The sequence below is a fragment of the Fibrella aquatica genome (assembly GCF_041321135.1).
GTDB classification, from domain to species: domain Bacteria; phylum Bacteroidota; class Bacteroidia; order Cytophagales; family Spirosomataceae; genus Fibrella; species Fibrella aquatica.
Window position 1 is genome coordinate 1 of the sequence record NZ_JBGGWF010000009.1, and the last position, 57,671, is coordinate 57,671.

Annotated in this window: 47 protein-coding genes (1 of these 47 running past the window's edge); 18 read left to right on the forward strand and 29 right to left on the reverse strand. The window is 50.8% G+C overall.

From position 1 onward, the window contains the following. Positions 1-199: 199 nt before the first annotated feature. A complete protein-coding gene (locus ACAW87_RS18565) occupies positions 200-490 on the forward strand; it encodes a GIY-YIG nuclease family protein (protein ID WP_370725140.1) in 291 nt (96 codons plus the stop codon). 268 nt (positions 491-758) lie between these two features. Here ACAW87_RS18565 and ACAW87_RS18570 read toward each other — a convergent pair whose 3' ends face one another. The 9 genes from ACAW87_RS18570 to ACAW87_RS18610 all read right to left on the reverse strand — a co-directional run bounded on the left by ACAW87_RS18570 (position 759) and on the right by ACAW87_RS18610 (position 10,619). Further along, positions 759-1,187, reverse strand: a complete 429-nt coding sequence (locus ACAW87_RS18570) for a DUF1810 domain-containing protein (RefSeq protein WP_370725141.1) — start codon at positions 1,185-1,187, stop codon at positions 759-761. A 33-nt stretch (positions 1,188-1,220) separates the two neighbouring features. Further along, a complete protein-coding gene (locus ACAW87_RS18575; RefSeq protein WP_370725142.1) occupies positions 1,221-4,118 on the reverse strand; it encodes a TonB-dependent receptor domain-containing protein in 2,898 nt (965 codons plus the stop codon). A 316-nt stretch (positions 4,119-4,434) separates the two neighbouring features. Beyond that, positions 4,435-4,926, reverse strand: a complete 492-nt coding sequence (locus ACAW87_RS18580; RefSeq protein WP_370725143.1) for a Spy/CpxP family protein refolding chaperone — start codon at positions 4,924-4,926, stop codon at positions 4,435-4,437. Continuing rightward, positions 4,919-5,254, reverse strand: coding sequence for a hypothetical protein (locus tag ACAW87_RS18585; RefSeq protein ID WP_370725144.1), 336 nt, complete (start codon positions 5,252-5,254; stop codon positions 4,919-4,921). The genes ACAW87_RS18580 and ACAW87_RS18585 overlap by 8 nt, the downstream gene beginning before the upstream one ends. Next, on the reverse strand, positions 5,251-5,934 hold the full coding sequence (locus tag ACAW87_RS18590) for an RNA polymerase sigma factor (RefSeq protein WP_370725145.1): 684 nt from the start codon (positions 5,932-5,934) through the stop codon (positions 5,251-5,253). Before ACAW87_RS18590 ends, ACAW87_RS18585 begins: the two co-directional genes overlap by 4 nt. 63 nt (positions 5,935-5,997) lie before the next feature. Then, complete coding sequence (locus tag ACAW87_RS18595) at positions 5,998-6,801, reverse strand: ion transporter (protein ID WP_370725146.1); 804 nt, start codon at positions 6,799-6,801, stop codon at positions 5,998-6,000. Between the two features lie 152 nt (positions 6,802-6,953). Beyond that, positions 6,954-7,793 (reverse strand): NAD-dependent epimerase/dehydratase family protein, encoded by an 840-nt coding sequence (locus tag ACAW87_RS18600; RefSeq protein ID WP_370725147.1) that lies wholly within the window; start codon positions 7,791-7,793, stop codon positions 6,954-6,956. Beyond that, on the reverse strand, positions 7,774-8,574 hold the full coding sequence (locus ACAW87_RS18605) for a transglutaminase-like domain-containing protein (protein WP_370725148.1): 801 nt from the start codon (positions 8,572-8,574) through the stop codon (positions 7,774-7,776). Before ACAW87_RS18605 ends, ACAW87_RS18600 begins: the two co-directional genes overlap by 20 nt. A gap of 128 nt (positions 8,575-8,702) precedes the next feature. Next, the gene (locus ACAW87_RS18610) at positions 8,703-10,619 is read right to left on the reverse strand and encodes a M13 family metallopeptidase (RefSeq protein WP_370725332.1); all 1,917 of its coding nucleotides are present in this window, start codon (positions 10,617-10,619) and stop codon (positions 8,703-8,705) included. Positions 10,620-10,909: 290 nt separating this feature from the next. On the opposite strand from ACAW87_RS18610, the gene rpsL reads away from it, so the two are divergent. The 4 genes from rpsL to tatC all read left to right on the forward strand — a co-directional run bounded on the left by rpsL (position 10,910) and on the right by tatC (position 14,533). Beyond that, positions 10,910-11,335 carry a 30S ribosomal protein S12 gene (rpsL, locus tag ACAW87_RS18615; protein ID WP_085410943.1) on the forward strand — a complete coding sequence of 142 codons (426 nt, stop codon included), beginning with the start codon at positions 10,910-10,912 and terminating at the stop codon, positions 11,333-11,335. A gap of 158 nt (positions 11,336-11,493) precedes the next feature. Beyond that, positions 11,494-11,961, forward strand: a complete 468-nt coding sequence (gene rpsG, locus ACAW87_RS18620; protein WP_370725149.1) for a 30S ribosomal protein S7 — start codon at positions 11,494-11,496, stop codon at positions 11,959-11,961. Positions 11,962-12,225: 264 nt separating this feature from the next. Next, positions 12,226-13,533, forward strand: coding sequence for a serine hydroxymethyltransferase (gene glyA / locus ACAW87_RS18625; protein WP_370725150.1), 1,308 nt, complete (start codon positions 12,226-12,228; stop codon positions 13,531-13,533). A gap of 112 nt (positions 13,534-13,645) precedes the next feature. Then, on the forward strand, positions 13,646-14,533 hold the full coding sequence (tatC, locus tag ACAW87_RS18630) for a twin-arginine translocase subunit TatC (RefSeq protein ID WP_370725151.1): 888 nt from the start codon (positions 13,646-13,648) through the stop codon (positions 14,531-14,533). Between the two features lie 59 nt (positions 14,534-14,592). Here tatC and ACAW87_RS18635 read toward each other — a convergent pair whose 3' ends face one another. Beyond that, on the reverse strand, positions 14,593-15,564 hold the full coding sequence (locus ACAW87_RS18635) for a hypothetical protein (protein ID WP_370725152.1): 972 nt from the start codon (positions 15,562-15,564) through the stop codon (positions 14,593-14,595). 162 nt (positions 15,565-15,726) lie between these two features. Between ACAW87_RS18635 and ACAW87_RS18640 the strand changes: the two genes are divergently transcribed. After that, on the forward strand, positions 15,727-16,866 hold the full coding sequence (locus ACAW87_RS18640) for a glycosyltransferase family 61 protein (protein ID WP_370725153.1): 1,140 nt from the start codon (positions 15,727-15,729) through the stop codon (positions 16,864-16,866). On the opposite strand, the gene ACAW87_RS18645 is transcribed toward ACAW87_RS18640, so the two are convergent. The 14 genes from ACAW87_RS18645 to ACAW87_RS18710 all read right to left on the reverse strand — a co-directional run bounded on the left by ACAW87_RS18645 (position 16,863) and on the right by ACAW87_RS18710 (position 34,683). Then, positions 16,863-18,515: a hypothetical protein gene (locus ACAW87_RS18645; RefSeq protein WP_370725154.1), complete on the reverse strand. Its 1,653-nt coding sequence runs from the start codon at positions 18,513-18,515 to the stop codon at positions 16,863-16,865. The two genes, ACAW87_RS18640 and ACAW87_RS18645, sit on opposite strands and share 4 nt — an antisense overlap. A 2-nt stretch (positions 18,516-18,517) precedes the next feature. Then, entirely contained in the window at positions 18,518-19,984 is a 1,467-nt protein-coding gene (locus tag ACAW87_RS18650) for a right-handed parallel beta-helix repeat-containing protein (RefSeq protein ID WP_370725155.1), read from the reverse strand. Positions 19,985-20,095: 111 nt separating this feature from the next. Next, entirely contained in the window at positions 20,096-20,992 is an 897-nt protein-coding gene (locus tag ACAW87_RS18655) for a glycosyltransferase family protein (RefSeq protein ID WP_370725156.1), read from the reverse strand. A 144-nt stretch (positions 20,993-21,136) separates the two neighbouring features. Then, on the reverse strand, positions 21,137-21,910 hold the full coding sequence (locus tag ACAW87_RS18660; protein ID WP_370725157.1) for a WecB/TagA/CpsF family glycosyltransferase: 774 nt from the start codon (positions 21,908-21,910) through the stop codon (positions 21,137-21,139). Between the two features lie 65 nt (positions 21,911-21,975). Continuing rightward, positions 21,976-23,235, reverse strand: a complete 1,260-nt coding sequence (locus ACAW87_RS18665) for a glycosyltransferase family 4 protein (RefSeq protein WP_370725158.1) — start codon at positions 23,233-23,235, stop codon at positions 21,976-21,978. 3 nt (positions 23,236-23,238) lie between these two features. Beyond that, on the reverse strand, positions 23,239-24,120 hold the full coding sequence (locus tag ACAW87_RS18670; protein ID WP_370725159.1) for a glycosyltransferase family 2 protein: 882 nt from the start codon (positions 24,118-24,120) through the stop codon (positions 23,239-23,241). Between the two features lie 26 nt (positions 24,121-24,146). Next, the gene (locus tag ACAW87_RS18675) at positions 24,147-25,436 is read right to left on the reverse strand and encodes an O-antigen ligase family protein (protein ID WP_370725160.1); all 1,290 of its coding nucleotides are present in this window, start codon (positions 25,434-25,436) and stop codon (positions 24,147-24,149) included. Then, positions 25,433-26,602 carry a glycosyltransferase family 4 protein gene (locus tag ACAW87_RS18680; RefSeq protein WP_370725161.1) on the reverse strand — a complete coding sequence of 390 codons (1,170 nt, stop codon included), beginning with the start codon at positions 26,600-26,602 and terminating at the stop codon, positions 25,433-25,435. Before ACAW87_RS18680 ends, ACAW87_RS18675 begins: the two co-directional genes overlap by 4 nt. Positions 26,603-26,633: 31 nt before the next feature. Then, complete coding sequence (locus tag ACAW87_RS18685; RefSeq protein ID WP_370725162.1) at positions 26,634-27,863, reverse strand: glycosyltransferase family 4 protein; 1,230 nt, start codon at positions 27,861-27,863, stop codon at positions 26,634-26,636. Further along, on the reverse strand, positions 27,860-28,768 hold the full coding sequence (locus ACAW87_RS18690) for a glycosyltransferase (RefSeq protein WP_370725163.1): 909 nt from the start codon (positions 28,766-28,768) through the stop codon (positions 27,860-27,862). Before ACAW87_RS18690 ends, ACAW87_RS18685 begins: the two co-directional genes overlap by 4 nt. Before the next feature lie 63 nt (positions 28,769-28,831). Further along, positions 28,832-30,127, reverse strand: coding sequence for a glycosyltransferase family 4 protein (locus ACAW87_RS18695; RefSeq protein ID WP_370725164.1), 1,296 nt, complete (start codon positions 30,125-30,127; stop codon positions 28,832-28,834). 57 nt (positions 30,128-30,184) lie between these two features. Beyond that, positions 30,185-31,531 (reverse strand): flippase, encoded by a 1,347-nt coding sequence (locus ACAW87_RS18700; RefSeq protein ID WP_370725165.1) that lies wholly within the window; start codon positions 31,529-31,531, stop codon positions 30,185-30,187. Continuing rightward, positions 31,521-32,192, reverse strand: coding sequence for a sugar transferase (locus ACAW87_RS18705; RefSeq protein WP_370725166.1), 672 nt, complete (start codon positions 32,190-32,192; stop codon positions 31,521-31,523). Before ACAW87_RS18705 ends, ACAW87_RS18700 begins: the two co-directional genes overlap by 11 nt. A 157-nt stretch (positions 32,193-32,349) precedes the next feature. After that, positions 32,350-34,683, reverse strand: a complete 2,334-nt coding sequence (locus tag ACAW87_RS18710; RefSeq protein ID WP_370725167.1) for a GumC family protein — start codon at positions 34,681-34,683, stop codon at positions 32,350-32,352. Between the two features lie 567 nt (positions 34,684-35,250). Between ACAW87_RS18710 and ACAW87_RS18715 the strand changes: the two genes are divergently transcribed. Further along, the gene (locus ACAW87_RS18715; protein WP_370725168.1) at positions 35,251-35,736 is read left to right on the forward strand and encodes a response regulator; all 486 of its coding nucleotides are present in this window, start codon (positions 35,251-35,253) and stop codon (positions 35,734-35,736) included. Here ACAW87_RS18715 and ACAW87_RS18720 read toward each other — a convergent pair. Continuing rightward, positions 35,733-36,473, reverse strand: coding sequence for a response regulator transcription factor (locus ACAW87_RS18720; RefSeq protein ID WP_370725169.1), 741 nt, complete (start codon positions 36,471-36,473; stop codon positions 35,733-35,735). The two genes, ACAW87_RS18715 and ACAW87_RS18720, sit on opposite strands and share 4 nt — an antisense overlap. Before the next feature lie 402 nt (positions 36,474-36,875). Here ACAW87_RS18720 and ACAW87_RS18725 point away from each other — a divergent pair, with 402 nt between their 5' ends. The 3 genes from ACAW87_RS18725 to ACAW87_RS18735 all read left to right on the forward strand — a co-directional run bounded on the left by ACAW87_RS18725 (position 36,876) and on the right by ACAW87_RS18735 (position 46,124). Next, on the forward strand, positions 36,876-40,217 hold the full coding sequence (locus ACAW87_RS18725; protein WP_370725170.1) for a right-handed parallel beta-helix repeat-containing protein: 3,342 nt from the start codon (positions 36,876-36,878) through the stop codon (positions 40,215-40,217). Between the two features lie 461 nt (positions 40,218-40,678). Then, positions 40,679-44,863 carry a PA14 domain-containing protein gene (locus ACAW87_RS18730; RefSeq protein ID WP_370725171.1) on the forward strand — a complete coding sequence of 1,395 codons (4,185 nt, stop codon included), beginning with the start codon at positions 40,679-40,681 and terminating at the stop codon, positions 44,861-44,863. Positions 44,864-45,125: 262 nt separating this feature from the next. Continuing rightward, entirely contained in the window at positions 45,126-46,124 is a 999-nt protein-coding gene (locus ACAW87_RS18735) for a hypothetical protein (RefSeq protein ID WP_370725172.1), read from the forward strand. Positions 46,125-46,210: 86 nt separating this feature from the next. On the opposite strand, the gene rocD is transcribed toward ACAW87_RS18735, so the two are convergent. Further along, entirely contained in the window at positions 46,211-47,458 is a 1,248-nt protein-coding gene (gene rocD / locus ACAW87_RS18740) for an ornithine--oxo-acid transaminase (RefSeq protein WP_370725173.1), read from the reverse strand. A gap of 111 nt (positions 47,459-47,569) precedes the next feature. Between rocD and ACAW87_RS18745 the strand changes: the two genes are divergently transcribed. Next, positions 47,570-47,740 (forward strand): C1orf53 family protein, encoded by a 171-nt coding sequence (locus ACAW87_RS18745; RefSeq protein ID WP_370725174.1) that lies wholly within the window; start codon positions 47,570-47,572, stop codon positions 47,738-47,740. 60 nt (positions 47,741-47,800) lie between these two features. Continuing rightward, positions 47,801-48,040, forward strand: a complete 240-nt coding sequence (gene rpmB, locus ACAW87_RS18750) for a 50S ribosomal protein L28 (protein WP_085410917.1) — start codon at positions 47,801-47,803, stop codon at positions 48,038-48,040. Positions 48,041-48,106: 66 nt separating this feature from the next. Here the strand turns inward: rpmB and ACAW87_RS18755 are convergent, their stop codons facing one another. After that, on the reverse strand, positions 48,107-49,369 hold the full coding sequence (locus ACAW87_RS18755; protein WP_370725175.1) for an aspartyl protease family protein: 1,263 nt from the start codon (positions 49,367-49,369) through the stop codon (positions 48,107-48,109). A 157-nt stretch (positions 49,370-49,526) separates the two neighbouring features. Between ACAW87_RS18755 and tpiA the strand changes: the two genes are divergently transcribed. Together tpiA and ACAW87_RS18765 are read left to right on the forward strand one after the other, a co-directional pair. Next, complete coding sequence (gene tpiA, locus ACAW87_RS18760; RefSeq protein ID WP_370725176.1) at positions 49,527-50,288, forward strand: triose-phosphate isomerase; 762 nt, start codon at positions 49,527-49,529, stop codon at positions 50,286-50,288. Positions 50,289-50,376: 88 nt separating this feature from the next. Next, positions 50,377-50,883 (forward strand): cupin domain-containing protein, encoded by a 507-nt coding sequence (locus ACAW87_RS18765; RefSeq protein WP_370725177.1) that lies wholly within the window; start codon positions 50,377-50,379, stop codon positions 50,881-50,883. 44 nt (positions 50,884-50,927) lie between these two features. Here ACAW87_RS18765 and ACAW87_RS18770 read toward each other — a convergent pair whose 3' ends face one another. Further along, positions 50,928-52,574, reverse strand: coding sequence for an ArnT family glycosyltransferase (locus tag ACAW87_RS18770; RefSeq protein WP_370725178.1), 1,647 nt, complete (start codon positions 52,572-52,574; stop codon positions 50,928-50,930). A 175-nt stretch (positions 52,575-52,749) separates the two neighbouring features. Next, complete coding sequence (hpt, locus tag ACAW87_RS18775) at positions 52,750-53,283, reverse strand: hypoxanthine phosphoribosyltransferase (RefSeq protein WP_370725179.1); 534 nt, start codon at positions 53,281-53,283, stop codon at positions 52,750-52,752. 117 nt (positions 53,284-53,400) lie between these two features. On the opposite strand from hpt, the gene ACAW87_RS18780 reads away from it, so the two are divergent. The 4 genes from ACAW87_RS18780 to ACAW87_RS18795 all read left to right on the forward strand — a co-directional run. Next, a complete protein-coding gene (locus ACAW87_RS18780) occupies positions 53,401-54,627 on the forward strand; it encodes a tetratricopeptide repeat protein (RefSeq protein WP_370725180.1) in 1,227 nt (408 codons plus the stop codon). Between the two features lie 55 nt (positions 54,628-54,682). Next, positions 54,683-55,030, forward strand: a complete 348-nt coding sequence (locus ACAW87_RS18785) for a winged helix-turn-helix domain-containing protein (protein ID WP_370725181.1) — start codon at positions 54,683-54,685, stop codon at positions 55,028-55,030. A gap of 113 nt (positions 55,031-55,143) precedes the next feature. Next, a complete protein-coding gene (locus ACAW87_RS18790) occupies positions 55,144-56,394 on the forward strand; it encodes an alpha/beta hydrolase family protein (protein ID WP_370725333.1) in 1,251 nt (416 codons plus the stop codon). A 341-nt stretch (positions 56,395-56,735) separates the two neighbouring features. Then, on the forward strand, positions 56,736-57,671 hold the 5' portion of the coding sequence (locus ACAW87_RS18795) for a hypothetical protein (protein ID WP_370725182.1). 867 nt of this gene lie beyond the right edge of the window; the window shows 936 of its 1,803 coding nt (coding positions 1-936); it begins with the start codon at positions 56,736-56,738; the stop codon falls past the right edge of the window.

Genomic DNA, 57,671 nt, shown 5'->3' on the forward strand with positions numbered 1-57,671 from the left:
GACAGGCTCAGGGTGACAAGCCTATCCAAGTTCGTCATCTACATTCTTTACGTTCTTGTCACCCTGAGCCTGTCGAAGGGCCTACAGCGCGGAGCCTACAGCGCGAAGCTTAGCTCGTGAAACCAATCAGCGTGTCAGTTCCGTATCAGCTATTAAAGCTCAAACCCAAAGCAGTACAACTAATTCTCCTGACCTAAGAATGACGAACAAGTATTATGTTTATATGCTGAAATGTGCTGATGAATCGTATTATACAGGGATGACCAATGATCCGGAACGACGGTTAGCAGAGCATGAAGAGGGCAATGACCCTACGGCGTACACGTACCTGCGCCGCCCCGTTCGTATGGTCTGGTACGAAGCGTTTCAATCACCAGTTGCTGCTATTGAGGTAGAAAAACAGATTAAAGGCTGGAGCCGACGTAAGAAACAGGCACTTGTTGAAGGGCGTTTCGATTTACTGCCTGCATTGTCAACCTCTAGGAAATAGTTGTTTCTCGTTAAACTGTTTGTTGTATTGTTTTCGCAACTGACATGATGCTTCACGCTGGTTTGTTTCGCGAGTTAGGCTCCGCGCTGTAGGCTTCGCGCTGTAGGCCCTTCGACAGGCTCAGGGTGACATGTAAACCCAAGTTGGTCATCTACATTCTTTACGTTCTTGTCACCCTGAGCCTGTCGAAGGGCCTACAGCGCGGAGCCTACAGCGCGAAACCAACCAGCGCGGAGCCTACAGCGCGAAACAATCGCACAAAGTAACCTCACTCCCTTCCCAGAAGAGCCAACGTTTGCGGGTCTGGCTCACCGTTGTAATATTTATCCAAAACCGCCTGAAAAACGGGGTCAGCGTCAGGAATTACACTGAACAAGGTCATGCTCGACCGGAGCTTCATGTCGTCGGGCGTACCCAGAATCTGCGTAGCTGTTTTCCCATCTATTTGCAACATCGCTGTTGACATGTCGATCAGGCGGGGGCCGAGCAGGGGGTGGTTCAGGTAGTCGGTTGCTTCCTGAAGATCCTTTATCCCGTAGAATATCGCCGTACTGCTAAGGCCCAGGCCCGTTAACTGCGGGAACACATACCACATCCAGTGGCTTCGTTTTTGTCCGTTTCTGATTTCGGTCACGGCATCGGCATAGTTACCGGCCTGCGCGTCGACAAAGCGGCTTAGGTTGGTGGCTTCTTCCATGATTGGTCATTGAACGTTGATCAGGTAACAAACCTACGCCTTAAACTGGCGAAGGGTGTAGGTAAAGGTCAACATAAAATACCGGTTCAAAACCAGCGAACGGCTGTCTTCCAGGTACGTCTCCGAGAAAGTGCGGCTGATGCTGTTGTTCTGGTTCAACAAATCGAACACCGAGAGGCGTAACTCGCCGTTCTGGCTCTTGAACATCCGTTGCGCAAAACTGGCATTCCACAGCGTAAACTCCTGATTGAAACCGCCCGACAAACCCGCGTACTGCTGGTAGTTAACGTCAGACCGCAGCACCATGCCTTTCCAGATATTCCAGGTGACGTTGGCCCCAGCCCGCTGCGTGCTGAACGACGTGTTCAGCTGCGGCTGTAATGAGTTCACCACCTGATTGTATCCGTAGGTATACGACAGGGTGAAGTCGACTTTTTCGCTGATGTTACTGCTCAAAACAACTCCCTGACTGATAGCGTATGAATTGGCCCGGTTCACCTGAAAGTTGATCACGCTGGGGGCTCGGTTGAAGTTCAGACTGGTGTTGAGATTCACATTGCTTTTGATGAACGAAAGCGGCCTTCCGTACGAGGCAAACAGGCGGAGATTAACCGCATCTTCTGTGTTGATAGGCCTTGTCAACTGCGTGCCTTTTTGCAGGAAAATGCCTTCGCCCGTTGGTGAACGTATGCCGGGAACGGTCATGGCGCTGTCGGCAATGAACAGCGACGAGCCAATGGGGTCCTGTGTGTAATTGGCGCTGATCAACGCAACCAAGCTGCTCGCTTTTTCGACGGCTGTTTTGGTAAACCGGGCCGATACGTTGTGGCTGTAGCTCTGTTTCAGGTCGGGGTTACCAATGGTTTGCAACAGCGGATTGGTGTTGTTCAGCACGTTTTGCAACTGGTTGATGCTAGGTGCCTGCGTGTTGGTGCGGTAGTTGAACCGTAGCCGTAGATCGTCGGTGAACCGATAATCGGCCGTGACGGTGGGCAACAGGTTGGTAAAAGCCCGGTTCACCATGTCTGTCCGTGGAAAAAGCTGCTGACTTTCCAGGTCGGCCCGTTGCAGATCAACCGAGGCCGACAGACGAAGGGTTTTGGTGTTGACATTGTAGCCAACGCCCGCCCGCTGTGTCAGGTAGTCATTGTCGAACCGGTTGCTCAACAGCGAATCCAGCAGGTCGTAACGGTCAGAGGCGGGGTTAAGGCGGTAGGTGAATCGGTCGGAATTACTCCGGTTGATGCCCGCACTATACGATAATTGCAACAGGCCTTTGCCCAGCGGTTCGGTATAATTCAGGTTGGCCGATAGTTGGTATCCGTTTGAGAGGTTGGTCGTGCGCTGATCAATGGCTTGCCGCGTGATAGTATCGGCACTTATAAAATCGTTAATCGAAGCCAGCGTGCTCATGCCATCGCGGTTGTTGACCGACGTACCCAGGTTCAGCGAAAATGTACGGCCGCGTTTCTCGAAGCGGTGCCGGAACAGGATCGAGTTGCTGAACGACAGCCCGTTGTTATTTGACCCAAAACTGTTGTCGGACCGGTTGAGGAGGCTATTACCCAGCCGGGTTTCGCTGTTGGTGAGCGAGCCCGATTCGTTGGTCTGAAAGCTCAATCGAGGCGTAATCAGCAGCGAGTTGTTCCGGTTAATGGTGTAATCGAGCCGGAAGTTTAGCCGGTGGTTGAGGTTCGAACTGCTGTTGGTCGACTGTTCGCGGTAGGTTTGGGTCGAGTCGTCGCCGTTTTGGTAATATTCCCGCAACAGCGATTGTTCGTTGCGGTTGTTGCTCTGGTTCAGGAAATAGCTGCCGCGAATGGTCATTTTCTTGCCCCACGAATCGGTGTAGTTGATACCCAGCGAGTTAGTGGTGTTGATGCCGCTTTGCTGACCAACCAGAAAATTGTCGGTACTGCCGCCACCACCTCCTCCGCCGCCACCGCCACCCGGTGCACCGCCTCCGCCGCCCCGGCCACCACGACCTCCTCCGCCGCCACCCTGACGCTGATTACCACCGCCCCCACCGCCGAGAACGCCCAGTAAATCCTGACTTGCGAAGTTTTGCTGGTTGATGTTGTTGCTCTGCGCGATCACCGAAATGCGCCGATCGCCCTTGAATAAGTTGACACTACCGCCCGCGGCAAAGGTGGCGTCAGTACCATCGACGGGTGTACCTACCCCAGCATATACTTTGCCAAACTGTCCGTTTCTACGGTCGGGCCGGGTGATGATGTTGATGGTTTTGAGCGTGTTACCGTCGTTGACCCCCGTAAACTGCGACTGATCACTCTGGCGGTCGAACACTTCGATTTTGTCAATCACTTCGGCGGGTAAATTCCGGAGGGCAATGGTCGGGTCGTCACCGAAAAAGGGTTTCCCATCCACCAGAATCTCCCGTACGTCTTCACCCTGCACCTTTATGCCGCCACCGCTCATATCGATACCCGGCATTTTTTTGAGCAGATCTTCGGCCTGCGCATCGCGGTTCACCTTAAAGGCGTTGGCGTTCATCTGAAGCGTGTCCCCTTTTTGTTCGGCAGTAGGCGTTTTGCCTTTTACCACTACTTCATTCAACTGACGAGCCGTTTCCAGCAAAATGATTGTGGGCAGTTCAACCCGTCCCGAATCGATCTGTACGGTTTGTTCGGTGGTGTTGTAGCCCACAAACGAGGCCAGTACTTTGTATGACCCCGCCGGGAGATTCTCGAACAAAAAGCGACCATCCAAACCCGTTACATTACCCAGCCTGACGGTACTATCGGAGGCACTGTTGACCCGAACGGTAACCCCAATCAGGGTGTCGCCTTTGGGGCCGGTTACGTTGCCGCTGAGCGAACCAAGTTGCTGACCGAAGCCAGTGGTAGCGAGTAGCAGAAGGGCTAATCCGGCAAGGTACCGAACTGTTTTAGGGGATAGGAAGTAGAGCATGACGTTGAGTAAAAGGGGGTTTGGCTAAAGGCCTGTACCGGTGAATGAAGTAGTTGGATAGATGAGATTATACCGCTTTGAATGATACCGCGAAACCCCTTCTTTCGCTTAGGCTCTCTTGATCAGCCGAACTTGCGGTTCACCTGAAAAAAAAGTAGATGGGTAGATTGGTAATTAGGGTAAACGGATAATTGCTCTCACCGGGCATAGCCCGGTGCAATAGATGCTTCGCTATCATTCATAGTGAGATTTGATTGGGTACGTCGATAAGCAACGCATCCATTGCACCGGGCACAGCCCTGTGAGAGCATCTACCCTAACGTGTTGAATCGGCAACTGTTTTGCGGGAACGGGGCGTTCGGAAAGCCCGGCTTGGTAATTCGCTCAGCAACGTGTTCAGTAATGTGCGTTGCGCTGGTGTACAAATCCCGGCTACCCGATCGAAGTGAGCCAGTGTTAGCAGGTCTATTTCGGCGGCTTGCTGATGGAAAGCCAGAGCCTGTTGGCGCCGCTGCTCAACGGTAAACAAGGAGTCAGCCAGTCTGAAATAAGCTTTCCGGGCTTGTTTGAGCGGTTTTTGCTGAATCTGCAACTGCTGGAAATAGCTTTTTTGTAGTTCGCCCAGTTGTTGCCGCTGTTGGGGAGAAAACCCAAGCGTATCGGACAGGAACGTACCTGAGCGTGACCAGTTTCGCCGGTGTTCCGGTGCCGCCGGACGTACCCAGAGCCAGGCAAGTAGGCCGATGTTAAGCGCTACCAGGACACCGATGATGCCCAGGAGCAGACGGATGCGCCGCTGTTCATTCATAAGCCAAGATAACCGGGTCTACTTCGTAATCGTCTAGAGGTGAGTTCGTAGTGCTGATAGCTGCTGGCTGATCGCGATTGGTCCACCAGGATGCGCCAGCCACCGCACCCAGATTCAGTAAAATCAGCAACAACAAGGCTGAATAGGCGTATACCGGCCGACGAAGCCACCAGGGTAACCACTCCGCCGATTCAACTGACTGACTCAGTCGGGCTTGCAGTCGGGTATAAAAAAACGGGGGCAGTTCGGGCTGAGGGCGTTTTCCCCAGCGCTGGAAGGTAGACTCCCACTGATCTGATTTGTTCGGTTCGTTTGTTGATTCGTTCATAATAAGTGGTACGGTGTTAGTCGTTTGCGTACTGTTTGGCGGGCTCGGAACAGCAGCGATTCAACCGCCGAGACCGATGTCTGCATCACCGCTGCTATCTCCTGATACGACAGCTCTTCCTGATAATGCAGCGTAAAGGCTATTTTTTGCGATTCGGCCAGGGTTTGCACCGCTCCGTTGATAAGCTGGGTGCGTTCGTCCGCTTCGAGCACTGTTTCCGGCGTTTGAAAATCGGGCGGGTCAATCCGTTCCGCTTCCTCGTCGTCGCCGAAGAGACTGGTCAGGAAGGCAAACCGTTTTTTACGCTTTCGGTCGCGCTCTTTTTTCAAGGCGCGTGACGTGGTTATCCGATATAGCCAGGTGGCCAGACTCGCATCGCCACGGAAATTGCCCACGGTCTTATACACTTCGATAAATACCTCCTGTGCAACGTCTTCTGCCTCTTCAGGAGTGGGTACAATGGCAAGCGCTGTGCGAAAAACCCGCGTTTGATATGTATCGACCAGCCACCGAAAAGCAGATTCGTCGCCTTGTCGAAGGCGGTCGAGCCGGGCTATTTCGTCAGGTTGTTCGTTCTGCACATCAGCGTTTTTAAGAGATAGGCCCCGTTGGAAGAGCAAACTTGCGGTGAAGCTGTAAAAAATGTCATTGAGCTTCGCCGTCATTAAATAGTCATTCATTGCTTTTCGACGAATGACTACTTAATGACGGCGAAGCTCAATGACGCGAAGCAAATGACGTTTCTATAGTTCTTTCCCACAGTGGGGGCAGCGGGGAGGGGATTTACGGTAGCGGATATGTTCGGTGAAGCCCGAAACCAGAATACCGGTAGGCAGGGCAAATAAGGCGATGCCCAGAATAGCCGAGATACCACCCAGGAGTTTGCCAAGTGGCGTGATCGGGTGAATATCGCCGTAACCTACGGTGGCCATGGCGTTGATTCCCCACCACATGGTAGCCGGAATGCTCGAAAAGGCTTCTGGTTGGGCCGGATGTTCAATGTAATACATCACGCTGGAGATGATGATGAGCATGAAAATGACCATAGTCAGGCTCAGGATTAATTCCTCCTTTTTATCCTGAACAACCTGCAGAATCATTCGGTAAGCGTGCGAATATTTCGAGATGCGGAATAATCGAAAGATTCGGAAAATGCGTAGAATTCGGACAATGGCCAGGTCGGTGGCAAAAAGGCTGACGTAGAAGGGAAGAATGGCCAGCAGGTCAATGATGGCCGTGGCCGAAACAACGTACCTGAGCCGACCCCAGAACCAGTGCTGGTATCGCTCATTTTCTACGCAGATCCAGACGCGGAGCATATACTCAGCGGTGAAAAAGAGAACCGAGAATAACTCAAAATCATAAAAAAGGCGATCGTACTTCTGGCTGTAGGCTGGTACTGTATGCAGAACAATGGCAATGGCATTGAGCGTAATAATCGTCATCAGCGTGAGGTTGAATACCAGGCTGATGCCCCGACGTTTACCTGCTGAAGTTTCCAGTATACGATATAGTGTACGGCGAATATGGAGAATACTGATTGTCATGGTGAGTAGAATAGATAAGTATAAAAATCTATCTAAATCCTGAGAAATCAGTAATCATGTGCGTATTTGGCATGATGTAGGGCCCGTACCGCGGACTTCAGTCCGCATTTTCGCGCATATAGTAATGCGGACTAAAATCCGCGGTACGGGCCCTACACTGCCGAATACGGAAACGCCAGCGGGTCGGGGTAGGTGAAGACGTACCCGGTGGCCTGCATCAGTTTGTCGCCGTTGATCACTTTGAACGGAATCGGTTCGGCGGGCTCTACGAAAGTGGGAAGCGCATAACCAAAATCGGCGCAGCTTTTGCGGTAAATGGCTTCGCGGGTAGGGTGTTGCGGCGCAACGGCGTTAAACGTACCCGACAGGCTTTGCTCGATCACCGTCGCTATCAGCCCAACGGCATCGACCTGATGAATGTAATTGACGGGTACGTTGCCCGTATCAACAGTTCGGCCCGCCACGTACTTGCCGGGAATCCGCCGGTCGCCCATCAGGCCCGCGCACCGTACAATGGTAACAGCCCGGCCCGAGAGGTTCTCGTCGGCCAGCGCCAACCACGCTTGTTCGGCTGTGGCCAGCGCCGGAGCCGCCGACTCATCGGGCGTAACAACATCTGACTCGATCATGTCCCGGTTCAACTCAGGATAAACCGACGTTGAACTAACGTATAGAATATGCCTGATTCGGGAGGAACGTACCTGATCGGCCAGCAAGCGCATCTGCGCCGGGTGAAAATCATCGCCTTGTTTTCCTGCTTTGGGCGGGATATTCACAACCAGATAATCTGCGTCGAGCAATACCGTCAAATCACCTTCGGGGGCCGGATTCAAATGAAGCAAATGGGCATCAATGCCTTTCTCACGGAGCACTGGTATTTTTTCGGCTGTAGTGGTGCTTCCCCGAACGGCGATACCTGCCTGCAGCAGGCGCTCGGCCAGGGGGGAGCCCAGCCAGCCGAGGCCGATTATGCTAAGCTGTAGCGGTTTCATCGGTATCTACCCATACTTCCATGGTGGTCATGGTCATTGGGCCAAATTGGGTCATAAAAGCAACATCGGCGGCATCGCGGCCGTAGGCTACGGTGATGCGGTTACCTTTTGGTTCTGTCTGTGTAGCATCGAATGTGTACCATACACCGCCAACGTACGCCTCGAACCAGGCATGAAGATCCATCGGTTTCAGCTCGTGTAGATAGCCCACGACCATCCGGGCCGGAATGCTCAGGCTACGGCAGAGCGAGATGCCCAGGTGCGTAAAATCACGACAAACACCAACCTTATTGTACAACGTATCAGCCCCCGACGTAGTTGAGTCGCTGGTGCCGTACTCGTACCGGATGTTGGTATTGATCCAGGCCCGGATGGCTTCAACCTGGTCGTAGCCTGGTTCGGCATTGGCCACAATCTTTGCAGCTTCGTTGATGATGATCAGGTAATCGGACGGGCAGTAGCGGCTGGGGAGCAGAAAGTGCAACACATCGTCGGGTAAATCCTGTACAATAGTGAGTGGTGCGCCGGGTTCGGTAGCAATAACATCGTCGGTTTGCACCACGGCCTGGGTACGTATGCGGAACTTTCCGGCGGGCGCAATCAACCGCTGACAGAGGTTGCCATATAAGTCGGTGAATTCGGTGACAGGCACTTCCGGCTCCATCTCATAGGTTTCGCTGATAATCCATTGGCCCGCGCCCGACCGGGGCCGGAGCATGAGCATGAGTGGCGTATCATCCTGTACATCAAATTGCAGTTCGCAACCGGCAGTAAGTTTCATGGGGGAATAATGTATGGTTCAATGTTTAACGTCCAACGTCTAATGTTGCGCTGCTACATCAAAGTATGTGCTAAGTAGCAGCGCAACATTAGACGTTGGACGTTAAACATTGAACAATGAACGTTGTTTTACCAAACCCGAATTCGTTGGTCTGGGGCTTTATATAGTTTATCGCCTGCTTTCACATTGAAGGCCTGGTACCAGGCATCAATGTTGCTGAGCGGGCCGTTGCAGCGGTATTGGCCGGGAGCGTGGGGGTCGGTCAGGATCAGTTGCGCCTGCTGTTCGGGCAGTACGTTGATTCGCCATACCTGCGCCCACGATAGGAAGAAACGCTGATCGGGCGTGAAACCATCGATCGCCGTATTGCTTTGACCCTGCTTTGTTTTTTTGAACGCATCATAGGCAATGGCCAGGCCACCGAGGTCAGCCAGGTTTTCGCCTAAGGTTAGTTTTCCGTTTACAGCCAGCGTGTCCAGCACTTTGTAGCCGAAAAACTGGGCCTCCACTTTGCCAGCCCGCTCTTTAAATTGATCGGCGTCGGCCTTCGTCCACCAGTCGCGGAGGGTACCGTCGGCGTCATATTGGCGACCTGAATCGTCGAATCCGTGGGTCATTTCGTGGCCAATTACCGCGCCAATACCACCGTAGTTAATGGCGTCATCGGCATCGGCATCGAAGAAGGGGAACTGGAGGATAGCCGCCGGGAAGGCAATTTCGTTGTTCACCGGGCTGTAGTAAGCGTTTACCGTTGGCGGCGTCATGCCCCATTCTGTTTTGTCGACGGGTTTACCCAACCGGTTGATCATGTAGTTGTAGGACCACTGACCGGCTGCGTCTACATTTCCGAAAAAATCATTCCGCTTGATTGTTACCCCATCGTAGGTTTTCCACTTGTCGGGATAGCCGATTTTGCGTTTGAACGACACCAGTTTGTTTACCGCTTTTTTCTTGGTGTCGGGCGTCATCCATTCCAAGCCGTTGATGTGCTCTTTGAAAGAAGCCTCAAGGTTATCGACCAGCGTCATCATGCGTTGCTTGGCTTCGGGCTTAAAGTAGTTCTGCACATAAAGTTGACCCAGCAGATCACCCAGCGTTCCGTCGATGAGGCCGCTCACGCGCTGCCAACGTGGCGTCTGTTCTTTCTGGCCCGTCAATACTTTGGTAAAGACGAAATTCTGATTTACGAAAGGCGTACTCAGGTACGGTGCTGCGCCGCGAAGCAAATTCCAGCGCATATACGTCTTTATATCGGCTACGGGGGTGGCCACCAGCAGGCTATCCATCGACTTGAAGAAGTTCAGATTGCTCACCAGCACCGTATCCTGCCCTTCCACGCCAAACCGCTTCATCTGATCAATCCAGTTGATGTGGGGCGTCAGCTTGTCGAATTCCTTAACGGTCAGTTTGTTGTAGGTCTTATATGGGTCACGCATCTCAACACGGGCCATTTGTGCCCGAGCTAGTGCCGTTTCGATCTTTAAGACTTTATCAGCACTTTCGGCCGCCTTGGCGTCGCCAATCAGCCCAAACATTTTGGTGAGGTGATCGCGGTAGGCATCACGGATCTTGGTGCTGCGGGGGTCGTTTTTCAGGTAATAATCGCGGTCGGGCAGGGTAGTGCCACCCTGACCAAACTGTGGTAGGTATTTGCTCACATTCTTCCGGTCCTGCGATACCGAGAAACCATGCAACATGCCATTGCTCTGCCGACGCTGGTAGGCCAGTTCGTTCAGTACATCGGTCATGTTTTGCAGCTTATCGACGCGGGCGAAGTCGGGCTTCAGTGGTTCCCAGCCACGCTTCTCGATAGTGAGGCTATCCATGCCGCTGGCGTAGAAATCGCCGACCATTTGCTGTAAACGACCTTTTTTCGGATTCTTAGCGGCCTCCTGAAGTAAGCTCCGCATGGCTTCTACGCTTTTTTCGCGCAGTTCATTAAAGCTACCCCACGACGTTTTCGAGGCGGGCACCGTGTTGGTTTTCAGCCAGGTGCCGTTGGCGTAGCGGTAAAAGTCATCGCCCGGCTTCACGCTCATATCCATATTTTTTGGATCGATGAATTTCCGTTGGTCGGGGGGCGTCGCTTTTTTAACGGGGTCAATGGCGAACGTGGTGCTACTCGCTACTACGAGCGCAGCAGCCATCCAAAGGCACTGTTTTTTCATAAACGGATGAAGTTGATATTGATTGAAGTACCAAATTTAATCAGGAATTCAGGTTTTCGGGGTTTGTGGTTTGTCGTCTGTGGTTTGTAGTTGCTTGTTGCCTATTTTTTCTTACCTTTGCACTCCCATTTTTTTGGGATAGCCATAGCAAAAAAACCAATTAGTTAATGCCTACCATACAACAGTTAGTCCGCAAAGGCCGCGAGAAGCTGAACTTCAAGTCGAAGTCACCAGCTCTGGATGCGTGTCCTCAGCGTCGGGGTGTATGTACGCGTGTGTACACGACCACTCCCAAGAAGCCCAACTCGGCGCTTCGCAAAGTAGCCCGTGTTCGTTTGTCGAACGGGAAAGAAGTTAACGCCTACATTCCAGGAGAAGGCCACAACCTGCAAGAGCACTCAATCGTGCTTATTCGCGGTGGTCGGGTTAAAGACCTGCCGGGTGTACGTTATCACATCGTGCGCGGAGCGCTCGATACGGCTGGCGTAAGCGGTCGTCTGCAAAGCCGGTCAAAATACGGCGCCAAGCGTCCGAAGCCAGGTCAGGTTGTTGCCGCAAAAGGCAAAGGTGCCCCAGCTAAGAAGAAAAAGTAATTACGATTTACAATTTACGAATTACGATGTAGCTCCGCAGGGTCATCTAGGTTGGTCCTGGCAGCGCAGAAATCGTAACTCGTACATCGTCATTCGCAAATCATTCATCCACTGCCCGTTGAAAGACTACGGCAGAGTAAGAGAAATCTGAAGACACAATGAGAAAGTCGAAACCACCCAAGCGGTATGTGTTACCTGACCCTAAATACAAAGAGGTACTGGTAACCAAGTTTGTGAACAATTTAATGTACGAAGGCAAAAAGTCATTGTCGTACGCCATTTTCTACGAAGCCATTGACCTGGTTGCCAAGCGCACCAACGAAAGCGGTATCGATACCTGGAAAAAGGCGTTGAACAACGTAATGCCTTCAGTTGAGGTTAAAAGCCGCCGCGTCGGTGGAGCTACCTTCCAGGTGCCCACTGAAGTACGCGCAGATCGGAAAGTCTCGGTAGGCATGAAATGGCTTATCCGCTTTGCCCGTTCACGCGGTGAAAAAACAATGGTAGACCGTTTGGCCGGTGAAATCATTGCTGCTGCTAAAGGTGAAGGTGCCGCCGTCAAAAAGAAGGACGATACCCACCGTATGGCCGAAGCCAACAAAGCGTTCTCACACTTCCGGTTCTAGAATCGGGTTCGCTTAACAAACCTTATAGGTCTGGAAAGAGACCTGTAAGGTTTGAAAATCCTGAAAAGCCTCCCGCCCACAGCAGGAGGCTTTTTTAATGCCCGATAAATCGCATCTGCCCGAAACACCGTACCTTTGAAGGGTACAAAAAACAGGTTCAATGTTTAAGGTTCAATGTCTAACGTTGCGTTGCTAGCTCAGTAACTGTTTGTGTTAGCAGCGCAACGTTAGACATTGAACCTTAAACATTGAACTTCTTACAAAATGACCACAACTACGACCACCCGTACCCGCGACACACAGGTCTTTGATCTGATTGCCAAAGAGCAACACCGGCAGGAGTCGGGCATTGAACTCATTGCTTCCGAGAACTTCGTATCGCCTCAGGTGATGGAAGCTGCCGGTAGTGTCTTGACCAACAAATACGCTGAAGGCCTGCCCGGAAAACGCTATTACGGGGGGTGCGAAGTAGTTGACGAGGTCGAGCAGATTGCCATTGACCGGGTGAAAGAACTGTTTGGCGCTACCTGGGCCAACGTACAACCTCACTCAGGTGCTAATGCCAACACGGCGGTATTCCTGGCCACGCTGAAGCCGGGCGATACCATCCTGGGTTTCGACCTGAGCCATGGCGGTCACCTCACCCACGGTTCATCAGTGAACATTTCGGGTAAGTATTTCCGGCCTACGTTCTACGGCGTAGAGCAGGAAACAGGCGTAATCAACTACGATGTGGTTGAAGAAACGGCGCACCGCGAAAAACCCAAAATGCTGATCTGCGGCGCTTCGGCCTACAGCCGTGACTGGGACTACGAACGCCTGCGCGCCATTGCCGATTCGGTAGGTGCGCTGATGCTTGCCGACGTATCGCACCCGGCTGGTTTGATCGCCAAAGGACTGCTGAACGACCCGCTTGCTCATGCACACATCGTGACCACCACTACGCACAAAACCCTGCGGGGTACGCGCGGCGGCCTGATCATGCTGCGCAACGATTTTGAAAATCCGTTTGGCCTGAAAACACCAAAAGGCGAACTACGCAAAATGTCGTCGCTACTCGATTCGGGTGTATTCCCCGGTACGCAGGGCGGTCCGCTCGAGCATATCATTGCGGCAAAAGCCGTTGCCTTCGGTGAAGCCCTGACGGATGATTTCTACGACTATGCTGTACAGGTGAAAGCCAACGCACAAGCCATGGCCAAAGCCTTTACCGAACGTGGTTACCGGATTATCTCAGGCGGTACAGATAACCACCTGATGCTGATTGATTTGCGCACGAAAGGTGGTCAGGCTACCAGCCTCACGGGCAAATTGGCCGAAAACACGCTGATCAAAGCAGATATTACTATTAACAAGAACATGGTTCCGTTTGATGACAAGTCGCCGATGGTTACATCGGGGATGCGTGTTGGAACGGCGGCCATGACAACCCGAGGCATGCAGGAATCTGATATGGAAATTATCGTGGGCTACATCGATGAAGTGTTGATGAACCACGACAACGACCAGAAGATTGATGCCGTTCGGGAGAAAATTAACGCCTGGATGAAGGCATTTCCGTTATACGCTTAACTGTGTTTGATGTTTGTGGTTTGTAGTTTGACGTTGCGCTGCCAATAAACCTGTCGTGCCTTTGCAGCGCAACGTCAAACTACAAACCACAAACACCAAACTTCTTTTCAAAATGGCATTAGATCAGGCATTTGACCAGCGTGGGTACGACGATGGCGACGACACCGACGAAGTAGAATTGGGCGATGGTACCGAGATGAGTTTTCTGGAGCATCTGGAAGCCCTTCGCTGGCACTTGTTGCGCGCCTTCGCGTCGATTTTTGTGTTCGCAATTATTGCCTTCGTGTTTATCCACGAAATATTCGATATCATCATTCTTGCACCGTCGCGTCCCGATTTCTGGGCGTACCGTCAGCTATGCAAACTGGCTAGTGCTGTAAACGTACCTGACCTGTGCGTCGATAAGCTCGACTTTCAGTTGCAGGCGCTCGGCATGTCCGATAACTTCACGATGGGTATCACTATCTCGTTCATTATCGGGTTGGCATTTGCCTTTCCGTATGCGTTCTGGGAGGTTTGGCGGTTTATTAAGCCGGGTTTGCGAATCACCGAGAAGAAAGCCGCTCGTGGCGCTGTGTTCTTCGTATCGATGCTGTTTTTGATGGGCTTGCTCTTTGGCTACTATGTAGCTTCACCATTGGCTATCAATTTTTTAGCCAATTGGCAGTTGTCACCCCAAATCAAAAATCAGTACGATATCACGTCATATATCGGTATTCTGGCTACCCTTTCGCTGGGTTGCGCGCTCATGTTTCAGATGCCCATGATTGCGTACGTGCTCTCAAAAGTAGGTGTACTGACACCTTCGTTCATGCGTACGTTCCGCAAACACGCCTGGATCGTCATTCTGGTAGTAGCCGGTATCATCACGCCCTCGCCCGATATCTACAGCCAGTTGCTGGTAGCTTTCCCGCTGGTGATTCTATATGAGGTAAGCATTCTGGTGTCTCGCTCCATTGAGCGCGCCCGTTTGGCCGAACTGAGAGATCTGACGAAGTAAAACGAGTGACTCGTGAAAAAGCCCCACTGACTAGTTGTCGGTGGGGCTTTTTGTTGCCTTTAGTTTCCGTTCTGGTTAAGTACCCGTTCCAGTTCAGACTCTTCCGATACGCTGGGCTTAGGTACGGGCTTTACTGCGGCGGGTGCCACTGTGGCCGACTGCGGGCGCTGAACAGCCGTTGGTCGGGGTGCTGTGGTCGGCTTCGGTGTTGTCTTTGCCGACGCGGATGGCGTTTCCGTCGGTATGTTCCGAGTCGGTGCAGAAGCAACTGCCTGGGTACGTTCGGCTGTGTTGACCGACTGAGAAGGAGCTGCTGTCTGGGTACGTTGCGTTTCTGGCTGAATTGGGCGCGGCCTGACCGGCATAGTCGCAACCGATGGCTTAGGCACTACAGGCGTCGATGTCGGCTCTTTCTCAGCAGGCGATTCGGAAACTGTTTCCTCGGCGTCGGTAACGGGGGGTGATAGCGCGGAAGCAGGCCCGCAAGTATCTGGCCAAATCTGGCAGCGGTATGCGTATACCCCAATCCCCAGCCCCAATACCAGTCCAATGGCCACAAAGGCTTTTGTTGTACTCCCAGCACTTTGGCTTGCTTCCCCAACGGGCCTTAAACTACCCACAGGCAGTGCCATGCCCGACGTGCGGCCAAACAATGAGACGGTGTGTGTTTCAGATGTTGTTGGCGATTCAATAACCAGTGCCGACTGATGCTTGCCAGCCCGGGGAGGCGTATAGCGAAGGTGAATATACGTACCCTGAGGGTCGGGCTTGAAGGTAAGCGATTCTTTGAACGCCAGCCTTTCTACGCCTACAGCCAGCTGAAACAAAGCCGGGTCGGAGACAGACAGCACGACAGGTACGTTGGGCTGAGGCGGCGTGACCTTCAGCGTAAGGAAACTTTCATTACCGGGTTCGGTACGATCGAACTGGAGGGTTGAACTACTTACCTGCAATCCCGGGGAAACAAGGGGCAAGCCGGGGACTTTGGCCGGGCTGGCTCCGTCTGTGGGTTTGGCATGTGTTTGATTCATTGTCTATGTACGTGCGTTTCGTTTATACAGCTTTTATACCCTGTTGATAGTGAGGGAATGGTTCATGGATAAATTTTTGGCCCTAATCCTCACTTTGACTCAATAAACTGAAGTCATTCCGGGCATTGATGAGTAAATTCAATAACCACCAACAAGTTACGAATGCCTACGATAAACGGCTTATCCCATCGACTTAAAGATCGCATAAAGCAACTCTCGCCCACTTTGCTGCGGCTTGTAGGGCTGAAATTGCTTGATAAGACCCAGACCGAAGCATTACTACGCCCTTTCCAACTTAGTTATTCGGTGAAGATGCCCGTGTTGCTGGCAGGTGTTGTGGATGTTGCCGACAGTAAGAAAGTATTGTTTGAGCCCAAAGCTGCTGAAGCAGACCCTGATTTTGTCTGGAGTTATCCCAACACAAACAGTCGGTCTCAACTACTTCGGAGTGGTAACTTAACGGTTGGTAATTCATTTTTAGACACTGATTTTGGAAACAGAGCGCTACTAGCCGATCTTTTTAATCCTGACCGGCGTATGGTAGAGCGCTATCCCGTCACCATTGCTCTGTGGAGTCACTACTGGGGTACATACTACGATTTCGTTTTCTTCGTAGCCGCTAAGCTGGCGCGCATTAAAATGGTGATGTCACCGGCCCAGTTTGCCGAAGCGGCCGTTGCCTATCCGTTATTTCACACGCCATTCGAGGCTGAATTGCTTCAATTACTGGGTGTAAAACCCGACCGGTTATTCGATACCCGGCAGTACGCGCTGCATTTTGACCGGTGTATTCTAGCCAACAATAGTAGTTGGTTTTATCCGGCGGCGGCCGATGTGCTAGCCTTAAAAGCCATTGTTGAAGCAGAACTTAAGCCTGCACGATCGTCTCCAGTCCGGCGAATCTACATCAGCCGGAAAGGTCGCCGCAAAATTACCAACGAAGAGGCGCTGATTGTGATGCTACGGCAATACGATTTTGAGGTTATCGAGGATAAGCCTCGCAGCGTAATCGAACAGATCGAATTGTACCGGAGCGCTTCATTCGTGATTGGTCCGCATGGTGCTTCGTTTGCCAATTTACTATGGTGTCGGCCGGGTACACAACTATTCGAGTTTTTTGCGCCAAACTATCGCCCCGAATATTTCCGGTATCTGGCCCATGTGCTGGATCTGCGCTATGCCGGTTACTGTTTTGGCCCCGCTGAAGAGAGCCATCACTCCTTTGTTGATGCCGACATTGAGGTATCGGTAGACGAGGTGGAGAGGGGTCTTGTCAGGGTGCTAACCAATCAGGCCTCTTAACGTACCTGAAAAGAGCAATCCAGAATGCGGTGGCCGGCTACATTAGCTGGAATAACCTCGTGCACTGTCACTTCACCACGTGCTATAAACGCTTCAATCTGATACCGACTAGCCTCGTCGACTACGTAGAACCGGTTGAACTGAGTGGCGTTGAACTGATTTGGTCTTATCAAGCCTTTCAGCCGGTAGTTATCGGCTACTCCTTCCAGAATCTTGTAATCAGTGGTAGATTCCAGCACGTTGCGGCTGTCGAGGGCCGTAGGCCAGTCCAGCAAATAGTAGATGGGTTGCTGTGAATGGTAAAAATAGATCGGTAAAAAGTAATAAGCCGACTCGAACAAAACAGGCTGATCGGGTTTTAGCCTGGCTACATCATGCCTGATCTCGCCCGAAAAGAGCGGCACTTTACTATTCTGAACAACTATAAAGACGGTCGTAAGCCCCATAAATAATAGCAGACCAACCACCTGAACGGCAGGCGTCAGGTGGGGTAATCGTTGGGTCCAGGTACGTTCCCGCGTTTTTCCGTAGATCAGCCAGCCAGCGTACAGGAGTTGGTAGAGCAGCAACAGGCTCGAAGGCCAGAAATAGCGATTCAGAAAGACAGAGGTATGCAACAGTGATACAGCCAGCCCTAACAGCAGCGTGAAGGCAACCAAAAAGCCTGACAGCACATATAGCGCAAAAGCCGGATTGGCCAGTGCAGCCAGTCCCTGTTTCCGGAGGCGGGGCAACGCTATCCAGACAAACAGCCCGACAACCAGTAAAACCCGAATGGACACCAGTAGCGGATAGGTATCCTCCAGTCGCGCTGAAAAGGTGGGCAGTAAATCACCAATCGTCTGAAAAAACCGATCTGTTGTGGGAATCGGAATCCAGGAGTGGGGCTTGCCTGATTCAGACTGGATGGCGAAGGAAGGATACCAGGTTACCAGCCAGATGGCAGCTATGAGCAGATGAATGCCCACCACCGATAAATACCTGAATGGGTCTTTTTTAATCAGCCAGTTTGCGAGCCATAACACGCCAAAAAAGGTGCCCGAACCGGCCAGATAAAACAGGGCTACATTGTGCGTAAACAGGAAACCCGTGCCTATGATAGCCTGTGCTAGCAGCCAGCGACGCCGATCGGGATGAAGCAACAGGCGATGCAGTACCACTACATAGCCCCAACTAAGCAACAGATAGAGGCTGTAGGTCCTGATCTGAGTCGAGAGTGTGTAGTTCAGGTACGTTAGGGCTACAACAGCTGTAATGACCAGGGTATTTATTAACGCTGTACGGACCACTGTTGGTTGATTGGCCCCATTATAAGCCGATGCCAGTTCGTGATCGAGCAAGTTGGTGATGTACCGGAAAAACCAGACTATTGTGAGTGCGAAGAGGCCAATTGAAATACCTTTCAGGAAGAATGGATTCAGGCTGATACCCTGCGCCAACAGCCAGTAACTGTTGACAAATAAGGGCGGATTGGCGTCCATGCCGCTCACAATGGCCTGATTGACGTGCGCCAGTGAGGGGTCGGATAGAAGGAGATAACTCAATATCTCATCCATCCACATATGACTATCTTTAAATAACAGCGATAAAAACAAACTACCGGTTAGGGTTAGCAGTAATGCCGCGCTTAGCCGGTTGGTTGTCAGCATAGTTACTGGATAAGGTTGCCGGTTTCGTTGACATTATTAGTTAGTGAGTAAGACGCGCCGTCTACAGCATCGAAATAAGCGCCACCAGTACCCTTACTGAATCGATTATTAGCTACAACAACGCCGGTCGATCTTGCTCCGTACGCTCTGAACGTGGCGACATTGTTGGTAGCTGGTTGGTTAGAGATGGTATTGTCTCGGAAAATGTTGTTGGGTGCATTATCGCAAATTATAGCGTGTGTAGCGCCGCTCACAATTACGTTGTTTTCGTAAGTACCCCCTGTGCTCGATGTAGTCAGCAATTCCAACCGGCCTGTCATGTTGATCCGGTTATTGTTGAACTTAGCAGCGCCGGCATTGAATAGCTGAATACCACCTACACAGGTACCTACTGTTTGGTTGCCCGTAATAAGTAGCCCACCCACAATAGAGCCGTTTCCATTTCCGTCGTTCGAGCCTTCGATGAATTTGTCGAACGTACCTTCAAACTTGTTATTGATAATCTGCACGTTTTTAGAGGCACCGGCAATTTCAACACCGTACAGGCTACAATTTTTCACGTAGTTCTCCGACACCACCAACCCATCGAGTGGGCCCGACAGTGAGATGCCAAATTCACACTCGTGAATCATGTTGTTGCTGACGTTGATGTTTTCGCCCGCATACACGTTGAAATTGTCGTGATTGAAAATCTCAAACGCCATACGTTTTGCCCGCACATCGTTTTGACGGACAACCATATTTTTGCCGGTTTTTCCCGCCTGAATTTTCACCGTCAGGAAATTGGTGCTGGCTTCGGCGGTTTCATCGGTACTGCGGCAATTCTGAATGGTCAGGTTATTGATGGTTGGTCCGTCAATTGAAATGACGCCGTAGGTAGCTGTTCCTTTGGCCGTCACCACCCAGTTGATGCCTTCGATGAATACATTATCGAACGACGGCCTTGTATCTATAGGGCTGAAGAGCGACACATAGATTTTAGGGAGTGTGATGGTGACCCTGCCAGGTGTGCCGCGCAGAGTCAAGTTGCTGCGCATACGAACTTCGGTTTGCTGCGTATACTGTCCGTCGGGGATAAATAACTCACCTGTAGTCGCATTAACGGCCATCTGAAGTTCAGGTCCGATGTCGTCATCGGCGGGTAGAACGCCAAACCAGCCTGCGTTGGCTGCTCCGGTAAACTGGCGTTTGTAGCGTCGGCCATTGGCCATCACCACCACAATGCCTGTGTTGTCTTTGGTAGTCCGGTCGCCCCGGTCGAGGGTGAATAAACCCTGTTTTCCTGCATCGCTCAAGAACAAATTGGCAGGTACGTCGGCGCGGGTAAAAGCCCTGACCTGAGCCAGCGTAAGGGTATCCGTCGCTGTTTGCCGAATCAGGGTATCCGGGTCTACCTCAACTGGCTTGCAGTTGGCCAGCATCAGTATGAGTAGCGCGGCCGTTCCGGCAATAAGTTGTATCGATTTCATAAGTTCAGTTAACAGTTATCAGTTAACAGTTATCAATTAACAGTTATCAGCTTTGCTACTTTACACTTGCCCCGCAGAGCTGATAACTGTTAATTGATAACTGTTAACTGTTCATCGGATGCCTGCGTACGTTTTCAGCCGGTTATAAATACGGGTAATAGGGCTGTATCGCTGAATTGTTTTGCGATGATAGTAGTCTGTTGTCTGCGCAACAGTGGGCAGGTTGAACGTCCGTTGCTGCCCGGCATCGAGTTGTGTTTTATACCGGTTATAGATGTCGGTATGGGTGGCACCTGGCCCAAAACCAATGTTTTGCACTTTCGATACGGTTGGGTAAACGGTAAGTCCACCTGCCTTGAATCGGCTGTAACAGAACCGGATATCCCAGGCGTCGATCGCTCCTTCCATCTGATGGCGTAGCATCCGGCTCAGGTCTGACCCGCCAGAGTTAAACGCTTTCTGCCGAACCGGGTCATTCTTGAACTGATCATAATCCGACACCGCCCAGTCGATCGAGTGCCAGCGGTCGGCCCAGGTGGCCCAACCCCAGGGACTGTGGCGAGGCACAAAGTAGGCGTCTTCTGTGTAGCCGGGTGGCTTGCCAAAGGGGAAAGTATAACCCGCCACGGAATACACCCGTTTGTTGGTCGCGTAGTGGCTCAACGCCTGGTTCATATAGTCCAGAAAATTGGGCGCTGTAATGAGATCATCTTCGACTATAATGACCGATGAATGTGTTTCCAGTACGGTATTGATGCCCCGAATGATGGAGTCGGCGCAACCAATATTGGCTTCGGCAAAATGGCGGGTGATAGTCCGAAAACCGGTTATTTGACCGATTACTTCCTTCACTTCAGCCACACCGGGTTCGTCGGCCGGCTTCTGCGGGGCATCTACAAATACATACAAATCGCTTTCGGAAGCGAGGAAATTGGCCTGCAATGCCTCAACGGTCTTTCGGAGTTCGTTAGGGCGTTTGTAGGCAAAAAGAATAACGGGTGCGTTCATGTTGTTGAGGAAATTGACATGTCATTTATTGTCATTATGCTGCGCGTCATTAGGTGGTCATTTGCCTTCGGCATTAGGACAGGGGTGGTTTTGCTACAAATGACCATCAATGACCACCTAATAACGCCGAAGGCAAATGACCACTTAATGACTACTGATAACCTGTTTGCCTAAATGCCACACATACAGGGCATTGGTTGTGGCGTAGCGGCGAAATAAACGTCGGGGTTCAAGGGCAAGTCGGAAAACCCATTCCAGCCCCATGCTTCTGATCCAGGCCGGGGCGCGTTGATGTTCGCCGGTCAGAATAGGTAATGCCCCACCAATGCCAAGCATAACGGCGGGAATCCGGCCCCGCATACGACCCATCCAAAGTTCTTGTTTGGGGCAACCCAGGGCCACGAATATCAGCCGGGCACCCGACTGCTTAATTTGTTCTACCTCGGCTTCTTCTTCGGCGGCGGTCAGCGGCCGGAACGGTGGCGAAATTAACCCGGCAATGTTGAGGCCGGGGAATCGCTGATGACAAACGGCAGCGGCCTGCTCGAGCCGCTCGGTTGTTGAGCCGTAGAACAGCACCGGAATCTGTTCGGTAGCGGCCCGTTCCAGCAGGGCGGGCATCATATCCATGCCAGCTACCCGTTCCTGACTACGACCATATAGGCGTTTAATGGCCCACAGAAGGGGCACTCCGTCGGCCAGTACCCAGTCTGCGTTGTTAACGGCTTTGGCGAGTTCGGGTTTCTGCTGCGCCTCAACCACCATGTGGGCATTGGGGAAGCAGACCGTTCGCGATTCGGCCTGGTGTGCGGCCCGGATAATCGCTTCGCGTACGTCTGAAAACGTAGCCGCACTAATGCCCAGGCTTACAACGCGGGCACGCGGAAGGGCGGTAGATTGTATTGAATACTGCTCCATATCGTTGATGTTGACTGACGAACAAAGAGAAAAAGAACGGGCTACCGTAACGGAGGTCCGGCATTCTATTGCTCGGTACTAACCAGTTTCCCCTTGCTCAGAAGAGCCGGGTACAAGTGATCGGTAAATACGTTTATTTTCTTATCCCAAACCTGACTTTTCGAGAAAGCATAGGCCCGCCGACCCATTTCCAGTCGCTCGGCGGGGTGGTAATACAGCCATTCAATGGCTTTGGCCAGATCGTTAACAACCTGTTCGGGGTCGTTTACGGCCACTTTTATACCATTTGTACCATCTACCAGTTCGGCCTGCCCGTGAATGGCCAGCGTGATAACGGGCATCGAGTAGGCCATGGCTTCGGTAACCTGAGTAGGGCACGAGTCGCGGAGGCTGGTAAACAGAAACGCGTCTGACTGTTGATAGTACTGACGTACTTCATCGTAGGAAACGTGCCCGACCCATTTCACCCGATCGGTCACCTTGTAGCGAGTCAGGTACGTTGTCACCTGGTCGGCAATCTGGCCTTGCCCGCCCACGATGGTCAGGCGGATGGGTAGTTCAGGATTTACCCGGCTAAAGGCATGAATGCTCAATTCCAATGCTTTACGCGGCAACAAACGGCCTACCCACAGTAAATTCATCACCGGCGGATTGGCTGATCGTTCGAGCGGGCCGAGGGATGTGAACTCTTCGCCGATTCCTGAATCAAGAACCTGCTCAATCGGCTTGTCGGGGCGCGATTGGCGAGCCAGTTTCAGCGTATCGGCGTTAGATATCAGTACCAGATCAGCTTGCCGCATGGTTTGGTAGTAACCGGGGTTTAGCCGTTGAAAGAGCCAGCTAGCGCCATCGCGCATGACCTCGCGCGAGTAATAACCGCCGAGGTACTGTTTCATCGATTTAGGCACGCGTTGCCCGCCCCCTACCGGTCCGAAAATAAACGGTTTGCCTACCCGATACATAAAGCTACCCAACTGCAAACTGCTGTAGGTAACGTGGTGTACCAGATCGAAATGCTCCCGTTTATCGAGTTCGCGGGCCAGTTGCGACGCTTGCCATTGCCAGTAGATGTAGTGCGTATACATACCCAGCAGGTTACCATACGCCCGATCGAGCCAGGCGGGCATCGTGATATAGTGTACCGTCAGGTTTGGGTAATGTCCTTCGGCCAGAGCGGGTTCAATTTCAGAACGAAACTCCTCGCGAGTAATGCAGTGCGTTTGTATCCCGCGCCGACTCAGCAGAGTAGCGTAATGCCAACCGTTTCCTTCTTCAGATCCCCGGTTAGGTAAGCAAGCGTAAGCCGATAAAAGGATAGTCAGCATGACCTAGACAGGTTGAAATTTACGGCGAAGAAATCCTCCACAGATGCGGGCTACATCCAGCACGAAATACAGCAGTTTCGTTTTTGAATGAACCATAGCAAAGTGGTAGCGAACTGTCAGGTTGGTTGGTGATCGAATGGAGGTGAAGCTCTTCACAAAGTCGGCCCATCCCGGCCGCTGCTTCAGGAAGATGCCCGTTGCCGTTACGTGTTCGCCAACCACACTTTTAGTGCTGACAAACAGGGGATAACCGGCTTTACTGGCCCGTAGCGAAAACTCAACATCGGCCATGTAATGCGCAAACCGGACCGAGTCATACAGCCCCACTTTCTGGAACACTTCCATCGGAATCAACGTACCCCGCCCCGGTAGCGAATCGGTCTTGAGCACGTCGGCCTGTTTAATCAGCGTGGCGTAGCTCCGGCCATAATCTTCGGCCATCTGATGACCTCCGGCCAGCACCAGGTTGATTTTTGTACCGGCAAATTCGAGGTAGTCGGGGTTGGCGATATCGACGCTTGGCGACCCTACAATGCACGGATGATGCTTTTTTTCGGTATCGAGCAATGTTTGCAGGTAATCGGGCTGTACCTCGGTATCATCGTTGAGCGTTAATAGAAAATCGTCGCTCTTTGGGGTAGCACCAACAATCTCCTGCGCCTTACGGATACCTACGTTGGTAGCCTCTGTCCACCACAGGTTACCGTCGCCCTGCAGCACAATAGCGTTGGGGAATTCCTGCTGAATCATCTCGCTGGTGCCATCGGTCGACCCATCATCGACCACAATTTCCTGGTGGTCCGGGTACGTCTGAACAGCCAGGCAAGCCAGGCAGCGGCGGGTAAGTTCGCGGCGATTATGAACGGGAATAACGACGTAAATCATGTCTGTAGTCAGTTATCGATAATCAGCTACCAGCTTCGCTCAGGTACGTTCCGTACCGAGGCGTTGGGGGCTGATAATTTTTCATTGTTGATTGTTGCGTAATACAACCCTAGCCCAACAAACCCCCAGTAATAGATGGGAAGTTGGTAGGAAACGCCAAAGAGCAGGCCGCTGGCGATGAAGGCAAAGAGCACAGTTTGCTCGAAGGTGAATTGTCGATTGCGGAAATACATCATCCAGAGTGTGCTTAGAATCACAAACAGGTTGAGCAACAGCCCCAGAATGCCGTAGTTATACAGCATATCGATGTATTGCGAGTGAATGATGGTGCCTTTTTCGGGGAAATCTTCGTTGGCCATAATCTCGCCCCGGTCGTAGCCTTCATAACGCCAACCCAGCCACGGCCGGTCAGGAATCTGGCTCCAGTAATACAGGGTTTGCTCGTAGCGCCAGTTGCCCGTATTGTCTTCCGTTGGTTTAGCAATGCCGCCGATATTTTCCAAAAAGGCATCGACCCGCTTGGGCGATAAGGCCGTCAGGAACGGAATGGTGAGCAGAGCCAGGACAAACAGTGTAGAGGCGGTGCGACCAATGGGCAACCGGCTGCCCGGTAACTTGCCCATTATAGACAGACCAGCCACTATAGCCACACCAAATACGGCCGACGAAATAACCGAGCGGTGAAGGAGAAAGACTATGAGCCCGAATGAACCAAGAAAGCCCATCAGGTCAACAATACGGTGTTTTTGCAAGTATTGCATCAGGAAAAACAGCAGGGGCAACATCACGTAAAACGCTTCGTAGGCCGAGGTGGTACGGCTCTCCGATGTCATGCTGTACTCCATGATTTTGCCCATGATAATCTGCCCGTAGAAGTAGAGTGCCCCAATAATGGCCACTGCCCAGCCCAGTTTGAGCGGACCCGATCGTTGCGCCACCACAAAAGCCAGTAGAGCGAGCCCGCAATAGGCCAGCCGTTTAATGACGAAGAACGAATACACGTACTGGTTATACACGTGCAGTGATTCGAGCACCAGCCCGAACACGGCCAGACTCAGTACCCAGGCAATCAGTTTGTAGGGGCTTGGATAATCGAAGTAGCCCAGAAAAAGACAGGTCGCGCCCACCAGACCGCCCAGATTGGATACGTTCGATAGAAGCGGACTGAGCTGGTTTGAGCCGTAAGTGAGCGAGCCGACGCCAAAAAGGAGCATGAACAGCGCAAGCCGATACCCCCAGGTAATGGCTTTTACCCTGGGTTCTTTTACGGGTTCCTTTTCCGGATCCAGCGTGTATATGGGTTCAGCTATGTTCATGGGTTTGCCAGTACAGCTTCGTAAATCGTTTTGGTATGGTGCGTGATGTGTTGGGCATCAAATCGCTCCAGCGAGATGGCCCGTGCTTGCCTGGCCAGTAATTGGCGCAGTGACGTGTCTCCCCAAAGCTCACCCACTGCCGCCGCAATGTTGGCGGGGTCTAGTGAGGTAAGCAGGCCGGTTTGGCCATTTTCAACGAGCGACGAAACGCCGCCAACGTCAGAAGCTACAACCGGTAAACCGGCAAGCTGTGCTTCACATACGCTATTTGGGCTGTTATCGATGTATGACGGATGCAATAAACAGAACGCATCGGAGTAGGTAGCCCACAACTGTTCGCCAGTCAGCATGCCTCGATGTTCAACCGCCTCGTCTGGAATGTTAATCAGACCGAGTGTGATAATCAGTTCCAACAGCGCGTCTTGTGTGCCAAACCCGGTAACGATAAGCCGCATGGGGAACCGTTCCCGCAACAGATTCAGCGCCTTCAGTGCTTCCCGAATGCCCTTAATGTCGTGCAGGCCACCAATAAACAGCATGGCATTGGGTGGCTGATTGGTAGGCGGGGCAATGGGTTGGTAAAACACGGGCCGCATCAGCTCCCAATTGTGATGAATAACCGCTTTTGGATTCAGTTTATGGATAACAGCTTTGTCCCAGTGGGTACGTCCAATGTAGTGGTGAACACTGCGGGCAAACCGTTTTTCGTAATAGCTGGCTACCGCCCACGATACGTGCCGGTAATCGAGCCGTTTAGGCAGGTAGCGGTAATATTCCGTTACAAAGCCTTGGGCCGACACCACTTTGGGCATATTAAGATGGGCAGCCATAGCCGGGTATTGTTGTTCTGTGCCGTGAATATGCAGCAGATCGAACGTACCCAGCGCCTTTGTGGCTACCGAATCGCGGAGATATTCTCTTACCCGTTTAATGCGCCTTTTGTAGCCGGTGAGCATATCCCACTTGTCGTCGGCCACTTTCAGGTAGATGTAGCGTACGCCGTCGCGGGTTATTTCTTCGTCCTGGTCAATGTGGTGATTGTAGCTGACAACGGTGATGGAAATTCCCTCCTGCGCCACCAGATTGGCGGCTAAAGCCGTCATCCAGGGTACGGGATGTCCCGATTTTTTCGGGTGTGGGGCCGCTGCTAGCCAGAGAACGTTCATAGTATTTACTCTTGAATGATGGATAGAAAAACTACAAGGTTGGTACTCCCGCCGAGTTGGGTACGTCAACCACACGGTGGGTGTTTATGTCGGGTTGGTTGGGTTGGTCACGCTTGCCGGTAGCCTGTTCGTAAAAAGCCAGCAGTTTTTGTAAACCGGCTTCATGACTCAGATTTTTTTCGGCATACTCGGTTTGCACACTGGTCAGTTGTTCGCTCTTTTTCGCATCGCGGTATGACAGAATCAGATCGGCCAGGTAAGCGGGGTCGCGACTGGTGAGCAAGCCTTCGCCGTGGGGCAGTAATTCGGGAATTCCGCCCACCGGCAGCGCCAGCACAGGTACGTTCACCGCAAAGGCTTCGAGCAACGCGTAGGGACAGTTGTCGTTCAGGGCGGTGTGAACGTAAATATCTGACTGCGCCACCAGCCGCCACGGTGCCGACTGCCGACCGTGAAACCGAACGGATTCAGTCAGACCGAGATCGGCCACCAACTGTTCGTAAGCTACCCGACTCGGGCCGTCGCCGATGAGCCACACCCGGAAATCGCTGACGCCCCGCTGCCTGATTTCGGCCGCTATACGGATCAGCAACTCCTGATTTTTCCGCTCGTCAACGTACCCGACATTGCTGATGATAAACAGGCCAGCGTCTTCTGCCAAACGCGTTTTCGATTTATCAGCCTCGGTAATGGTAACTGTATTGGGTAAAATGGCTCGCTTTACGTCATCGCGCAGTAAATGCTTCGATTGCGTGTAGGCGTAGTTGGATACAAAAATGTAATGATCGACCTGCCCAAACAGCCACTGGTACCAATGCGTAAGCGCACGCACGAGCCAGGCGGGCAACGGTTTATTAATCAGGTTGGCCGCTGTGATCAGCTCCGTTACCGGGTCATCGTTGAAATGGGCGGTCAGAACAACCGGTACACGTTTACCCAATGCATAGTACGCCGCCACACCCGACCGTACATCCTGGGCATGAATGAGGTCGAAGGTTTGGTGACGATGCTGCCGGGCTCCCAGATACAAGCGCGCGAAAAAGCTGCTTTCGTCCCATAGAATCCGGCTTGTTTGCCCTAGTCGCCTGACCGCATGGCCAAGAATATTCAGGCTCTTGTTCCAGACAAAGGGCGTATCGGTTGTCTCCACCACCTGCACCGATGTACCCCGGCTACGCAGATCGCGTGCCAGTGTCTGGTAGTAGGTAACCACGCCGGATGGCGACGTATGGGTCAGGAAAGTGGGGATCAATACGTTCATTTGTTCATCATTTTGTAAAGCTTCAGCGTCAGAATCGTATCGGGCCGCTTGCGGAAGTTGTTCACCACACTGTCGAGGGCGGCTTCGCCAAAGAGCAGCACGTTATACATCCGGTTAGTGCGTTTCTGTGCGGCCTGCTGCCCAATTTCGCGGGCGGCCCACCGCATAAAAATGGCCATACCCACGGCAGGGCCATGTACGTTCTGGAACACCCGCCGCTGATTCCTGACGGCGTAGTATTGCTTCCACGCACCCGGCCACGGAATACCATTCCGATCAAACGAGGGTGGGTGCCGGAATACCGATTTGGGCACGGTCACCACCGGGAAACCCAGCCGTTGTGCCCTGGTCATGTACTCTACTTCGTCGCCCCAGATAAATAGTTTCTGATCAGGAATGCCGATTTTCTCTACCACCTCATTGTGAATGAGTGTACCGTTAAAAAACGAAGCCACGCCATAGATCAAATCGAAGCCGGTCATATCGGCAACCTTGCGGTATTTCCGGTTGGGCCGGTCTACGTAAAAGGCCAACTCTTCATCGTCGATCATACTGACCGACATGGAGTTTTTGATACATGGTCCGAGGTTCGGCGATTTTAGCAATTGCTCCAGCGCATCGGGTGCGGCAATGCAATCGTCATCCATGCACCAAAGCCAGGTAGCCCCCGACTTAAACGCCCCGTCGATACCAGCGGCAAATCCTCCGGCACCGCCCAGGTTTGCCTGGTTAATAACCGTGAGATCCGTTTGAGTGGGTAGCCATTCGGTGGTGCCATCGGTGCTACCGTTGTTCACAACCAGAAAAGCGTCTGGCCGCCGGGTTTGTTGTCGTAGACTGTCTAAGCAAATTTTCAGATCCGCCAGGCGGTTAAATGTGACGATGACCGCCGTAACTGTTTCCATATGTGTTGACTAGTGGTATACCTACTCTAGTGAGTATTAGTCGATATTGTTTATGAAAATTACTTAAGGGTTTATTTTTCTATCAGAGATCATCTCGGTGGACGTACCCACCTGCGAATCACTTTTCTCTTGTAGCTGATCGCTAGTGCCGTAGTAAGTCTTCACCATCCGTCTGATTTTTACCTCCCAGGCTTGTTTACTGGCAAATTCGTAGGCATTTGCGCCCATCGTCAGTCGCTCTTCCGGATGGTAATACATCCACTCAATGGCTTTTCCGAGGTTGGTTGCCACGGTTTCCCGATCCGTTACGGCTACCCGTATGCCAGTGGACTCGTTGACCAATTCGGCCTGCCCATGCATATCAAGCGTGACAACGGGTAGTGAATAAGCCATTGCTTCCATCAATTGGGCCGGGCCGGTATCGCGCAGACTGGTGAAAAAGAAAACATCGGCCTGCCGGTAAAACGCTTTTACCTGCTCATAGCCTACTTTTCCCGCCCAGTGAACCCGGTCTTTGAGGTTGTAGGTCTCCAGATATTCAGGTACGTATTGGCCCATTTCGCCATCGCCCACAATAGTAAATTGAATGGGTAATCGGCTGTCTACTTTGCTCAATCCATGTAGCGTAAGTTCCAGCGCTTTGCGAGGCATTAAACGCCCAACCCATACCAGTTGCAACACGGGCCCCGGCGGGTGAACAATTGGCGTTTGTGGAATAAACGCCTGCGAGATGCCACTAAATTCACTGGTCACGTTTTCGGTGCGACCAAGCCACTCCACTTTTCGGCGAGTGTCTTTATTCCAGACCAGCACGTGTTTGGCCCGGCGCACTGCCTTGAAACATCCTGGATTAAAGCGCAGAAGTAGTTCACTAATCATAGTGCGCATCTGCTCTTTTTTCCAATGCCCTTTGAAATAATGCCGTAGCGATGAGGGTGCTTCCTGCCCCCCGCCAATGGGGCCGAATATGAAGGGGCGATTGAGTTTGTACAGCAGACTGCCTAATTGTAAACTGCCATAACTCACGTGATGAACTACGTCGAACTGATGAACTTCATTGAGTGGACGAGCTGTTTTGAGCGCTGCCCACTGCCAGTAGAGGTAATGAAAATACATGCCGATCAACCCCCAGAAATACACTTTTTCTACCCAGTCTGGTGTATTTACGTACACAAAATTCAGATTAGGGAAGGGCGTTTCCAGCAACCGTTTATCAACAGCTGCTCTATTGCACGATCTGGTTAAGCACCAAACCTGATGATTTGTTTGGCTAACGATGGTTGAATAATACCAGCCGTTTCCTTCTTCTGAACCCAGGCCGGGTACACAGGCATAGGCAGAAATTAAGACCTTTTTCATAAGCCTGACGTTGAGTTTTTAGGCTTATCGGTAATCGTTTACGTTTAACCGACAGCTTTAATGGCTTTCTAATTCCGCTACGGGCTCCAGCGTCCACTCCCGGCTTTTTAATAGCAGGTAGCCGCCCATGGCCAGTAACACATACACTTCAGTACCGACCCAGGCCCAGGCAGCGCCGAGGTGACCGTACTGACGAATTAGGAAGATATTTAGCCCTAAACCGATTACCGAGCCAATGGCGGTAATGACGAAAAAGGGGCGATCCATGCGCAGGTTCAGCATCGTATGAATGCCCAGCAGGTTACTCATGCCAATAATTAGGGGTAGTAATGCTACGACCCGCAATACGGTGACGGCACCCACAAAATCGGCACCGAAAAAGAACGGAATAAACCAGGGAGCAATGATCCATAAGCCTGCCGATACAACACCTAGTCCCCCCAACAGCGGCCAAAAAACCGACCGTACCATACGCAATCCCGATTCGCGGCCTTTACCGAACGCATTAGCTATGATCGGGAAAAGCGCCTGATTGAGCGCCATCGTTACAAAAGAGAGCGCAACCCCTTCCAGCCGTGTGCCGGCCGAATACAGCCCAACGGCGTAGGCCGTGCTTAAAATACCCAGAAAGAACACCGTCGACGAAGCGTAGAGGGTGATCATTACATTGGAGAAAAACAGGGTGGCATCGGCTTTGAACCGGGCAACTAATTGCTTTACCTCCGGCCAGTAAAAGCGGATGTTGAACCGTTTTACAGCCACGCCCAACGCAACGGCATTAATCAGTACCTGCGATATACTCAAGACCAGGTTTTGCCACAGATAATCTTCGGGCTGGTGAATAACCAGAAAGATGGCCCCGGTAAACAGCAGTTTCACCAATAGGTTGAACATGGCCACTCGCCCCAGATCTTCCATGGCCTGATACACCCAGAACGGAGACAGCACCGTGCTGATACAGGTAATATAGGTGCAGACATGCAACAGCCAATGTTCACGGAACGTAGGCGCGTTGTAGGTGACGGCGGCAAAGATGACCGTTGACAGGCACCAAAGCAGGATTTTGCCGGCCATCACCTCACTATACACCCGGCTCGTGGCTTCCTTGTCGTACCGGTTTGCCGCAATAGAGCGCACCGCGGCCAAGTCGAAACCGTAATTGATAATCAGACTGAAATAGGTAACGTATGCTAGTGAAAAATTGAGCAACCCCAACCGCTCTGGCCCTATAATACGTACTACGTAGGGTACGGTCAATAGGGGTAACAGAAAATTGGCTACCTGTACACTGAAAAGCGACGCCACATTCACCGCCAGTCGCTTCAAAATGCTCTTCGAGAATCCAGATTCCGGGGTTACACTTGTTTCATCATCAGCCAGCACTGTTGTTTCCTTACCAGGCATTAGGGTTTCCGTTTAGAGCCGCTTTGATGGTCCACCAGCAGATACGAAGATCGAGAGCTGGTGATTGTTGACGAATGTACATGTGGTCATAACGAACTCGGTGCTTCATCTGGAAAGGCTTGCCCGTTTCGCCGCGTGCGCCACGTACCTGCGCCAGTCCGGTAATGCCCGGCTTTACAATGTATCGTTCGCGGTAGCCTGGTAAGGATTGCCAGTACTGTTGGTCGAGCGGAAGCGGATGTGGCCGAGGCCCTACAATGCTCATGTGGCCCATCAGTACGTTCAAAAATTGAGGCATCTCATCGAGATTGGTCTTGCGTAATACCCGACCAATCGACGTTACCCGGTTGTCGCCTTTGCTTGCCTGCTGAAATTGCGCATTCGGACTGTAGGCCATTGTGCGGAATTTGAAGCATGGAAACTGTTCACCTCCCCGTCCTGTACGCATCTGAACGAAAATAGCGGGTCCTTTTGATGTCAATCTAATCAATAGGGCAAGTAGAGGAATAAGCCAAACCAAAATGGTCACGGTTACTAAACCGGCGATCAGCAAATCGGAGAATCGTTTTGCATACAGGCCCCAGGTAGGGTTTTGTATCGCCATGTCTCGGTCTCGTTCCAGGCTGACCGTCTCCATGTTTTGCATTGTAAATGATGTCATAGTCGTTGAGTCAATTTAGGTGTGTGATTAAAAGTCCAACTTCTTGTTCTAGAAAACGATCAGCACCTCAGGTTAGCTACTTGGTATTTACTTAGTCACTGTCAAAAAAAGCAATCAAAATAATCGGAACGGTTTACTTATTGGGGAAAAGAGCGAGCTAGCTGCGCAGCCACTTGCGGGGCTGAGCGGCCTGGTAATAGCGGTTTTTGTGGCTATGGCTGAGGTACGAACCATCGTTGCCAACAACACCATTAAGTACCAGATTCAGATTCTTGAAGCGTTGTTCGCGACGAACCAGCTCAATAGCTTTCAGGCTGGTTTGAGGCGTTACACCATGACGTACAACAAACAGGGTCGAATCGGCATAAGGAGCCATCAATTGCGCATCTGACACCAGGCCAAGCGGCGGCGTGTCGAGCATGACGTAGGCAAACTGGTCGCGCAGTGTAGTAATCAACTGCCGCAATCGGGGTGAACTCAGCAACTCAGCCGGGTTTTGGTCTTCACTCAATGTGCCGCTGCTGATCATGAAAAAGTTTTTGTAGCCTGGTACCGGTTGCAATACATCGCTCAACTCGGCTTCGCCCGACAGGTATTCGCTAATACCTACGTTAGAATCGAGGTGAAAGGTTTGCTGATACGTAGGCCGCCGTAGATCCATTTCCAATACAACCGTTGGCCGGTCAACCAGGGCAAGGCTCGCTCCGAGGTTCAACGACACAAACGTTTTTCCTTCGCCGCTGATGCTCGATGTTACCAGCATCACGTGGCTACCCGATTCAGTGTTTTCAACAAAGGGAAGATTCGCGCGCAGGGTACGGATTTGCTCCGTGATGAGCGACCGGCTGCGGGGCGTGATGACCAGCCGTTTTTTGCCCGATTCCGAATTGCTCGATAACTCGCCAAGGATCGGGGTGATCGTTGACCGTTCTACTTCATGCCGACTGCGAATTCGCTGATTCAGCGTATCCAGACCGGCAATAGCACCCAAAGGCAACAATAAGCCCACCATGCCGAAAAGCAGGTAAATCATTGGTTTCACGGGCTTCACCGGCGTCAGGCTGCTGATGGCCGCATCGACCGTGCGGCTATCTGAAACGGCGGCCGCAAACGCTACTGCTGTTTCTTCCCGCTTCTGAAGCAGGTACGTATACAAATCGTTTTTAATGGCTTGCTGCCGCGAAATATCCATCAGCGCCCGTTCTTGCCGGGGCACCTGCCGTATTTGTCCGGCTAACGCCTGGTTTTTGGCTTCGTAATTCTGTTTTGTGCTTTCCAGCATATTCTGCATGGTTTGCACATTCTCCGAAATCTGCCGTTTCGTTGACCGAATCTGGTTATCGAGGCCTTGCAGTTTCGGATCAGCGTTGGTCGTGGTCTGCGCCATTTCGGTGCGCCGCAATTCCAGTTCCGTTGCTTTGCCGATCAGGCTCAACAGAACCGGATTGTCCAGGCCAACCGTTGCTGGCGTACCGCTTTGGTCGGCGGGCTGGCTACGTACGTATTTCTGTAAATCGCGCAGGGCCGACAATTGCACATTTACCTCGTTGAGTTTAGAATCGTTTTCTTTTGCCGACAGTAAAAACGTTTGGGCCTGCGTGCTCAGATCGGTAATGCCTTCGTTGGCCTTGAAATTCTCGACCCGCTGTTCTACGCCCGACAGTTCGCCCGATAGTCCGTTCAGGCGTTCCTGAATGAACTGGAGCGTGTTGCCGGCAACTTTGTTTTTACTCTGAATAGAGGCCAGATTATACTCGGCAATCAATGTGTTCAGCACTGCTTCACCCTTGGCTGGTACCGCATCATCAACTGTTAGCACTACAACCGATGAAGTTTTGCTGGTTGGTTCGGCCTTGAGGCGGCTCACATAATCACCGGCTATAGCTTGCTTGGTCGATGCCTGTACAATCACCGGTGCGGTCTTGGCCGACACTGGCTTGCGGGTAGCCACCCTGATGCGGCCAAAGGCTGTATTTACCGATTGGTTGAGGGGGATAGGATTACCGTTGATGAGAACAACCGGATTGTCGCTGAAGGTAAGTGTAATAGGCTCTTCGTATAAAACGGGTTGCGCCTTGTCAACAATCAGCTCAATGGGGCTTTCCTGATAAATCTCACGTTTACCAAATTTGGTCTCTTTAAAGTAACGATGCTCCAGGTGAAGTTTCTCTACTACTTGCCCCATTAGTGTGGCCGAGCGAAGCATCTCGATTTCATTCTCAACCGATTTTTTGGGTGTGGCAGCCTGAAATTCACGTAACGCACCACCCCGGTCATCGGTTTTGGTACCGTCGAGCAGTAATACGCTTGCCTGAACACGGTAAATCGGTTGCTTATAGCGTAGATATAGATAAGCGCCGCCTAAGGCTAAACCCAGCGAAAGTACAAACCAGGGCCAATGACGGAGGTAACGAAAGAGAATCACCCTCACAGGTGGGCGGTTGCTCTCTATGAGCGAATACGGGGTGTAGGCCGCAATAGAATCTGACATAACGTTTGTGGTAAGCTGACTGTTGAGATCAGGCTGTTTGTAAATCAAAATCTAGATTTAGTACAATTAAAGCGAGTCTTAGAGTAGTAAAATTAAACCTAAGCGATGCTGTCAAATTGTTACGAGGCTTCTAGCGTAAGATCGACTGGTGAATTAACGTAGAATGCTGATGGCTACTACGATTCTATTGACTGAAAGTGAGGTTCCGGTTCAAAAAAAGAGTAGCCGGTAAAAAGCTTGTTAGAGTACAATTGTAAACTCATTTTTTAACGTAAAATAGTACTATTTTTATTAAAGTAAACAAAATACTCATTAAGGTTACTTATTCTTTTCCGTTCACTATTGTAGTATCGAAAGATGGCTTAAAAGGTGTTTACTCGATCAATGAAACCCGGTATAGTCCAAAAACTAACTGTATTGATTATACGTCATTTTTATTCTCTCGCTTTTACGACTGATTAACTGGCAATCGGTCAAATAAATCTTACTAGCTGGAATCTATCGTATGTGTATAGTAGATAAAGTGACTGTTTGTTATTATTGTACTTTCCTCAATGTAAGGCATTTATGAAAAGCGACACCACCAACACGGCCATAAGCAGGCAGAACTTTCGACGGGCGCGCGTGCTGTTGATTCAACATGATATTGATCAGCAGGCGCTCATCAAGCGGTGTTTTGCCACGTACCTGCCCGAGGTCGAGCTTGTCAAGGCTATTAATGAAGAACAAGCCATAACGTACCTGCAGGCCTGCAAATTTGATGAATGGAAACTGCCGAAGATGATTCTGCTAGACGCGCTTATGCCTTGTCGGGATGATGCGTGGCGTATTTTGAGACGTATTAAGGAGTTACCCGCCCCTATCAATCAAGTGCCGGTTGTCATGCTTGGATACGCTGACGACCCAGAAGATATCAGCGGAGCCTATGACAGAGGTAGTTCTTCCTATCTGGTTAAGCCGGCCAACGTTGACGAGTGGCCCGACTATTTTCAGATGCTAAGAAAATACTGGTGGGAAACGGTGTTGCTTCCCTCTTCCGACTATCGCTACTAGAGAACTGGCAATGAGGCCATTGTGAGCCAGTAACGACACACTTTTTCCAGTATCTCAACAAATTCACTATTATCGTCAGGCACCACTACCACCGAATTTGCCTGGAGTGCATAGCCCGACTTGGTAACTCCCGCATTGGGAGCAATGAGTAAAACGACCGGTAATCGGCGTAGTCGTGGGGTTTCTTTCAATTCTCGCAGCAGGGTCAGCCGCGCGGGGGTAGCCTGTCGTAGGTCAATCAGCAAAAGGGCCGGTCGGTCTGTTTCGGCCAATACCATTAATTGTGAAAGAGCCGACCCGTTGTCGACGGTGTGCAACATGGTTTGCGGCCAATGATCGTTGATAAGCTGACGTAGCAACAGTCCCTTGGTAACATCGCTGGAAACAAAGGCAACAAATTGATCAGGATCCGCTACAGGTAAGTCATCAATACCTACCGACTGTACCAGCACCGGCCACTGTCTACGGCTGACCGGAAGTATGGTACCGTCTTCGAGAACAACCGCGCCACTGGATCTGGTGTGCTGCTGCATCTGAATCTTAATCACACAATTGGGATTAACCAGCAATGTTTTATGAATTCTGATGAAGTAAGGCAACTGTTTCTCCAGAAAACGAAGTGACTTGGAAATCAGCAGCTGTTCCCCCGTTCTAAAGTGAATGAACGAATAGTTATTTGCTCCTGATAGATGAGAAATCAGTACCGGATGTCGTAATGCGTTAATAATGAGACCCATAATTCAGTGAAATCTGTCTCCGTAGAAGCGGGTAAGAATACGTGAATAAACATATATCACCGGCATGGTTGTTACATAATCTTAGTATATGGGAATAGTAGCTTTTTGAGTAATTTTGTTTTGACTTATGTGTATACCATTGACCCTAGTTGATTAGCAAGCATTTTGTGCTGTGACAGTTCTTAGTTAAGGATCGATCGTTGAGGTCGTTGATTACTAATCTGGTTCCAATAAAATACTAACTCTGTTATTTGAGTAGACTTACCGTTCCGTCTATATATCGACTTTTAAAAATCTTTATATAACAATTTATAGTATATAGTGTATTACGGCTCAACTTTATCGTCAACGCTGCCGGGGTTGAGTACATAGTAACTTTGTCTCACCATCCTCGACGTTTTCATGTTGTTCATTAAGAAGTATATCCATAGGTATAGAGTGTTGATCAAATACACTCTATTGTTCTTCCTGTGGCTGTTGGCCCCGGTTGGCTTCGCTCAGACTACCTATTATGTAGCCAATACAGGAAACGATGGCAATAATGGCACATCAGTTACCACGCCTTTTCAAAACCTTAGTAAGATAAACAGCCTTGCACTGAGAGCAGGGGATCAGGTTTTGTTGCGCCGGGGCGACACCTTTAGGGGGACGTTATCGATCCGTCGATCAGGCTCGGCCAGCCAGCCCATCGTGTTCGATGCTTACGGAAGTGGCGCCAAGCCGATTCTATCAGGTTCAGTTCCTTTAACAGGTTGGACAAGCTTGGGCAACAACGTCTGGCAAGCGCCCTGTCCATCATGCGGTGATGCCGTAACGGGTGTTTATCGTAATGCTGCCCCCCTGCCACTAGGGCGTTTCCCGAACATAGATGCACCGAACCAAGGTAACCTGACTATTCGTGCCCATACCGAGAAATATCAGATATTCAGCAAAGAGCCACTGCCTACAAATATAAACTGGAAGGGGGCCGAGGTCGTTATGCGCCCTGCTGCCTGGATTATTGACCGGGCTGTTGTTGATGCTCAATATGGCGACGCTTTAAATTTGTTTAATTATTCAAATTATTTTCCAAGGGATAATTCGGAATACTTTTTTCAGAATCATCCGGCTACATTAGACCGAAATGGCGAGTGGTGTTACGATAAAGCGAATAAAAAGATTTTAGTCTATGCATCGGAGGGGATTTTACCAAGTGATACTTATACCGCTACAGTACATGGTCGTGCCATCGATATAGCTAATCTGTCGCACATTATTTTTCGGAATATTCACATTACAGAAACGTTAAATACAAGTCTTTTTGGTCAGAATGTATCGAACCTGGTAATGTCTAATCTGGATGTTACCAATGCTGGTGAAGACGGTGTAATTATTTTGGGTTCCGGTAATACTATCTTATTAGAGAATAGCAAAATAGCCACTGTCAACAACAACGGTATCTGGATTGATCCTTATAGCACAGTTACGATAAGAGGAAACTCAATGCGTCGCATTGGTATTTTAGCTGGCAGAGGTAAAAGCGGTGATGGTCAGTACAACGGTATAACGGCAAAGGCAAATCAGAATGTACTGATTGAGAATAACGTGATTGATAGTGTTGGCTATAACGGCATAAACTTTACAAATAACACAACTATCAGGCAAAACCTGATTGCTAACTACTGTTTTATAAAAATTGATGGTGGTGGTATTTACACATGGAATGGTAACAAGACACCCATGTCTAATGTGAAAATAGTATCGAATATATTGTATACTAAGCCAGCAGGAAATACCCCGTGGGTCGACTATTCTATTGGAATTTTTTTGGATGATTGTACCGAAAATGTTGAAATAAAAGGTAATACAATATTTGGTCACACACAGTGGGGTGTTTTTTTACATGGTACTAACAATATTACATTTACTGATAACACGTTATTCGATAATAATGCTTCTCAATTAGTAGTTTACCATAATGGAGGTAGATGCCCTATTCGAGGTAATATCATCAAGCGGAATGTATTTATCAGTAAAACAAATGCACAGCTGGCAGCGCAGTACGAGTCAAACGCGGATGATTTGTTACAGTATGGATTGATTGATTCAAATTATTATGCCCGACCGTTCAATGAGGAAGCTACTATTCGGGGAGTAATTAATTCGGGACAGGGTGGTAATTATGAACTCAGGGATTGGCAAAATTTCTCTAGAGGTCAGGATCTTCACTCAAAAAGTAGTCCTATTACTTACCGACAGTACCGAAATGAGGGTTCCGGCGGCATAAACCGAGTCGCTAGTTCATTTGATACATCCAATGATGATTGGCAATTGGTATATAGTCCATATGGTAATGCCGAGGCAACACTTGATAATAGCAACAAACTGGATGGCGGTAGTCTGAAAGTTTCTTTTCCTACTTTGTCGGGACAGACAAACTCGTATGCACAGGTGGCGAAGCCCATTGGAGCCATTACAAAGGGGAAAACGTATGTGCTTCGGTTCGATGCTGTGGCAACAACCGACGTACCTGTACTATTCTATCTTCGCCAGTACGGCGCACCGTATCGGGAATTCGACAGGCGGTATTCAGTTGTAATTGGCCCTAATCGTAAAAGTTATGAACTGGTATTTACTGCTATTGATAGTGAGTCCAATGCCATCGTTATGGTGCAGACCGACAGAGAAGGGCCCGTTTTCTGGCTCGACAATGTCCGTCTTCAGGAAGATATAGCGATTCAGAATAGACCCGATGACTTTATAAAGCTATACTATAACCCTACCCTTAGAGATAGCACCGTGGTGTTGCCCGCCGGTGCTTATCGGGATGTGAAAAATCAGCCTTACGCCAATTCACTAGTGCTTAAGCCATTTACGTCTGTTGTGTTATTAAAGGATACCGTGACTATTGCCCCGGCTGACCTTAGCCTATTGCTGTATAGTGACAAACGCCTGATTCAGGTGAACGAGCCAACTACCATGCGGCTACGTGTTAAAAACGAGAGTAACCAACCCGCCGAGTTGGCTCGTTGGACTTTTCGGTTGCCAGCTTATATTCAATTCGTTACCGACAACGGACAGCCTTACTCAGATAATGTGCTGCATGGAACAGTACAGCAGTTACCTCCGCAAGCCGATACACTCATTTCTGTAGTAGTGAAACCAGTGGTAGCCGGTACGTTCAGGCTGGCGGCGCAGCTTACAACGGCTACGTCTCCAGACCCCGATAGTAGTCCGAATTCAGGTACGTTGGATGGAGAAGACGATGCTTCTGTTACCGAACTCAGGGTCAGCGGGGCTACTACTGTGTTCGAGTCACCAAACCCGAATCAGCGTGTGCTACCAAGCGTGGCTTCCAGCCAGCCAATTCCTGCACCCAATCAAGCCGATTTGAGTCTTCAACTGGCGGTGACCAAGCGCACGCCGGTTTCTGGGGAATCGTTTGGGCTTGTGTTCAGCATTGCAAATGCGGGCGGACGAACTGCTGATGGGGTGCAGGTTCAGGTATTGCTCCCTGAAGGGATCGAATTTATTGACGGAGCGAACTGGACCATTAACGGACAACTGGTGAGCAGCGCAGCCGTGTCGGTATCGGCCGGTACAACCGAGCGTATATTGATTCAGGTACGGGCAACGTCGGCGGGCTCCCGGCCTATTCAGGCTCAAATCAGTGCATCGGCCGTTGCCGATCCCGACTCGGTACCTGGCAATGGATTTACCAATGGTGAAGACGACCGGGCTCAGGCCGAAGTACGCGTTTTGTAAGTGAAAGCTCAGTGCCGATTATCAACTGCTGGCTGTTGGATACTAAACGAAAAAACGCCTCATTCGATAACATGCTGATCTAGAATGTTGGTAACTTTTTAGCCTGACGAAGGGTAACGCCCTCTGTGGTTGGTGTGTATGCAGCACACCAACCACAGAGGGCGTTACCCTTTTTTAGTCGAACGAAATGCTGGATGTAACAAAAATTTAATCTCCATAGAAAAAGTTGGCTAAGTGATACCGTCGTATAGTCATCTGTAAATACTTTCCTTATAAATGGTCCAACAAGTGCTTTTTTGGGCTAAAGATTGTTGTGATAATTATATTTTTTGAACGTTTTTTGGTACAAAGTTTGATAAATGTGCCGGTAGGTAACTTCTGTTAGGAATATACCATATAGATTATATAGCCCTACTTCTGTGTATGTTTGTTCAACTTTTACTTGTTCACCCCTCCGTAATTTGAAAGACATAGTGATTTCACGGGCCAGAACTCTGGTTCGTCACGCCTCCATGTGCCTGTTGCTGACTAGCGGGCTATCAGCGGCCTTTGGGCAAACCACTTACTATGTGGCCAATTCAGGAAACGATGGTAACACAGGTCGATCGGCCGATTCGCCGTTTCAAACCATCGCGAAGGTCAATACCCTTCAACTCGAACCAGGAGATCAGGTCTTGTTTCGGCGGAACAACACGTTTCGGGGTACATTACGAATTCGCCGGTCAGGTACGTCGGGCCAACCGATTGTGGTTGATGCATATGGAGACGGTAACAAACCCGTGCTTAGTGGCGCTACTCCCGTAACTGACTGGACTAATCTGGGCAATAATATCTGGGAGGCAAGTTGCCCTTCCTGCGGCGATGCTGTAACGGGTGTTTATCGCGATAATACAGCCTTACCCTTGGGCCGCTATCCCAATCTGGATGCTTCTAATCGGGGTTACTTGACGGTGCAGTCGCACTCAGGGAAAACGCAGCTCACCAGCCAACAAGGTTTTCCGGCCAATTGGGTGGGCGGCGAGGTTGTGTATCGGCCGGTACAGTGGATTCTGAATTGTGCGCGTATTACTGGCCAGAACGGCAACACGCTAAACCTGGTCAGTGCAGGTACGTACGACATAACCGACAGGTGGGGCTTCTTTATCCAAAACCACCCGGCTACCCTCGACCAAAACGGTGAGTGGTATTATAATCCATCGAATAAGTCTATTCGGCTGTTCGACAACCAAAATAATCCGAATGATCAGTCGATTGCTGCTACTGCCCATGCAGAAGTTGTTGATCTGACTACCGTGTCGTTTGTTACGGTTCGCAACCTGCACATAACCCAGGCCATCAATACTAACCTGTTGGTTACGAATGGGTCTAATCTGGTTTTCGCCGATAATGATATTACGCAAGCGGGCGAAGATGGTATACTGGTTCGCGGAAATGGCAATGCCGTTTTGATAGAGAACAACCTAATTGAAGACATCAACAACAACGGAGTTAACATCGCTGCTTACCAGGCCATCACGTTTCGTAACAATACGGTTCGGCGCATTGCTCTTTTTCCGGGGCGTGGGCGTAGCGGTGACGGTACCTATGTTGGTTTTATGTCGTCGAGCACGGGAAACACGATGATCGAAAACAACGTATTTGATAACATCGGCTATAACGCGCTGAATTTTGCCAGCAGTACTACATTGCAACGCAACCGAATCAGTAATTTTTGCCTCACCAAAAGTGATGGAAGCGGTCTATATATCTGGAATGGTAATCAGCAGCCCATGAGTGGTATCCGGATTTTGTCGAACGTAGTTTATAACGGCATTGGAGCACCTGAAGGTAGTCCGGCTGGTGCGTATTCGGGTGCTAACGGAATCTACCTCGACGATTGCACAACAAACATCGAAGTCGCTAACAACTCGGTCTATAATTGTGTTGGATTGGGTTTTTACCTGCATGGGTCATCCAACATTACCATGACCGGCAACACGGCTTTCAACAATGGCGAAGGGCAGCTTGCGGTTACTACGGCCGGTGGTTGTCAGCCACGTAATAACCTGATTGAGAATAATATATTCGTTAGTAAGCTGCCCAACCAATTCAACGTAAAGTTCGAGTCGGCGCAGAATGATTTGGGCAGTTACGGGCAAATGAACAACAACGTATATTCGCGCCCTTTTGAAGATACGTACACCATCAGAGCTGTTTATAATAATACGGTTGGGGCCGATTTGTCGTTGGAAACCTGGCGGAGCCGGTATGGCAAAGATCAGAACACGCTGAAGAGCCCAATTACTTATTCAAACGGCAACCCCGACGATGTACTCAAATTCATCGGTAATCCGTCGGGTAGTCCCATTCAGGTTTCTCTGTCAGGTACGTATCGCGATGCCCGCAATAATCCGTATGCCGATCAGGTGACGGTGGCGGCATTTTCTTCGATCGTTTTGTTTAAAGAAATAGCGTCGATACCTGTCACCCTGCGCGACCCCGAAAATCCGGCCAACGCAGTATCGGGTCTCGATTATGCCTATTACGAAGGAAGCTGGAATAGTTTACCCAATTTCAGTGCGCTTACGCCGGTGAGAACAGGCAACGGTAGTCAGCCCGATATTGCTGTTCGGTCGCGCGAGGAGAATTATGGACTGCGGTACACAGGCTATATCAGTGTACCGACCGATGGTGTCTACTCGTTCTACACCAATTCTGATGATGGTAGCAAGCTGTTTATTGGCGCCACCGAAGTGGTGAACAATGACGGTAGCCACGGCGAGCAGGAGCGGTCGGGCACTATTGGCCTGAAGGCGGGCCGTCATGCCATAACCATTATATACTACCAGGGCGGGGGTGGTCAGGCCTTAACGGTGAGCTACGGTGGACCGGGCGTGGGCAAGCAAACGTTGCCTGCTTCCGCGCTTTGGCGAGTGGCCTCTGATACACCGCCGCCGCCGCCAGTGACCGTCACCCTGCGTGATCCTGAAAATCCGAACAACACTGTATCGGGGCTTGATTATAGTTATTACGAAGGAAGCTGGGGTGCGTTGCCCAACTTCGGTTCACTAACGCCGGTGAAAACGGGTGCGAATGCGCTGCCCGAATTGACCGTTCGGTCGCGGCCCGAAAATTACGGGCTTCGGTATACAGGCTTCGTACGCGTACCAGCCGATGGGGTTTATACCTTTTACACTAACTCTGATGATGGCAGTAAGCTGTTTATCGGCAACACCGAAGTAGTGAACAACGATGGTGGTCATGCCGAACAGGAGCGATCGGGGACCATTGGCTTAAAAGCGGGTGTACATGCCATTACCATTATTTACTTCCAGGGTGGCGGTGGCCAGGCCATGACGGTAAGCTACGGCGGACCGGGCCTGAACAAGCAACAAATTCCCGCTTCGGCCTACCAACGCATAGGCACGGTTACGCCACCACCTGTTTCGGTTAACCTGCGTGACCCTGAAAATCCAGCCAATGCCATAAACGGGTTGACCTACGGATATTATGAAGGAAGCTGGGGTACGTTGCCCAACTTCGGTTCGCTTATTGCTCAGAAAACGGGCGTTAACAACCTGCCTAATCTGACCGTCCGTTCACGTGACAACAACTACGGCCTGCGCTATGTGGGCTATGTTAGTGTGCCAGCCGATGGGGTTTATACCTTCTACACCAACTCTGATGATGGCAGTAAGCTGTTTATCGGCAACACCGAAGTAGTGAACAACGATGGTGGTCATGCCGAACAGGAGCGATCGGGGACCATTGGCTTAAAAGCGGGTGTACATGCCATTACCATTATTTATTTCCAGGGTGGCGGTGGCCAGGCCATGACGGTAAGCTACGGCGGACCGGGCCTGAACAAGCAGCAAATTCCTTCGTCAGCTTATTTACACGTTGGTGAAGTGGTGACAAGTGACGGTACTGGTTTGCGGGCCGAGTATTTCAACAATGCGACAATATCGGGTAATCCGGTAATGACCCGTACCGATGCGACAGTAGATTTCGATTGGGGTAACGGTTCACCTTCGTCGGGCATCAATACCGATTATTTCTCGGTGCGCTGGACCGGAAAAGTAAAAGCGCCTGTAACAGGCAATTATACGTTTAGCACGTCTACAGATGATGGTGTTCGACTGTGGGTAAACGGTAAGCTCATCGTTGACGACTGGAACGGTCGGGCCACCAAAACCAACAATAGCCCAACAGTTGCCCTCATTGCCGGACAACGGTACGATATTCGGATGGAATATTTCGATAACATAGTCGGGGCTGTGGCCAGATTATCATGGGCTTATCAGGGGCAGGGGCAGCAGATTATTCCGCAGGCGTTTTTGTATCCGGCCAGTGGGTCGGCTCGTATGGCGGCGACTCTGCCAGTGACCAATGCTGAAAGCGATTTTACGCCCGATATGGCTGTGCAGGTCTTTCCGGTTCCCGCCCGCGACGAGTTGCAGGTACGTTACTACGCGCAAACTGCCGGTGAGCTAACGCTACAGCTAACCAGTGTAGGTGCTTATCCGGTCATGCAACAACGTACCACCGTTACCGAAGGCGAAAACATGATTCGTGTTCCAGTACGAGAGTATAACCGGGGTATGTACATCCTCAGCCTGATTCAGGGTACGCAGCGGGTCACCAAAAAAGTGCTGCTCGCGGATTAGCGTATAGTACGCGGATTTTGATGGGTACGCGGATTAAAGGGATTTTAAATGGATTTGCGCGGATTTTTGGATTTAAATGGATTGGCTCTGCTTCAGGCTACCAATCCGCTTAAATCAAAAATCCGCGGTTATCGTTTTAAATCCCTTTAATCCGCGTACCACTAATTACCCGCGTATCCATCAATATCCGCGTGCCCACTAAAAGATACTGTTGGGCTGCTCTTTATCGTTTTATTAGTGACGTTTACCCATACGCTCACTGATGAACAACATACGCTCTTTAACAACTGCTTTTGCAGGTACGTTGCTGACGGCTTCGCTATCTGCTCAACCTTCTGTCGCACCTCCTCCGGCGTTTATTTGCAACTATACAGGCGGTAGCGCACCCTCTGTTCCATGTACATACAAGGGGCAGACTACCAGCAGTCACGCTACCCGCGTGATTGACCGCATCTTGAAGCCAATCGGCCTCATGCAGAATTTTAAGGTGCTCGAATGTCCTGAAACACGCAACTGCTTTGCGGCTGTTATGAACGGTCAGCGGTTCATCGTTTATGATGGCGCTTTCATGCAGCAACTTCAGGATGCTACGGAGACCGACTGGTCGGCTACCAGCATTATGGCTCACGAAATTGGTCACCATTTGCAGGGGCATACCCTGGCTCCGGGCGGCAATTCGCACCAGAAAGAACTGGAGGCCGATCGTTTCTCGGGGTTTGTGTTGCATCAGCTTGGGGCTACCCTCGATGAGTCGCTGGTAGCAATCCGGGCACTAGGAAGTGTGTCGGCCTCAGCTTCGCACCCCAGCCGCGCGACTCGTCTGGATGCCATCCGAAAAGGCTGGACCGAAGCGGATGGCATTTATCCGCGTACGAAAACAGTAGCGCCCAGTAGACCGGCTCCGCCTGTTGTTGCCGCCGCCCCCCGGCCAGCCGTTGACAATAAGCCAACGGCTTCCGATGCGGTAGTACCAGCTATGGCTACACAGGTTTACCCAGACGGTCGGGTAAAATATCAGGGCGGTGTGCTCATGAACCTGCGAACAGGTTACGGTGTCTACTACTATCCCAATGGTGACCGCTATGCCGGGCAGTTCGCTTATGACCATCCGCACGGTAAAGGCACCTATTATTTTGCCGATGGCGATAAGTTCGTAGGTACGTTCCGAAACGGAAAACGCTCGGGACCGGGTACGTTACTTAACGCCGACGGTGAAGTGGAAGAAGAAGGAAACTACGTGAACGATGTGCTAAGGAATTAGAAGCAAGAGGTGAGAATCAAGAGACAAGATTCTGCCCACAACAGACCTATCTTGTCTCTTGCTTCTCACCTCTTGCTTCTAATTCCTTAAAACCCTTGCACCGTTTTTTCAATAATATCGCAGGCTTCGTTCATTTGGGCTTCGGTGATGACCAGGGGAGGAGCGAAGCGAATTTTGTCGCCGTGGGTGGGTTTGCAGAGTAGACCGTTGTCGCGCAGACGCAGGCACAGTTCCCAGGCCGTCTCATCGCCTAGCTCGGGGCGCTCCTGAATCACAATGGCATTAAGCAGGCCTTTTCCACGTACTAGTTTGATAAGGTCAGTTTTGGCGCTGAGGGCATTCATGCGGTTGCGAAACAGTTGGCCCATTGCTTCGGCGTTTTCGGCCAGGTGCTCATTTTGAACCACATCAAGAGCCGCCACGGCCACGGCACAGCCCAGTGGGTTGCCACCAAACGTGCTGCCATGCTCGCCGGGACGGATGGTGAGCATGATTTCGTCGGAAGCCAACACGGCCGAAACGGGCAACACGCCGCCCGACAGGGCTTTGCCAAGTACCAGAATATCGGGTTTTACCTCTTCGTGGTCGCAGGCTATCCGGCGACCCGTTCGTCCAATGCCGGTCTGCACTTCATCGGCAATGAACAGTACGTTATATTTTGTGCAAAGGGCACGTACCCCACGTAGGTAACCATCGTTGGGCACCAGCACACCCGCTTCACCCTGAATGGGTTCGACCATAAAGCCAGCAATGTTGGGGTCAGCAGCAAAAGCGGCCTCCAGCGCGTTCAAATCATTGTAGGGAACCAACACATAGCCGGGCAGTAACGGTCCGTAATCGTTGGTGCTGCTTGGATCGGTTGACGAAGAGATGGCAGCAAGTGTACGTCCCCAGAAATTACCTTCGGCAAATACCGTTTTGGCCATGTTCTGGGGGATACCTTTGACTTTGTAAGCCCATTTGCGGGTTAATTTCAGCGCCGTTTCGCCCGCTTCTACGCCCGAATTCATCATCAGCACTTTGTCGAAGCCAAAATAATCGCAGAGGTATTTTTCGCACTTCCCCAACTGATCATTGTGGAATGCCCGCGATGTAAGCGTTAAGCGTTGTGCCTGTTGGGTTAGTGCACCGATAATGTGCGGGTGGCAATGACCCTGACTTACAGCACTATAAGCAGATAAAAAATCGTAGTAGCGTTTGTTGTCCAGATCCCAGACAAACACACCTTCGCCCCGCGTGAGCACTACCGGCAGCGGGTGGTAATTATGGGCTCCGTATTGATCTTCAAGGTGAATAGCCTGTTCGGCAGGGGAGGGCGGGGTAGATAGAAGCATCGGAGCGTTTACTTAAATTTTTAGATTGGTGTCTGGCTATACGTCAAAACCATTCGAGTCAACAGGCTGTTGCTCTGAGGAGTCTACCGTAAAGATACATACCTGAACACCATGGCTGATAACCAACCAAGGAAACGAAAGCTCCCCGGCCTGGCCGACGACGATTACTATTACACGAAGGAAGGATTTGTTGTATTCACAGCTGCTTACCACCAGAAACGGGGTTATTGTTGCAAAAGCGGATGCCGGCATTGCCCTTATGGGTACAGAAAAGAAAAATAATTTGCACATTCACAGGGATTTCGCCAATTTTGCACCCTCATACGGAAAACGAGTACAGTCATGGCCAGAGTTTGTCAAATTACAGGAAAGCGGACGCAGGTTGGTAACAACGTATCGCACGCCAACAATAGAACGAAACGTAAATTCTTCCCGAACCTTCAAAAGAAGCGATTCTTTGTTGAATCGACGGGCGAATGGATTACGTTAAAAGTTTCGACGTCGGCCATCAAGACGATCAATAAAAAAGGTCTGGAAGCGACCCTTCTCGATGCCTATAAAAAAGGCACTTTGTCGGTGTAGTCGACCGTTGCACATCCTGCGTGAACGTCCGTATTAGCCTCCTTCCCGAGCGGAAGGAGGCTTTTTTTAGATCATGCGTTTCAGCGCGAAATTGACAACCAGGTATTGCCCGTTGCGGCGTACAACCAGCGTAATCTCTTTGCCCTCGCCACGTTGCAATGATTTGTTAATATCGCTGATGCTTAGCGTACTCGCCAATTCGCTGTTGACAAACATCAATTCGTCGTCTTCCTGTAAACCAGCCATATCGGCAGGCGAATCTACCCTGATCTTTTCAATATAATAGGTACGTAGCCGATCGCCTTTGGCTTTCAATTCCAGACCGCTCATGTCGTGCTCGAACTGTTCGCGGAGTAGTCGGCGTACGGGTTTCAAGACAATATATTGTTCAGGGTAATTGAAAGTAACCTGAAACCGACGTAGCAGTTCGCAGCCCACGTTGCCCTGCCGGTCCGTTGTGTTCACTATCCGCATACCGAACGACGAACTATCGGGAAACGAGGCAATGACGTTGTGCAGTTTATGCCGCCCCAACCTAAGCCCTTCAATACGCCCCAAGCTACCATTGATGACGCCGTTTAAACCCCGGCCTAATTGCGCCCGCAACAGCTTTTCGGGACGGGGTAGTGCACAGATTTCCGACTGTCCATCGAGCATCAAGGCATGACCGGCACCGGTGTCGAGAACTACGCGTAGCGGCACCGTTCGCTGATCGGAAAGGAGGGCAGTAACGTCCAGGTAAGGCTTGGCGTTCTGAATGATGATAGGATAGCGGTCGCCGTGCCGCGCTTTGTACTTGTACTTTTTAGGTTGTGTCAGCGTCAGCTCCCGGTTGCGAAAGTCAATGTTCACGACGAAGCTATTGAAGAGGTCGTAGCCAAAGATGCCATGAATGGGTATACCGACGTATTCGGAGAGTTGTAGAATATCATCTTCCAGAACAACCATGTTTTGATGCGACGCGTGCATCACCCCCATTGACAGTTCGTTGTCGATGGCAACGATGGCCGATAGGTTACCTCCTTCACCGGCACCACTCAGTTTTATTTTGCGAGTCAGTTTAAGGGGTTGTTTCTTCAGCGCCAGCGGATCGGTAACAATGGTGTTGCTTACGCCGGTATCCAGAATAAAGTTGAGCGTGTCTGAATTGTTGATCCGTAGCTTGACCACAATCAGATTGGAATGGAGTTCGAAGGGAATCCGCGCTGAGGTGCGGTTCCCTTTCAGATAATAGCCGAAACGGTCTTTTTCAGGGGTTTTGGGACTATCGGTTGCAAACGCCGACAGGGTGCCGAAAAGTAACCCAAGTAATAGGTACAGCGCTTTCATGATTTTGAGGTATTGTACCAGAAAATTACCATAAAAACTCTATAAATCTATAAAAAGTTGAGACTAAGGCGACTGATTCACAAAGGTTTCCGGCATTCGATCGAAAACCCGTAATTTCGCCTGCTTTCTAAGCCTTACATACTAAGTTAAAAGACGCATGCGCAAGAAGATCGTTGCTGGTAACTGGAAAATGAACAAAACCGCCGATGAGGGTCTGGCCCTGGTTTCGGAGGTAACAAACATGATTAACGCCGAGGTAACTGGCGAGGTAATTGCGGTACTGTGCCCTCCGGCGCTTTATCTGACCACCTATAAATCATACTTGACGGGAGATAAACTGGCCTTAGGTGCTCAAAACTGCCACGAGAAAGAATCAGGAGCCTACACCGGCGAAATCTCGGCCACTATGCTGAAGTCGGTGGGTGTTCAGTATGTGATTCTGGGACACAGCGAGCGTCGGCAGTATTTTGCCGAAACAAACGCGCAACTGGCCGAAAAAGTAAACACTGCGCTGGCCAATGGCCTGACGCCTATTTTCTGCTGCGGCGAATCGCAGGATTTGCGGGAGAATGGTGATTACGTTGGCTTCGTCAAGAATCAACTCACCGAGAGCTTATTCCACCTATCGGCCGAAGAGATGGCCAACATCGTTATCGCGTACGAACCCATCTGGGCTATCGGCACGGGCTTAACGGCTTCGTCTGCTCAGGCGCAGGATATGCACTACGAATTGCGTCAGCACCTGGCTAGTCAGTACGGCGACGAGGTGGCCCAGAATACAAGCATCTTGTATGGTGGTAGCTGCAACGCGCAAAACGCCGAAGAAATCTTTGCTCAGCCCGACGTAGATGGCGGACTGATCGGCGGCGCTTCCCTAAAATCCCGCGATTTCGTCACCATCGTTAAAGCGAGACAGTAAACAGTTAACAGTTAACAGTTATCAGCGCTGCAACTTTACTTTCATCCCGCAGCGCTGATAACTGATAACTGTTTACTGACAACTGACCATGACAGCATCGGGGTATATCGCGGCGTTTGGGATGGAGGCGCATCCTGAGGGCGGTTTCTATGTGCAAACGTATGAGGCGGCGGAGCACATTTCGAAGGCTGCATTGCCTGATCGGTTTGGCGGCGACCGGCCTTATAGTACCGCTATTTACTTCCTGTTGGAAAATCACCATCGCTCGGCCCTGCACCGGATTCAAAGCGATGAAGTCTGGCATTTCTACGCGGGTGGGCCACTACACGTGTATATGATCGAACCCGGTTCAGGTACGTTGTCTGTTATTCGACTTGGTAGTAATCCGGAGCGGGGCGAAGTTTTCCAGGCGGTTGTACCGGCGGGTTACTGGTTTGGCTCGAAACCGGTTGGTCTGGCCGACGAGCCGCCTTTTTCGCTGGTAGGCTGCACCGTAGCTCCTGCCTTCAACTTCGCCGAGTTTGAACTGGCTAACCAAGCGGATATGCTGACGCTGTTTCCACAGCATAAAGCCATTATTGAGCTGCTGACGTAACCGTTTTGAGTTCGTCAGGTAACGGCGCATTTTGAGTTACACGATTACTTCCGCTCGAAAATGACGTAGCCATTTTCTTCTTTCACCAGCCGTAAATTCGGGTGCGAACGGTAGCGATCGGCAATGGTGATTTTGGTGATCAGGTACGTTGGCTTGTCAACAGGGCCTTCGATGAGATAGGCTTCCTCTTTCGTGCGTGGGTTTACCGGTGGCTGTTTGCGGAAATAGAATAGCTGAGCATAACTCTTGTAACCGATGGGCTCAGCGTATACATCCTGCCCCTGTTTCGATTCATAGAAACGCACCACTGTTCCCTGCACGTACTCTTCAATATTCGGGACAACAAGGCTTAGATAAAGCCATAAACAAACGGCTGTAGCCATAAACAGTGTCCAGACCGAACCTGGCAAGCCGTTGTTGTGCGACAACTGCCGACGTTGCACCACATTAGCCAGTTTCATGATAGCGGTTGCTAACACAGCCAGGTACGTTGCTCCGATAATCCATTCCCAACCGCCCCAATTCACATTTGCCTGTAGATTGGCCACGGCAAACGGGTCTTTAATGTAAGGAATGAGCGTGGTTTTGAACTGCCCTACTACCGGCAGGAGTGTGAGTAGCAAGCCTAGTAGACCACCCACAACCAGCAACGCGGCGGTGAGCCAGCGTGGCCACATTGCGCGACCCGTCAGCAGGTCGTGTATGTGTCGGGCGGACAGGTATGACACCGGGAACCAGGCCATGCTGGAGTAATGCACGATCTTGGTTTTTACGATCGAAAACAGGATCATTACCACCCAGAACAGCACCACCATCCACAACCGAAAATCGCGTGGGTCGCGGTTGGCAGTCAGGTAGCGAATGGCGAAGATGGAAAGGGGAAAGCAACCTACCAGTACTACCACAAAATGGTAGTAGAACGGTTGACCGTGGCCGGCATCGGGTGTGCTGAAAAGGCGAATTTGGTAGGTGATAAATTCTTCCAGAAACCAGGGGCCGTTGCGGATAATTTCCAGACCGAACCAAAGCGATGCTATACCAAGAGCTGCTACGATCGCCAACAACGCATGAGATAAACGTAATAGCGGTCTGAAACGGGTAATGGCCCAGACAATGGCGAACGTTAAACCTGCCAATAAAGCGCCTACAGGTCCTTTCGTGAGCACGGCAAGTCCCACAAATAAACCCGCGATGGCTACTGATGGCAATGCACCCTGTTTTCCATATTTCTGAACGGCTTCGTAGACATAGCATACGCCAAGAAAGATGAACAGGTTGAAGGTGGGGTCGATGATGCCGGTTTTGAAATAAAGATGCGGGGTCAGTGCGCCCAGATAACCCAACGCCCACAGCATACCAAATTGAGAACCATGCAACCGTTTTCCCACGAAAAAGAAAGTCAGCAAGGTAACAATGCCGATGAGTGCGTTAGGTAGCCGGGCCGCATATTCACCCACGCCAAGCCAGCTCATGGCCGTAGCCTGAAGCCAGAAAAAAAGAGGCGGTTTTTCCCAGAACGGCTCAAAATTGATCTGTACACGGCTATAATTACCTGTTACCAGCATCTCCCTGGCCGACTCCGCAAAGTTGATCTCGTCCCAGTCGAACAGGTGAACGCGGCCAAGAAAAGGAAGGAAAAAAAAGGCACCCAGGGCCAGAATCAGGAGCGGATAGTAACGTGGAGCAGGCATAGGCTTACCCCTCACCCCCAGCCCCTCTCCCCCTACGGGAGAGGGGAGCCGCACTACAGTAGCTTCGCTGACACTGGCTAGCAGGGCTACTGCGAAATAGCTCCACTGAATAGCAGAGCTACGCTAAAGCGGCTCCCCTCTCCCAATGTGGGAGAGGGGTTGGGGGTGAGGGTCTTTACGATTCTTTCAATACAAAAATATCTTTCGTGTTCCGGCCAAGACCGTCGTAGTCGAGGCCGTAGCCGACAACGAATTCATTGGCGATTTCGAAACCAACGTAGGCCAGATCGACTGGTGTTTTCAGGGCGGTGGGTTTGAAAAGCAGCGTGGCGATGGCGATGGAGGCGGGATTCTTTTCGGCCAGTTGCTGGCAAACGTGCGCAATGGTCATTCCTGTATCCACAATGTCTTCAATCACAATCAGGTCGCGGCCAGTGATGACTTCGGTCAGGCCCAGAATCTCCTTTATTTTGCCTGTCGACGCCGTTTGTTCGTAGGAAGCTACCCGAATAAAGGTGATTTCACAGTCGATAGTCAGGTTCTTGAGCAGGTCGGCGGTAAATAGCACGGCCCCGTTCAGGACGCCTACAACCAGGGGACAACGGCCGGCATAGTCGCGGTTGATTTGGTCGGCCAGTTCAGAAATACGGTTCTGAAGCGTATCGCGGCCAATAAATGGCACAAACGTTTTGTCGAGTACAGTCAGCATCAATCAAAGGTACGGTAGAAATTGGACGCGTGTTAAACGGATATGCCTGTGCAAACGTTGTATAGGCGCAACCTCCGGCGGCACTACGTCGCGGTTTTGCCAGAGACTATTTTCACTATGTTCTTACGTATTCAGGTAATACTCGTTTCGTTTTTGCTGCTGGTGGCCTCGGTTGCCCAGGCACAGCTGTATTCATCGGCCGATTTCGACAAAAAATACGATGGGCTTTTGCACCATCCCGGCGTGCAGATCGAATCGGCGGAGGCGATCAATAGCATGTATAATTTTAAGTTTGCGGAGGCAGATCGGGAATTTCGCTGGTTACGACTTCGGTATCCCAGCCATCCGATGCCTTACTTCCTGATGGGTATGGCCGAGTGGTGGAAAATTGTGCCAAACACCGACGTTGAGGTGTATGATGACCGCTGCCTTGCCTTGATGGACACTACCATTACACTGGCGGAAAATCTGTACGAAAAAAGCGAAAACAAGCTTGAAGCTTCCTTTTTCTTAGCTGCTGCTTATTCGTTCAAAGGCCGCATTTATTCGGAACGAAAGAAGTGGACCAAAGCTACGTTTGCCGGTAAAAACGCGCTGAAATATTTCGACATGTGCAAGGGAAACGGCGAGTTAAAACCTGAACTCATGTTTGGCGATGGCCTGTATAACTATTACGCCAAGTGGATTCCCGAAAACTATTCGTTGTTAAAGCCGATTTTGATGTTCTTTCCAAAAGGGAATAAAGAGCAGGGAATTAGGGAACTGGAGAAAACGGCTAACAATGCATTCTACACCCGAGTAGAGGCGCGCTATTTCCTGCTACAGATATACAGCATGGAAAATCAGTACGATAAAGCCTACGATATGTCGAAATTCATGACGGAGCAATATCCTGATAATCCGTTCTTTGAGCGGTATTATGCCCGGTCGGCGTTTGTGAAAGGGAAACTCACAGAGGCGGAGAATGCGTCTAAGAATATACTGACCAAGATTGCTGCCGGTAAGAATGGATATGAAGGTGTAAGCGGACGAACAGCAGCCTATATTCTGGCGTATATCAACCAGAACTACTACCGAAATACAGGCGAAGCCAAAAAGTATTACCAGCAATCGATCGATTATGCGCTGGCGACAAACTCGAAAAATGCGGGTTATTACTGGTCGTCGCTACTGGGGCTGGGCCGAATTGCCGACGGAGAAAAGAACTACGATCAGGCGCGGGCCTATTACACCGAAGTATTAGACAACGCTGACAAAAAATCGGCGCAATACCTGGAAGCTAAAAAATCGGTTAAAGCCGGTAAACAGTCGCGCCGGGAAGAGCGCCGGAAGCGCCGGGAATAAAGAAACGTTATTAGCTTCGCGGTCATTGCGCAATGACAACAAACGACGTTTCACTATGAAAGACCTCCGCATCAACGGCCGTATCTGGCTCGAAACTACGTCTGGAGGCGAGACGGAGCGATTTTTAGGTATTGGTCGGATGGAACTGATGGGCCATATTCAGCAGACGGGCTCGATTAACAAAGCGGCTAAGGCCATGAAAATGTCGTATAAACGGGCGTGGGAACTGGTGCAGTCGATGAATAAACTGGCCGATGTACCGTTGGTTGTTACGCAGACTGGTGGCTCAACAGGCGGTGGCGCGGTGGTGACGCCCGAAGGAGAAAAGTACCTCACCCGGTATCAGGCGCTTCAGGTACGTTTCCAGCAGTTTCTGGCCGATGAACTGGCCACGTTTTCATAGCTGCTGATTCGGGATGAATCAGATAGCTTTACGGGAAATCTGAACTCCTATTCCTGATAACCGTGAGAATCAACGCTGTTTTCTGCCTGTTACCTTTATTTGTAGCCCTGACGATGACCTTTCAGGCGGTAGGTCAATCCTCCGGCGAGGCTTTTGTGACTGGTGACCCGCTACCCAACGCACCCGATCTGACGGCGCGGGGAACGTATAACGTGGGTGTACGAACCATGACCGTTGTGCACAAAGGGCAAGTCGACGTGCTGCATACGAAAGATGGAAAACATCCGCTCTACGACCGTTCACTTACCCTTGAAGTATGGTACCCGGCCCGTGTAGCAACCAATAAATCGGCGGTCATACAATACGAGTCAGTATTTGGCCGCTCCAATGACCCTAAACGTCCTATTGTTCCGTTCACTTTTCCCGGCCGGGCCAGCCGCGATGCTGCGCCAGACAATACAGGAGGAGCCTACCCGTTAGTGATTGTTTCACACGGCTACCCCGGCTCGCGGCTATTGCTTACGTACCTGACCGAAAATCTGGCCTCGAAAGGCTACGTAGTAGTCGCCATTGATCATGCCGAATCGACCTACCGTGATCTGGCAGCCTTTCCAAGTACACTGCTTAATCGGCCTCTCGATGACCTGTTTGTGTTGAATGAAATGGCCAGGATGGGTGCAAAAAATAGCGGTGGCTTTTTGGCTGGTTTGCTCAACGCCGACAACACAGCTCTGATTGGCTATTCGATGGGTGGTTATGGGGTGCTCAATGTAACGGGTGCCGGTTTCAGTCAGCAGGCCATGACCCTTTTTGGCAAAGCAACCGGTGGCAGCACGGCGCTCGAACCTCGCACCATGGCATCTCCGACCTATAAAAGCACGCTCGATCCCCGAATTAAGGCTGTGGTTGCGTTTGCGCCCTGGGGGATGGTCAATGGCGTTTGGGACGCCACCGGGCTGGCGGGCCTAACCCTGCCAACCCTTTTTGTAGCGGGTAGCAAAGACGATATCTCGGGGTATGAAAAAGGCATAAAAGCCATTTACGAGGGAGCCGTAAATGCCGACCGTTATATGCTAACCTACGTGAATGCCCGGCATAACGTGGCGCCTAATCCACCTCCGGCGGCATCGCTGTTGCCCGGTGCGCCCGCCGACGACTATGATCACTATGCCGAGCCCGCCTGGAATGAGCGCCGGATTAATAACATCAACCAGCATTTTGTAACGGCTTTTCTGGGTATCCATCTAAAAAAACTCGATTACGCTAAGTACCTGAACGTACCTGAGACAGACGCGGGTGGACCCTGGACTGGCTTCAAACCCCGCACGTCCGTTGGCCTCGAAATGCGCCACGCGAAACCTTAGTGAATAAAAAATTTGCTTACGCGTGGCCCTTCGACTCCGCTCAGGGTGATAGGAAAATAGAGTATGCTAGCTAAATACCTGGATGATTGATGTCACCCTGAGCGGAGTCGAAGGGCCACGCGTAAGCAAATCTTTTATTGCACTATCAACATGTTGGGATCGCGAGTGTGCTTAACTCACGGCATGCTCATTCAGCGCTGTATGATTAAAGTCAACTGAACGTCATTCAGTTGTCAGGAACTGGCCAAAGAGGCGCCGCTATCTTTATACACAGGAAGAGGCCTACTACAACGGTTGTCGTAGTAGGCCTCTTTGCATTCCTCTTTAATCAGTTTCTCTGCATGAACATCCCGGTTCACAGTTTTCATATTCCAGTCATGGGGCTGGCCTACACCATAGATACGCCGCTTAAAGTGGCCCGCTTCGGCATCAACTCGGTTATTTCTATTGTTGAAGACCGGCTTATCGAATCGATGCGTTCGCATTATTACCGGGTGGCCAACGAGCCATACGTACCCATACTGTCATCAGAAACCGATTTTCGGGCCCGCCGTATAACTGATTACCTCAATTTGATGAATCGACTGGTTCAGGAACAAATCGAGAAGGTGAAGCAGGCTACGCTTGAAGCCGGTTCTGAACTGGTCAGGTACGTCGACATGCTGCCCGACGGCAGTGCGCTGAAAGAGTTATACCAGCGAATGGTTGCCACCGACAGTGCGGTAGAAAAAGCCAGTCTGGAGCAACTTTTCCGAAGCCAGATTCAGGCCGGGAGCATCGACGTCAACATCATGACGAAGGTGGATAAAAACAACCTAGACAAACAAGGAGGTGCTCTCGATTCTGATGCGGTAGCCGCGTTAAGGGGCTACGCAAACAGTACGTTAACCAATTCGTCCATTATTTTTTCGGCGGGACTTAATCCGCGGTTGTTCAATGTCCTGGAAGGTTGCCCGGAGTTTGATGCCAAAGGGCCCGGTGAGTTCGATAAGAAAGTCGTTATCAAAGTCAGCGACTACCGGTCAGCACTAATTCAGGGCAAATACTTGGCGAAGAAAGGCGTTTGGGTGAGCGAGTTCAGGGTTGAATCGGGACTGAATTGCGGAGGCCACGCTTTTGCGACAGATGGCTACCTGATGGGGCCTATTCTGGAGGAATTCAAACAGAAGAAAGATGAGCTGATAGAGTCTCTTTTTAGTTTATATACCAATGCGTTACGCCAGAAAGGAAAGCCTGAATTTGCGGAGCCACACCCTATTAGTTTAACCGTACAGGGC

What these genes read in the sequence shown, in the direction of transcription:
- ACAW87_RS18605 (WP_370725148.1), bottom strand. Translation starts at nt 8,574, where the DNA reads ATGAAACTTACTGCCGGTTGCGAACTGCAATTTGATGTACAGGATGAT.
- ACAW87_RS18565 (WP_370725140.1), top strand. Translation starts at nt 200, where the DNA reads ATGACGAACAAGTATTATGTTTATATGCTGAAATGTGCTGATGAATCG.
- ACAW87_RS18670 (WP_370725159.1), bottom strand. Translation starts at nt 24,120, where the DNA reads ATGATTTACGTCGTTATTCCCGTTCATAATCGCCGCGAACTTACCCGC.
- ACAW87_RS18665 (WP_370725158.1), bottom strand. Translation starts at nt 23,235, where the DNA reads ATGCTGACTATCCTTTTATCGGCTTACGCTTGCTTACCTAACCGGGGA.
- glyA (WP_370725150.1), top strand. Translation starts at nt 12,226, where the DNA reads ATGACCACAACTACGACCACCCGTACCCGCGACACACAGGTCTTTGAT.
- ACAW87_RS18715 (WP_370725168.1), top strand. Translation starts at nt 35,251, where the DNA reads ATGAAAAGCGACACCACCAACACGGCCATAAGCAGGCAGAACTTTCGA.
- ACAW87_RS18640 (WP_370725153.1), top strand. Translation starts at nt 15,727, where the DNA reads ATGCCTACGATAAACGGCTTATCCCATCGACTTAAAGATCGCATAAAG.
- hpt (WP_370725179.1), bottom strand. Translation starts at nt 53,283, where the DNA reads ATGCTGACTGTACTCGACAAAACGTTTGTGCCATTTATTGGCCGCGAT.
- ACAW87_RS18590 (WP_370725145.1), bottom strand. Translation starts at nt 5,934, where the DNA reads ATGAATGACTATTTAATGACGGCGAAGCTCAATGACATTTTTTACAGC.
- ACAW87_RS18785 (WP_370725181.1), top strand. Translation starts at nt 54,683, where the DNA reads ATGAAAGACCTCCGCATCAACGGCCGTATCTGGCTCGAAACTACGTCT.
- rpmB (WP_085410917.1), top strand. Translation starts at nt 47,801, where the DNA reads ATGGCCAGAGTTTGTCAAATTACAGGAAAGCGGACGCAGGTTGGTAAC.
- rpsG (WP_370725149.1), top strand. Translation starts at nt 11,494, where the DNA reads ATGAGAAAGTCGAAACCACCCAAGCGGTATGTGTTACCTGACCCTAAA.
- ACAW87_RS18765 (WP_370725177.1), top strand. Translation starts at nt 50,377, where the DNA reads ATGACAGCATCGGGGTATATCGCGGCGTTTGGGATGGAGGCGCATCCT.
- ACAW87_RS18660 (WP_370725157.1), bottom strand. Translation starts at nt 21,910, where the DNA reads ATGGAGCAGTATTCAATACAATCTACCGCCCTTCCGCGTGCCCGCGTT.
- ACAW87_RS18700 (WP_370725165.1), bottom strand. Translation starts at nt 31,531, where the DNA reads ATGCCTGGTAAGGAAACAACAGTGCTGGCTGATGATGAAACAAGTGTA.
- ACAW87_RS18745 (WP_370725174.1), top strand. Translation starts at nt 47,570, where the DNA reads ATGGCTGATAACCAACCAAGGAAACGAAAGCTCCCCGGCCTGGCCGAC.
- ACAW87_RS18780 (WP_370725180.1), top strand. Translation starts at nt 53,401, where the DNA reads ATGTTCTTACGTATTCAGGTAATACTCGTTTCGTTTTTGCTGCTGGTG.
- ACAW87_RS18725 (WP_370725170.1), top strand. Translation starts at nt 36,876, where the DNA reads ATGTTGTTCATTAAGAAGTATATCCATAGGTATAGAGTGTTGATCAAA.
- ACAW87_RS18790 (WP_370725333.1), top strand. Translation starts at nt 55,144, where the DNA reads ATGACCTTTCAGGCGGTAGGTCAATCCTCCGGCGAGGCTTTTGTGACT.
- ACAW87_RS18600 (WP_370725147.1), bottom strand. Translation starts at nt 7,793, where the DNA reads ATGAAACCGCTACAGCTTAGCATAATCGGCCTCGGCTGGCTGGGCTCC.
- ACAW87_RS18635 (WP_370725152.1), bottom strand. Translation starts at nt 15,564, where the DNA reads ATGAATCAAACACATGCCAAACCCACAGACGGAGCCAGCCCGGCCAAA.
- tpiA (WP_370725176.1), top strand. Translation starts at nt 49,527, where the DNA reads ATGCGCAAGAAGATCGTTGCTGGTAACTGGAAAATGAACAAAACCGCC.
- ACAW87_RS18735 (WP_370725172.1), top strand. Translation starts at nt 45,126, where the DNA reads ATGAACAACATACGCTCTTTAACAACTGCTTTTGCAGGTACGTTGCTG.
- ACAW87_RS18580 (WP_370725143.1), bottom strand. Translation starts at nt 4,926, where the DNA reads ATGAATGAACAGCGGCGCATCCGTCTGCTCCTGGGCATCATCGGTGTC.
- ACAW87_RS18755 (WP_370725175.1), bottom strand. Translation starts at nt 49,369, where the DNA reads ATGAAAGCGCTGTACCTATTACTTGGGTTACTTTTCGGCACCCTGTCG.
- ACAW87_RS18675 (WP_370725160.1), bottom strand. Translation starts at nt 25,436, where the DNA reads ATGAACATAGCTGAACCCATATACACGCTGGATCCGGAAAAGGAACCC.
- tatC (WP_370725151.1), top strand. Translation starts at nt 13,646, where the DNA reads ATGGCATTAGATCAGGCATTTGACCAGCGTGGGTACGACGATGGCGAC.
- ACAW87_RS18720 (WP_370725169.1), bottom strand. Translation starts at nt 36,473, where the DNA reads ATGGGTCTCATTATTAACGCATTACGACATCCGGTACTGATTTCTCAT.
- ACAW87_RS18585 (WP_370725144.1), bottom strand. Translation starts at nt 5,254, where the DNA reads ATGAACGAATCAACAAACGAACCGAACAAATCAGATCAGTGGGAGTCT.
- ACAW87_RS18770 (WP_370725178.1), bottom strand. Translation starts at nt 52,574, where the DNA reads ATGCCTGCTCCACGTTACTATCCGCTCCTGATTCTGGCCCTGGGTGCC.
- ACAW87_RS18655 (WP_370725156.1), bottom strand. Translation starts at nt 20,992, where the DNA reads ATGAACGCACCCGTTATTCTTTTTGCCTACAAACGCCCTAACGAACTC.
- ACAW87_RS18705 (WP_370725166.1), bottom strand. Translation starts at nt 32,192, where the DNA reads ATGACATCATTTACAATGCAAAACATGGAGACGGTCAGCCTGGAACGA.
- ACAW87_RS18650 (WP_370725155.1), bottom strand. Translation starts at nt 19,984, where the DNA reads ATGAAATCGATACAACTTATTGCCGGAACGGCCGCGCTACTCATACTG.
- ACAW87_RS18645 (WP_370725154.1), bottom strand. Translation starts at nt 18,515, where the DNA reads ATGCTGACAACCAACCGGCTAAGCGCGGCATTACTGCTAACCCTAACC.
- ACAW87_RS18680 (WP_370725161.1), bottom strand. Translation starts at nt 26,602, where the DNA reads ATGAACGTTCTCTGGCTAGCAGCGGCCCCACACCCGAAAAAATCGGGA.
- ACAW87_RS18595 (WP_370725146.1), bottom strand. Translation starts at nt 6,801, where the DNA reads ATGACAATCAGTATTCTCCATATTCGCCGTACACTATATCGTATACTG.
- ACAW87_RS18685 (WP_370725162.1), bottom strand. Translation starts at nt 27,863, where the DNA reads ATGAACGTATTGATCCCCACTTTCCTGACCCATACGTCGCCATCCGGC.
- rocD (WP_370725173.1), bottom strand. Translation starts at nt 47,458, where the DNA reads ATGCTTCTATCTACCCCGCCCTCCCCTGCCGAACAGGCTATTCACCTT.
- ACAW87_RS18690 (WP_370725163.1), bottom strand. Translation starts at nt 28,768, where the DNA reads ATGGAAACAGTTACGGCGGTCATCGTCACATTTAACCGCCTGGCGGAT.
- ACAW87_RS18710 (WP_370725167.1), bottom strand. Translation starts at nt 34,683, where the DNA reads ATGTCAGATTCTATTGCGGCCTACACCCCGTATTCGCTCATAGAGAGC.
- ACAW87_RS18570 (WP_370725141.1), bottom strand. Translation starts at nt 1,187, where the DNA reads ATGGAAGAAGCCACCAACCTAAGCCGCTTTGTCGACGCGCAGGCCGGT.
- rpsL (WP_085410943.1), top strand. Translation starts at nt 10,910, where the DNA reads ATGCCTACCATACAACAGTTAGTCCGCAAAGGCCGCGAGAAGCTGAAC.
- ACAW87_RS18695 (WP_370725164.1), bottom strand. Translation starts at nt 30,127, where the DNA reads ATGAAAAAGGTCTTAATTTCTGCCTATGCCTGTGTACCCGGCCTGGGT.
- ACAW87_RS18610 (WP_370725332.1), bottom strand. Translation starts at nt 10,619, where the DNA reads ATGGATATGAGCGTGAAGCCGGGCGATGACTTTTACCGCTACGCCAAC.
- ACAW87_RS18575 (WP_370725142.1), bottom strand. Translation starts at nt 4,118, where the DNA reads ATGCTCTACTTCCTATCCCCTAAAACAGTTCGGTACCTTGCCGGATTA.